Origin of the sequence: Paenibacillus polysaccharolyticus (genome assembly GCF_900102085.1) — a bacterium.
Taxonomy (GTDB): Bacteria; Bacillota; Bacilli; order Paenibacillales; family Paenibacillaceae; genus Paenibacillus; species Paenibacillus polysaccharolyticus.
This window is the reverse complement of the sequence record NZ_FMVM01000003.1, coordinates 346029-403353: the sequence shown is the minus strand read 5'-3', so window position 1 is coordinate 403353 and position 57325 is coordinate 346029. Positions and strand designations below refer to the sequence as shown.

Sequence of the window (57325 nt, the reverse complement as noted above, 5' to 3'; positions counted from 1 at the left end):
TATTAGCTGATCGTTTGCGCTGGATGGATGCTGAAACCGTTATGGCAACTCAGGAGCAGACAAACGATAATTCCATCGTGGACGGTTTCCGGACCGTAAATAAAAAAGTAAAAGACTACCCGGAGCTGGATTGGGGCCCTTCCGTCTCTAATATGTTCACCAAACGCTCTGTGAAGAAGCTTGGCGGAATGCCTGTTTCCAAAGAGCAGATCCAGGAGAAGGCCGCCAAATTCTCGAATGTGGAAAGTGGTAAGATTCAGGTTCAGGAGAACGGCAAAGGGACGGACTGGGAATCGTATACCGCCACCATCCAGCATGCCAGAAACGGGAAACTGATGATGGATTTCACACGCAACGGTGGGAAGCTTATCTCGTACAGTGACACCAGAACGGTTGGAGCTAAAAAAGTGTCCCGTCAAGAGGCAATGAAACAAGCGGATCAGTTTCTTGTCAATAAAGGATATAAGGATATGAAAGCTGTCAACTACGATGAGTTCGGTAATTTGGCGAACCTCACGTATGTGCACAAGCAAGGAGATACGTTGATTTATCCAGAAAAAATGTCTGTACGTGTAGGTCTGGATACGGGGGAAGTCACCGGTTTTCAGGCAAGCGACTATGTATATGAGCATAACGACAAACGTCAGATTCCAAAAGCAAAGCTTACGGCTGATCAGGCTCGCAAAAAACTGAATTCAGATTTCAAAGAAAATTATGTTCGCAAATCGTTGATCGAGAATGAATACAGCAAAGAAGTGCTTTGTTATGAATTCGGGGGACGAATCAACGGTTCGCGTTACCGGATTTACATTAATGCCGATACAGGAATGGAAGAAGCGGTTGAGGAGATTAAGCCAGTGAATGCAACCTCCTAGAAGCGTTTAGCAGAATGTGTATTCTCAAAATTAATCATACGAAAACAGACCATTTCAATGGTCTGTTTTTTCTTGTTCCATGTGAGAAAGGTCATGGTATAATAGTCCTTGCAGAGACAAAGATAAATACATAAGTGGCGGTGAACCGATTGTTTCCTAAAATAAATGAAGTGTTGTATATCCAGATCGCATCGACTGACGAAAAAGAGGAACATAAGGAATACAAATCGCGTATCGCAGATACCGATGATGACAGTTTTTTGATTGAAGTTCCGATGCAGCAGGGGAACAGTCGTTTGAAAAGACTCTTTTTCGGAGAAGAATTGTCCATATCGTATATGAACGAGAGTGGAGTCCGCCATTATTTTAATACTTACGTAACAGGGTTCGAGGAAGATGTCGTTCGTCTGGTCCGCATTCGAAAACCGCTTCCTGATGAGATTTCCAAAATTCAGCGCCGTAGCTTCCTTCGCGTTCACGCCAGTCTTGAATTGGCGATTCAATGTGAAGACCTTACACGTGCGGTCGTGCTGACTGAAGACATCGGAGGCGGAGGATTGTCCGTATACATTGAGCCTGATGTCAAAGTGCAGGAAGAACAAAAGTTGAAATGCTGGCTATTGGTTCCTTATCGCAATGGTTCCATTGACCATGTTCAATTCGAAGCCGAGGTAGTTCGCATTAAAAAGCTGGAATCGGGCCGTGAGTTAGGTATGCTAAAATTTTCACAGATTACGGATTCAGAACGTCAGAAGGTCATCAAATTTTGTTTTGAACGGCAACTGGATTATCGTATGAAGTAGACGTGTGCAGGCATAAAACAGTATTGTACTGGGCAACGTAAGGCAAAAACGGAGAATGTTGCTATGAAGAAACGCTCTGATGCACGGAGAATTGAACATATTTATTGTATGATGTCAAAACGGTTGGAACGAAGAGCGTTGCTATTCATTGGCTTGCTCCTGATCCTCGTTATTCTCTGTCAATTGTTACTGCTTGTCCCGGATTTGAAGAAAATAATGACAACGATTGACCGGCTAGAAGGTACCCCGGTTCATATGCAAAGTAACAGCAAAGACCGGAATGGCTGATTTGTCTGTTTTTGCATCCATGTGTAGAGTGTGGTATAATTTTCACGATGCAGGCAATGCCTGTTTTTTTATTGAGGTTTATCGTTTGAGGAGGAATGCCCCGTTGGCTAGCCAGAACACATCAGAAGACGGGAAGATGAACGTTGCAATTGACGGACCTGCTGGTGCCGGAAAAAGCACGGTGGCCCGCTTGGTTGCAGAGGAACTCGGATACATTTATGTCGATACAGGCGCAATGTACCGTGCAGTATCCTTGCATATGCTTCGGAAAGATATATCTCCGGAAGATATGACTCAGGTACTTCAGGAAGCTCAAGATTTGGTTATTGATTTACAACCGGATCGGGGTGGACAGAAAGTGTTCTGTAATGGCGAGGATGTTACCTCGGAAATCCGCTCCCGTGAAGTAACGGGAATCGTGTCTCGATATGCGCAAATCGAGGGGCTGCGTACACAATTAGTGGATACTCAGCGGCAAATGGCTTTGCGCAAGGGCGTCGTCATGGATGGGCGCGATATCGGAACGACTGTATTGCCCGATGCGGAAGTGAAAATTTTTATGACTGCCAGTGTGCAGGAGCGCGCACTTCGCCGCTTCAAAGAACTGGAACCATCCGATGGGCTGACGTTGGAGCAACTGGAGCGAGATATTGCAACCCGTGATAAACTGGATGAGAACAGGGAAGTCTCCCCGCTTCGTTGTGCAGAGGACGCGATTGTCCTGGATACAACGAAGATGAATATCCATGAAGTGGTTGACAAAATCGTATCTTATTGCACAATGGTCAGAGGAGAGAGCGGTCTATGATTTACACCTTTTGCAAGACTGTACTGCGGATCATGTATACCATTCTTTTTCGCCTGGAGGCAGTTGGACGGGAAAATATCCCGAAAGACGGCGGTGTACTTTTATGCTCCAATCATATCAGTAACTTTGATCCGCCAACCGTTGGCATCAAAATTCGCCGTCAAGTGAGATTTATGGCTAAAAGCGAACTGTTTGATGTTCCGGTATTTGGCCGAATCATTAAAGCTGTCGGTGCCTTTCCTGTAAAGCGAGGAGGAGTAAGCAAAGAATCCATCAAAACCTCACTTAACATTTTGCGTGATGGTGAAGTTCTTGGCATTTTTCCGTCGGGAAGCCGTCACAACGATGGTGGAATTGGTAAAAAAGGAGCAGCGAGTTTTGCTCTCCGCAGCGGTGCTACTGTAATCCCTACTGCTATTATCGGCAACTACAAGCTTTTTCATAAGATGAAAGTAGTATATGGCGCACCGGTCAATTTGGACGAGTTCAAGGAAGACACTTCCGGAGATGCTTTGGAAAGAGCTACCGAGAAAATCATGTCCAAAATTAACGAAATGGTGAAAACAGGCGAGCCTAGTAAGTAAGGCAGGTCTACTGTGAGTGCATGTTTCCATATTTTTGAGGAATGCTATGTGAAGTGCATTTGCATGAAAGTGTTTTGAACTCTGCCAAGGCAGGTTTGAATATAATGGGGTTTTTGAATTGAGGAGGGTATTTGACATGTCGGAAGAAATGAAAAATCAAGAAGCAACCCAAGATGAGTTGGATCAATTCGTTTCCTTGAAAAAAGGAGATACTGTAAAAGGAACCATCGTCAAATTGGAAGATAACCAAGCTTATGTAAGTATTGGATATAAATATGACGGTGTTATTCCAATTCGTGAACTGTCTTCGCTTCACGTAGACAGCGCGTCTGAAGCAGTAGAAGTTGGACAAGAAGTTGAAGCTAAAGTTCTTAGCATCGACGATGAGAAAGAAAAACTCGTTCTGTCCAAACGTGCGATCGACAGCGAGAACGCTTGGGAGCAATTGCAAAAGCATTTTGAAGACCAAGACGTGTTCGAAGTTGTTGTAGGTGATGTAGTTAAAGGCGGTTTGGTTGCAGACGTGGGCGTTCGTGGATTTATCCCGGCTTCCATGGTTGAGCGTCATTTCGTTGAAGACTTCAGCGACTACAAAGGCCGCACACTACGTGTTAAAGTGAAAGAGATCGATCGTGAGAACAACAAAGTGATCCTTTCCCAAAAAGACGTTCTGGAGCAAGAATTCGAAGCAAACAAAGTTCAAGTAATGGCTGGTTTGCAAGAAGGTCAAGTCATTGAAGGTACAGTTCAACGCTTGACTCAATTCGGTGCTTTCGTTGATGTAGGCGGAGTTGACGGTTTGGTACACGTATCCGAGCTGGCTTGGACTCACGTTGACAAACCATCCGATGTATTGTCCGAAGGCGACAAAGTAAATGTTAAAGTGCTGAAAGTTGATCCTGAAAAAGGTAAAATCAGCCTGAGCATGAAAGCTGTTCAACCAGGTCCTTGGGAAACAGCTGGTGACAAATTCAACACAAGTGATATCGTAACAGGTGTTGTAAAACGTCTGGTTGATTTCGGTGCATTTGTTGAAATCGCTCCTGGTGTTGAGGGTCTTGTGCATATCTCACAAATTTCCCACAAACACATTGGTACTCCACATGAAGTGCTGAAAGAGGGCCAAGAAGTTCAAGTGAAAATCTTGGACATGAACCCTGCTGAACAACGTGTAAGCTTGAGCATCAAAGAAACAGAAGAAGCTCCTGCTCAACCACAAAAATCAGAGCGCCCAGCAAGAAACAACGCTCCACGTGAAGAAATCAACAATCCGAACGTTTCCTTGAACAATCAAGGTATGAGCACTACGCTCGGCGAACTGTTTGGTGACAAACTCAGCAAATTCAAATAAGTTATACATGCATGGTTCTAAGTTATATACTGCATATTTTGCTGAACAATAAAAGCAAGATCGGCGAGCCCCAGCGGGTTCGCCGATTGTTGTTATTGCGAGAATATCGTTTCGGTTCGTTACGAAACGTTAGCCAAGCCATAGCTTTTTTGCTATGATGAGTAACGTAAGTATGGACAGGAGGAGTGGAATGTATGGCAAGACCAGTTGTGGCAATTGTCGGCCGACCAAACGTGGGTAAATCCACCATTTTCAATCGGATTATCGGCGACAGACTGGCCATTGTGGAAGATAAGCCGGGCATTACCCGTGACCGGATTTATGGAATCGGTGAATGGAACGGAAAAGCATTTAGTATTATTGATACGGGTGGTATCGAAATTGACGGCGAGGACGTCATTATGAAATCCATTCGCATGCAGGCGGAGCTTGCGATTGAAGAAGCAGATGTTATTGTGTTTATGTGTGATGCCAAGGCGGGTATTACGCAATCGGACGAAGAAGTTGCTGAGATGCTTTATCGCTCAGGTAAACCGATCGTGGTAGCCGTGAACAAAGTGGATAACATTGGGCGCAGTGAGCTGATTTATGAGTTTTATGGCTTCGGTTTTGGTGATCCGATCGGGGTATCTGGCAGTCACGGTACGGGAATTGGTGACTTGCTTGATGCGATTGTGGAGAAATTGCCTGAACTTGAGGAAGAGACATACGATGAGGATGTAATTCGTGTAGCTCTGATCGGCCGACCTAATGTGGGTAAATCTTCACTTGTGAACGCCATCCTGGGTGAGGAACGTGTTATTGTGAGTGATGTAGCCGGTACAACACGTGATGCAATTGACACTCCTTTTGAAAAAGACGGGCAACGTTACGTGCTGATTGATACGGCGGGTATGCGGAAGCGCGGTAAAGTATATGAAACGACGGAGAAGTACAGCGTAATGCGTGCGATGCGTGCTATTGAGCGTGCCGACGTTGTTCTGATTGTTATCAACGGTCAAGAAGGCATTATCGAACAGGACAAGCACATTGCCGGTTATGCGTATGAAGCGGGTAAAGCTTCATTGTTCGTGGTAAACAAGTGGGATGTTGTAGAGAAAACGGATAAAACGATGAAGGAATTCGAGACGAAGATTCGGGATCATTTCCTCTTTATGACCTATGCTCCGGTTGTCTTTTTGTCCGCACTGACAAAACAACGCTTACAAAAATTGTTGCCAGTGGTACAGCGTGTAGCAGAACAGCATTCTTTGCGTGTTCAGACACATCTGCTTAATGATGTGGTATCGGATGCTGTAGCCATTAATCCACCGCCAACCGATAAAGGGCGGAGAATGAGAATTAACTATGTGACTCAGGTTGCGGTCAAACCGCCGACTATGGTTATCTTTGTTAACGACCCTGAATTGATGCACTTCTCTTATGAGCGTTACCTGGAGAATAAAATCCGTGCAGCGTTTGATTTTGAAGGCACACCAATTCGCATATTTACTCGGAGGAAGTCCGACGAAGGTTAGGGGAGAAGTTTGTGATTTTATCCATCGCAGCTATTGTACTGAGCTACCTGCTTGGTTCGATCAGTTTTAGTGTTCTTCTTGCAAAAGCAATACGGGGGATTGATATACGTCAACACGGAAGTGGTAATGCCGGGGCAACGAATACGCTGCGTATTCTGGGTAAAGGGCCGGCTATCGCAGTTCTGCTACTTGATGTAATCAAAGGTATTGCTGCAGTATGGATTGGCATATGGTTAAGTAACGGGTCTCCATGGATTGCTGCATTCAGCGGTATTGCTGCCATTGCAGGTCATAACTGGCCCCTTTATTTCAATTTTCGCGGAGGCAAAGGCATTGCTACTGCGATTGGAGTACTGGTAAGCTTGGCTTTCCTGCCTGCGCTTTATGCCGGGATCATTGCCATCCTGTCCATCGTTCTGACACGTTATGTTTCGCTAGGCTCTTTAATTTTTGTAGCACTGACTCCTGTTTTCATCTTGATCCTGCCTGGGTATTCAATGAGTATCTTTTGGGGCAGTCTGATTATTTGTCTGTTTGCATTCTGGAGACATCGTACGAATATTGCGAAGCTCGCCAAAGGACAGGAAAATAAATTGGGATCAAAGAACCCTGGAGGGGGGAAACGCGTTGTCTAAAAAAGTTGCCGTACTGGTCGCAGGCAGTTGGGGAACTGCCTTGGCCAGTGTCCTCGCCGCGAACGAACTGGATGTGGTGATGTGGACACGTAGCGAAGAACAAGCAACGGAGATTAATACCCAGCACACGAATACACGTTATCTACCGGGTGCAGAGCTGTCTCCTCGCATTCGCGCAACCAGCGATATGGAAGCTGCGGTTGCAGATGCGGCGGCTGTGTTAATTGTAGCGCCTTCGTCTGCGATGCGTGCGGTTACACATCAGTTTAAACCTTTCTATACACCCGATATGCTGATTATTCATGCAACGAAGGGCTTTGAAACGGAAAGTTTGAAACGGATGTCTACCGTGATCTCTGAAGAGCTTGAATGTGAAGAAGGACAGATTGTTGTATTGTCTGGTCCAAGTCATGCTGAGGAAGTGGTGAAGCGCTGTCCAACCACCGTGGTTGTAGCTTCATTGGATAAAACATCTGCGGAGGCAGTTCAGGGATTGTTTATGAATGCCTATTTTCGTGTGTACACAAACCGGGATATGCTCGGAGTTGAGCTAGCGGGAGCTTTCAAAAATATCATCGCGCTCGGGGCAGGCATGTCGGATGGTCTGCAGTTTGGTGATAATGCCAAGGCGGCGTTGTTAACCCGCGGACTTGCCGAGATTACTCGAATCGGTGTTGAGATGGGAGCTAATCCATTAACGTTTTCTGGACTAGCGGGAATCGGTGACCTCGTTGTTACAGCTACAAGTCAGCACAGTCGGAACTGGAGAGCCGGATCTATGCTGGGGCAGGGACAGAAGCTGGATGATGTGTTGCAGTCCATGGGCATGGTGGTTGAAGGTATTCGAACGACTCAGGCCGCCTATTTTATATCCCAAAAATACGGTGTTCAGATGCCAATTGCGGATCAATTGTACCATGTGTTATTTCAGAATCGGCAGCCACGTGATGCCGTTGAAGCCTTGATGGGACGTGATCCGAAAACGGAGATGGAAGTAATGAAGCTGGAAACTTGGGAGCAATGGCATTCCTGAGTTGATGGTTTAAATATCGTTACAATGGCCTAGTTTAAAATGATGCAGCTTAATCACCTTTTCCCCTGCACACTCATATTATACACATGAGTATTGCCGGAGGAGGGGAGACGAATGGGTAACAACATTTCGAAAGAAGCGCTGAAAGCCATCAACAAAAAGACAGGCAAAACGATCACTGAAGGAGCTGTCAAAAAGCTGGCAAGCACAGTGAAACCAACAACGATGCAGAATGAGGCTCAGTTGCGCCAGTTGATTAAACAAGTATCCGCCATGGCGAAAATACCGGTATCTGAGGATACGGTTCAGGATATTGTGAGTGCAGTCAAGAAAAGTGGGCTGAATCCAAGCAATATGGAATCGTTAATGAAGATGATGATAAAAAAATAATCGTTCGTTGCCTGCTCACGCAGGAATCGGGCATTACGAAAGCAAGCCAGCAGATGCTGGCTTGCTTTTTTGTCTTTTTATAGGAAAAATACGTTCGATTTCATGTTATAATGATTGCAATTGTCACAATTTCGTGATGAATATCGGATTGAAGGGGAGACTGCTGGTTTATGAGCGCAATGGACAAGATGTGGCTGTCATTAGTTGCCATCCTCATTATGGGATTATCTGTATTTTTGATTACATTTGCTCGTGCCAAAACAAAAGGATTCGTGCGGGGGATTCTTTCGATTATTGCCTTTTTAATTATGCTCATCGGATTTTTTGGTGGAATCGCTTCTCTGACCTAAATTCCCTCATGGGAGAGAGAACATCCGCATAAGCGCATCATAAGAACGGACACAATGAAAAGACGGATGGGAGGAGTGTGTAGCTATGGTACCGCATGAAACGGAGAATTGGACTGCGCGATATCCGGAATTACACCAGGCTTTACTGGATACGGCAAAAGCATGGGATCGTCAGCCTTATACCTGGTTACTAGGTGGTAGTTGCGGTTTACTGCTTCAAGGGGTCGAGTTGCAACAAGCACCTCGAGATATAGATGTGTATGCTGATATTGCTGATGCCCAAAAGCTGCATATCTGTGCTCCCGGGAGCAAGCTTGATGAGCCTGCAATAGACAAAACGGGGCCTTATGCTTCCCTGCTGAGTCATTACCAGGTAGGTGCATGCTCACTGGAACTGGTAGGCGGTTTTGAAGTATGGGCGTGCGAAAGTTGGTATCGTATCCAGATCGAACATGTGCTAGCTCTTTATGCTTCCGAGACTCAGGTGGACGCATACCGGTTGCGACTAATGCCGCTTGCGCATGAATTGCTTTTTAATCTGCTTCGCGGACGTGAAGATCGGTATGTCCCCATCGCAGCGCGAATTCGTCTAGAGCCTGAGGTTCATCGACCTGCGATGATTGCGTTAAGTCAACATAACATATGGGGATCTCGTTTCAGATCAGAAGTGGAAGAACTGGTCGGGTTTTCTTGGTCGGATCAAGCTGGGGAGGAACGATGATGCAAGAGATGATTACATTTTTACCGATGAACAAATCCATCAAAGTTCAGCCCGGCACAACCCTTTTACAAGCTGCGCGTCGGGCTGGTGTTCGAATATCAACCCGGTGCGATGGCAAAGCGGCATGTCTGATGTGCAAAGTTAACGTGGCGCCCGAGGAGCGGCATGCACTGCTTCCACCTACGGATGCGGAGAGACGGAAGCTTGGACTAATGCTTGACGATGGAACAAGACTCTCGTGTCAGGCGAAAGTATGCGGACAACTGACCGTGCAGGTTCCGGAAGATCCACTGAAAGCCGCCATAAGGAAACAGCTTGAGCGTCAACAGCAAGATGATGATTGGTTCGCATAATACCAAGAAGAGAAATAGAGTTTAGGAGGGTGCGAATGAATAAAAAGAAGAATAAAACCGCGGATGGAAGACATCCTTCGGGTTTGTTACAGCAGATGAAGTGTCTGTCTTTGCTTCTTCTGCTCATGCTGACAATGAGTGGTTGCTTGTATCCTTCTCAGAGTAATTCTGATCCCAAAACAGCTTATCGCGAAAGTGTAAACCGTATTCAGAGTGCGATTGAAGCGTTTCAAAAGGACGAGGGCATACTGCCAATTCTGAACGCGGATGCGGATACGCCGAAGTATGAAAAGTTTAGAGTAGACCTGTCTAAATTGAAGCAGCTGGGTTATCTTGATGATATACCTGGGACGGCCTTTGAGAATGGTGGGAGCGCTTACTTTTTGATACAAAATGAGGAAGTGAAACCGACAGTGAAAGTGATGGATCTCCAGACGGTGCAGAAAGTAAATGATGTGCAACGCATGGTGGATCAGTATAAATCTGTACATAATCAACAACTGCCTGCGGGTGAAAAGTTATATCCTGGCTTCCATGCGGTGGATATGAACTTAGCGGCACAGCCGGGATCTCCTTTAATTACGCTAAAAAGTGTATATTCGGGTCAGGAACTGCCTTTTATGATGAATGAACAGGGTACAGTGTATGTGGATTATGCTTTTGATATTATGCAGGCATTGGAAAAAACAGATGGTTCATCCGATGATGAGCATGCTGTCTCTGATGACCCGGATTTACGTAATCATTTGCTTATACACTCCTATTTCGTACCTGTAAAATCTGTTCCATATACGCTGGAGAATAATACACCTGTCGCACAGATCGTTCAAAACCAAAGTAAGTAAGTGAAGAACAGACATATACTATTAAATAAAAGTACAATTTCAAGGCTCTACAGAATCCCGAAAGAGATATGCCGCGTTCCGTGGTGTGTCTCTTTTTTTTGTGAAAAGAATAGGGTTCAAGATGTGAGAGGTGTCATAAACAGAGAGGGGTTCTCATAAAGTAGATTGAAATAAAGACGCGCAGTCCGGGATCGGAGGATGCTCTTCATGTCACCATCATGAGATAAAAAAACAAAAAAACACGTCATATTGCCGCATACAGGTACATAAGATGATACTAGTCCAATTGCATGTACGAGTTAACGCCGCTCTCGCCGGTTTCATCAGAATGCAACGTTCGGCGGCGGACGACTTCCGGGCACTCACAAAGGCGGCTCTACCGTTGCAGGGATTTCAGTCTTCTGATTGAAAAAACGAAGCGGATGCTCTTTAGCATTTTTCCTTCGGAGTAATTTAAGGAGGGGATTTCATTGGAGAAAGTGGACATTTTTAAGGACATAGCTGAGCGGACCGGAGGGGATATTTATCTCGGGGTTGTCGGCGCAGTCCGGACGGGGAAATCAACATTTATTAAACGATTCATGGAAACGATCGTATTGCCTAACATCGCAAGTGAGGCTGATCGCGCCCGTGCAGTGGATGAACTTCCACAAAGTGCAGCAGGTAAAACGATCATGACAACCGAGCCCAAATTTGTACCGAATAATGCAGTTCAGATCAAAGTGGCTGAAGGACTGGATGTCAATGTACGATTGGTGGATTGTGTGGGTTACGCCGTGGAAGGCGCAAAGGGATACGAGGATGAAAATGGTCCGCGTATGATCTCCACACCTTGGTTCGAGGAGCCGATTCCATTCCAGGAAGCAGCAGAGATTGGTACCCGAAAAGTCATACAGGAGCACTCCACACTTGGTGTGGTGGTCACAACAGACGGAACCATTGCCGAAATCGCTCGCAGTTCTTACGTGGAATCAGAAGAACGAGTGATTGCAGAGTTGAAAGAAGTGGGTAAACCGTTCGTTCTGGTCATCAACTCCACCCGGCCTCGTAGTGAAGAAGCGTTGCAACTTCGGAGCGAGCTGGCTGCCAAGTACGATATTCCGGTCATGACGCTAAGTGCTGCGACGATGACGGAAGATGATGTCACTGGTGTACTCCGTGAAGTATTATATGAGTTCCCTGTGCATGAAGTGAATGTGAACCTCCCGAGCTGGGTTATGGTGCTGAATGACACACACTGGCTTCGTAACAACTATGAGAATTCGGTACGGGATACGGTAAAAGATATTCGCAGGTTGCGCGACGTGGATCGGGTCGTGTCACAATTCATGGAATATGAATTTATCGACCGTGCGGGTCTTAGTGGTATGAATATGGGGCAAGGTGTAGCAGAGATAGATCTCTACGCGCCGGATGAGTTATATGACCAGATTCTCGTGGAAGTTGTGGGGATTGAAATCAGGGGCAAGGATCATCTGTTGCAACTGATGCAGGAGTTCTCCCATGCGAAGAGAGAATATGACCGCTTCGCAGAGGCGCTCGAAATGGTCAAAACAACAGGTTATGGTATTGCTGCTCCTTCACTTGCCGAGATGGCGCTGGATGAACCGGAACTGATTCGTCAAGGCACGAAATTCGGCGTTCGCCTGAAAGCGACTGCACCGTCCATCCACATGATTCGTGTCGATGTGGAGTCGGAGTTCGCACCGATTATCGGTACGGAGAAACAGAGCGAGGAACTGGTGAGATATCTGATGCAGGATTTCGAGAATGATCCGATCAAGGTATGGGATTCAGATATGTTTGGTCGCTCTTTACACTCCATTGTGCGTGAAGGCATTCAGGGTAAAATCGCGATGATGCCGGATAATGCAAGATATAAACTGCAAGAGACACTGGGTAGAATCATTAACGAAGGATCAGGCGGATTGATCGCCATCATACTTTAATTGTTCAAAAGACCGTGAGGCTTGATCTCATGGTCTTTTTCTTTGGGTTTATTTCTTGAATATGGATGAAATGGATGTGGAAATAATTTATTTTCGAAAAATGTAGTAAGTTTCAGCTTTAAATCACTAAAACCTATTTACATACTAGGTATTAATCGTTATATTAATAAACAACTATTGTGATTGAAGTCACAGCGAGCGAAACAGGGGGAGAACGAGATGAAGAAAAGAAATTTCAAATGGGTTGGGTTAAGCGTTTTACTCGTATTGGTACTGGCGTTGTCAGCTTGCGGAATTAAAAAAGAACCAGCGGCCTCTTCTGCATCAGGATCAGCAGGTGAAACACCGAAGACGGAAGCCGTTACAGGACCTTTAAGCGGTAAACGGGTTGCGCTAATTATGGAATTTAATACAGGGACATTTTCACAGCAGTATGTACAAGGAGTGAAAGAGGAAATCGCCAAATTCGGCGGTGAACTCACCACCTTTGTTGCAGATAATGATAAAGCCAAAATGGTATCGTTGCTTGACAGTGCAATCAACCAAAAATTTGATGTCATTTTGACAGACCACGGGGACTCGCTCCTGGAACCAGGGGTGAAAAAAGCGGTTGAGCAAAAGATTCCAGTCGTTGTATTTGATGCAGCGATCAGTGTGCCGGGCGCTACGGTGTTGTCACAAGATGACCAGAAGATGGCTGAACTAACACTGGAACAGATGAAAAAGGATATTAATGGTAAAGGTAACATCGTGAAAGTCTGGGTGGCCGGTTTTGCTCCAATGGAACGTCGCCAGATTGCTTACGGAGCATTCCTGAAGGCTAATCCAGAAATCAAAGAAATTGCGACATTTGGTTCTGCACAGAACCCCGCGCTGGATACGCAAGCCAAAATGGAGGCCATCCTGAAACAATATCCAAAAGGTGAAATTACAGCGGTTTGGGCCGCGTGGGACGAGTTTGCGAAAGGTGCGGCGCGTGCGATTCAGCAAGCTGGGCGTGATGAGATTAAGGTGTATGGAATTGACATGAGTGACGAAGATCTGCAAATGATTCAGGACCCGAAAAATCCTTGGGTTGCTTCCGCTGCTGTAGATCCAACAGACATTGGACGTGTACAAGTTCGATATGCATACCAGAAGTTGCATGGGGACCAAACTGAAGATGCGGTTGTTCTTAATCCGGTGTACGTACAACGCGAGGCTTTGCCTGATAAACAAATCTCCACATCTGAGCTGTCTGAGTACGTAAAAGGCTGGGGAGGCAGTATTCAAGGGATCAAGGACTGGATGAGCGAGTACGGGATCACTGCGAAGTAAGCAGCGAGAGAAGCGCGCCGCGAGGCGCGCTTTTTTTCAGGCGATGACAGGCGATACAGCTGATTGGAGGCAACATCATGAAGGACCCGATATCACTGGATATGGAGCATATCCATAAGCATTTTTCAGGCATACCTGCGCTGAGGGACGTACATTTTTCTGTAAAAGGTGGAGAGATCCATGCCCTTCTTGGAGCGAACGGGGCGGGCAAAAGTACGTTGATGAAAATACTGTCAGGCGCGTACCAACTGGATGAGGGAACGATTCGTCTAAATGGCTATAAACTGGGCCTCCATTCTCCGAGAGAAGCCAAGGCAAGTGGAATTCACTGTGTATATCAGGAAGTGGATGCTGCACTTGTGCCGCAGCTGACGGCTTCCGAGAATATTATGCTAGATCAGTTGGCATCATCGGCTGGAGGATGGTGGAAAAGTCCAAGAACGCTGCAACAACGTGCCAAGGAAGCATTGAAACAGCTCGGGGCAGATCATATCTCGATTCACCGTAAAGTGGCCGAGCTGACCCTGGCCGAGAAACAGATGATTTTGCTTGCGCGTATCCTGATTCAGGATGCCAAGGTTATTATTTTCGACGAGCCAACTGCACCTCTGAGTCAAGAGGAGACAGATGCCTTCTTTCGCATTGTACACCTGCTGAAGGAACGCGGGGTAGCCTGCATTTTCATCACTCATCGTCTTGCCGAAGTAACGACTCACTGTGACCGGGTTACTGTGATGAGGGACGGTCGTCATGTGTTTACCGGTGAAACTAATGGACTGACGATCAACGATCTGGTTACGCAAATGTTAGGTAAACCGTTCGAAGAAGAGTTTCCCAAGACCGAAGCACCTGTGGGAGAGCTGCTGCTGCAAGCCCGAGGTCTTCGGCGGGGGTTGAAGGTGAAAGGGGTTGACCTTGAGGTTCGCCGCGGAGAAGTGCTGGCTGTGGTTGGGCTCGTGGGTGCTGGGAAAACGGAATGCTCTCGTCTGCTGATTGGTGCTGATCGATTGCAGGCAGGTGAGATAAGATTACTCGGACGGAATATCCGTCTGTCTCAACCCGCGGATGCAGCGGCTCTAGGCATTGTATCTGTTCCGGAGGAACGACGTAAACAAGGCATTCTTATTCAGGAGAATGTGGAACGTAATCTGAGCCTGCCCTTGCTTTCCAAGCTTAGTCGACTGGGCTTTGTTAACCGGAAACGTGAGCGTCATCATGCAGATTCACTAGTGGAACAACTCGGCATCAAGACTTCTTCCGTGAAACAAGAAGTGAAGTATTTAAGTGGCGGTAATCAGCAAAAGGTAGCCATAGGAAAATGGTTGCGTACGGATGCAGATGTATTTATTTTTGACGAACCAACAAAAGGTGTGGATATCGGGGCGAAAAGTGACATTTTCCGCATTATCAATGAATTGGCGTTGGCTGGTAAAGCGGTGATCTATTTCACTTGTGAATTGGATGAAGGAATGGGGATCGGAGACCGGATAGCGGTCATGTGTGAAGGGGTTATCGTAAAAGAGTTCCAGCGTGGCGAGACGAACCAAGAACAGCTGCTTTACTATGCAAGCGGTGGACAAGAGGTGGAAGCATGAAGGATAAATCACTCGATTTTGCGTTCCGTTATGGGGCGATTATAGTCATTATAGGCGTTATTGCTTTTTTCGGCATAAAACTGCCCTATTTCTTCACGTATAGCAATTTGACGGATATTTTGGGTTCGATCTCGATCGTAACCTTTGTGGCGATTGGTGTAACATTATCTCTCATTGTAGATGGATTTGATCTCTCTGTGGGAGCGACCGTCTCGCTGACAACCGTTGTTACTGCGTCATTAATGATCTGGTATCAACAGCCTCTTGCTGTCGTTATTATCGTACCTCTCGTTATCGGGGCTATCATTGGTCTGCTGAACGCGCTGTTGATTGTAAAACTGCGTATTCCGGATCTGCTTGCAACGCTTGCGACAATGTACATCATCGGAGGTATCCACAAAACCTATGCGCAGGGATATACAATATACAACCATATGCAGTTCCCGGATGGAAGTAAGGCTGCTGGAGAGATGGACCCGACGTTTCTGTTGATTGGGCAAGGGAAATGGCTGGGGATGCCGATTTCTGTTATCCTGCTGCTTATTGCTGTAATCGGTGTTCATATCTTTTTGACATACACCAAATATGGTAGGCAAATGTATATCACAGGCGGAAATGAGGAGGCGGCAAGGCTCTCTGGGATCAAGGTGAAAAAGGTTCGAACACTTGCTTATGTGGCAGCTGGAATCTTCGCGGCTATTGGAGGAATCATCTATGCGTCCAAAGTGGGATCGGGACAGATTGATGCCGGATCTCCATTGTTAATGGAATCCGTAGCTGCTGTATTTGTTGGTTTTTCTGTTTTTGGCGCCGGGAAGCCGAATGTAATCGGAACCTTTATCGGTTCCGTTCTGATTGGTGTCCTGGTCAATGGATTGACGATGATGAATGTCCAGTATTTTACACATGATATTGTCAAAGGCGGAGTGCTTGTGCTGGCTCTGGCAGTTACATTTTACGTTTTAAACCGTAGCCGCACTTGAAATTGTGTGCTGTCTGTATTAGTATAAAATTTGTTCGGCGTCAGAAACACGCGAGGTTTCAGGCGGCTTTTACCAGAAATGACTGTGGGCCGCAGGCGGAGATGAATGTTCATCGCTCAAAATGGTCAACGTTTTTTTGTGAATGAACGTATATTTCCTTATAAAACGGAAACACAGTATAACATTCAGGACATTGATTCAGGAGGTGAAAAACAAATGAACAAATCAGACTTGATTACACACGTATCCGAGGCTACTGAATTGTCCAAAAAGGATGTAACGAAAGCGGTTGATGCCGTATTCGAAGCGATCTCTGAGGCTCTTCAAAACGGAGACAAAGTACAATTGGTTGGTTTTGGGAACTTCGAAGTTCGCGAGCGCTCTGCACGTAAAGGACGCAACCCGCAAACAGGTGAAGAAATCGAAATTCCTGCGAGCAAAATTCCTGCGTTCAAACCAGGTAAAGCGCTCAAAGACGGAATTAAATAAGATTTCTACATATTCCATATGTCAACGAAAAAAGACCGTGACTTGTTCACGGCCTTTTCTTTTGCCTGTAAACAGGAAATTTTCGTAATCTGTTACTCAACCTCTTTACTTTTTTCCGAAAGTTCCGGTTGCTCACTGTAAGCGATTAGAATCAGATCTTTGCCCGTAACGGCAGATAGATGATGCTCAATCTCCTGTAACTGGTGTACATGCTCATCCTTGAGCACAGCGGGGGTGTACTTCATGCAAACTCTCCTTTCCTGGCTGATCGTTATAGTATGACCCGGGAATTATGGTTTCTTGCGGTATATTCCCTCCAGGACTTGTTGACAAATGAAACAATCTTGATCATCATTAACGCTATGAAATCAGAAAAGGGGACGTGCGGGATGGATCACTCTACGGGCAATGACTTTATCGTAATTAAAGCAGAAGAAAACGGTGTACAGGTGATTGGCTTGACCCGGGGGCAGGACACACGATTTCACCACACGGAGAAGCTGGACAAAGGCGAAGTGATGATTGCCCAATTTACAACACATACTTCAGCCATTAAAATCCGGGGAAAAGCTACGCTGATTACGAAGCATGGAGAGATTGAATCGGAATAGTGATGAAAGAGTTTGACTAGGTACATTAAAAGGTTGAATGGGTTAGATGAAAATTGCAGGCATAGCCTGCTTTTTTTGATTGTACAATGAGGTATGAGCCTTTACCGGACAGACTACACTAACAGGTAAAGGCAGGGAGGCGCTTATGAAACCGGGAATGATTGTGACTGCGTCCATGCTGTCAACGATTGCGGCAGTCATCGTGCTCGTGGTTTTTCAAAGCTTACATACACGTACATGGGGCGGGGACCGGTCAGAGCCTGTAACCGCTTCTCATCAAACGATCCAGTTGACCAATGATAATCTGGTTGATGTACTGAGTTCACTTCATATGTCTACGCCGATTGCTAGAGTGGAGTGGAAACAGTCTATTTTGACACTCGACCTCAAAGTAAAAGGAACGGATACGAGTTATACTGAAATTTATGAAAATATGGCGGCAGTCGTGGATCTGAGTTTTCGCAGTGTAGACAACGTGGAGCAGGTGCTCCTTCGCGTCATGGCCGAGGATGAATGGGTGCATAGACGTCATCTGCTACTTGCGGCAGATATCAGGCGAGGAGAATGGCCTATGTATGCCATTGACATGCTTCGCACGTGGAAAAGCGCGGCATTTTCGGAGGATTTAAAAGACTGGTTCAATCTGATGCAGACGGAACTGTGGAAGAAGCAGTTCGAAATGACCAGTTAGGGGTAATCAAATAGCAGGATTCAGTGCGTGCCGAATAAACATATGCTATAATATATAAGATTGTAGTGCAGAAATGGTTTGACAAAGCAAAGCCTCGGAGGATGAGAATGATTTCATATCGTGTACCCCAACTTGCAAAGAAATATACGGATTACGACATGATTCGACAATATACGGAAATCCCGTCATTTCCGGATAGCCGGGCGCGTCTGTTACAGGTATTTGTGGGCCGAACAGACGAAAAGGGTCATCAGGAACTTTACGCTCTTGCGACCTCGCTCGTTCAGTTGGCTATGGATACGCATGATCGAATCGATACGATTTCCGGTGATCGGGGAGAACAGGAGATGCGTTCACGCCAATTAAATGTTCTCGCTGGAGATTATCTGAGTAGCCGTTTCTATCAGTTGCTTGCTCATGCAGGCAAAATAGAAATGATCGGTAAGCTTAGCGGTGCTGTTTCCGAAGTAAACGCACGTAAGATGACGCTGTATGAACGGATGAAAAAACTTCTCGTTTCGGCTGATGAATATTTGCGTGAAACGGTACAGCTGAGAATGCAGCTGTTTCTTTCATTTACAGACATGATGCCTGTTGAGGATAAGCCGTTATGGAACAGCTTGCTGATGGAGTTCAGCACTTGCGAAACCATCATAGAAGAGATGGATCGGATGCGTGACGAGAAGCGTATGCTTCATAGCTATGCGTTCTGGTATGTGTACGAGAACGGGAATGACGAGGAACGCGGTCATTTGACTCAAATGGAGCTCGAACCACGTATGTGGAGCTCTATGGTGCTGAAACACAGCATAAGCGAGGTGTTGCTGGACAAGCTTCGCGAGTGCACACACCGCATTCAGCTTTTGCTGCAAGATGAGGAAGGTCTTCAAGATATGCATGAGTTCGAGGCAATTCTTGAGCCTTACCTGTCCTATGTGCAGCCTTCACATGCGGCAGTAAGGGAAGATTGAGGGGGAGACAGACGAATGGGTAGCGGAGAGACCAAACCGAAAGAAGAATTTGTCCATTCGGTTTTTCAGAGTATAGCCGGCAAGTATGACGTCATGAATGATATTCTGAGTTTCCGCAGGCATAAAGCTTGGCGTAAATTCACGATGAAGAAGATGAATATGTCCAAGGGAGATACGGGACTGGATTTGTGTTGCGGCACATGCGACTGGACGCTCGCTATGGCACAGGCAAGTGAAACGGGGCACATGCACGGGCTGGATTTCAGTAGCAACATGCTGGAAGTGGGCCAGACGAAAATTGATGCGGTGAACCGTTCAAAACAGATTACGCTCGTTCAAGGGAACGCCATGTCTTTGCCCTTTGAAGACAATACGTTCGATTATGTTACGATTGGATTCGGTTTACGTAACGTGCCTGATCTAAGACAGGTTTTGTCTGAAATGAAACGTGTTGTAAAACCCGGCGGTATGGTGGTTTGTCTGGAATTGTCCAAACCGACGTGGCAGCCGTTTAAAGGCATTTATTATTTTTATTTTGAGCATATGCTGCCAAATATGGCGAAACTGTTTGCCAAACGTTATGAGCAGTATAAATGGCTGCCGGACTCTCTGGCGCTTTTCCCGGGTAGAAAGGAACTGGCAGACATTTTTGTTGAAACTGGATTGCAACAGGTGCAGGCCTACCCTCTAACCGGAGGCATCGCGGCACTGCATATTGGAACCAAGGAGAATCAGAATGTTTAGGAAAATTCGCATCTTTTTAGAAATGATCAAGATTGAACATACGCTTTTTGCTTTACCTTTTGCTTTTATGGGCGCTATTTTGGGATCGATGGTTGTTAACAACACGTTCCCGAGCTGGATGCAGATTATGTGGGTATTACTTGCCATGGTTGGTGCAAGGAGTGCCGCATTTGGTTTGAACCGGATTATTGACCAGGCGATTGACGCAAAAAATCCACGTACGGCGATGAGAGCTATTCCAGCAGGCTTGCTGAAGAATGGCGAGGTTATTATTTTTATCATCATCTCGTTTATTTTATTATTCTGGGCATCATCCAATCTTAATGTGTTATCCATGCAGTTGTTGCCGATTGCAGTCTTCATGTTAGTGCTATATTCGTACACCAAACGGTTCACATGGCTTTGTCACGTCGTACTGGGGATGACCATTGGCCTTGCTCCTTTGGGAGGATGGGTGGCTGTGACAGGTACTATGGATTGGACAGCGATTGTTCTGTACGTTACGATTGTATTCTGGACTGCCGGTTTTGACATTATTTATGCATGTCAGGATCTGGAGTTTGATCAGGGAGAAGGTCTGCATTCCATTCCGTCCCGCTTCGGACTTGTGAAATCATTGCAGATTGCCAAGTTCTTTCATGTCATTACGGCGATTGGTTTTCTTGCCCTGTTACTAATGACCGATCTGAGCTGGTGGTATGGCGCAGGTATGCTGATTACTTATGGTATCCTGCTTTATGAGCACTATATTGTGTCACCTAATGATATGAGCCGTGTACAAACGGCATTCTTTACGATGAATAGTGTACTGAGCCTAGTCGTATTTACGTTTACATTCATTGATCTGGCGGTGAAATAATGATGCAGCAACCGGAGAATAAACGACTTGTTGTCGGAATCACCGGAGCGAGTGGCAGCATATATGGTATCCGATTGATTGAAACGTTGCTTGACCTTGGATATGCCGTTCATTTGGTTGTTTCCAATGCTGGCTGGCGTGTACTAAAGGAAGAAATGGACTGGGATGTGACGAACCGGGAGAGCCTGCTCCAAGAAAAATTCGGTCATCGCGGTGGATCGTTAATCTATCATCCCGTTAGTGATATTGGGGCTTCGATTGCCAGCGGTTCTTATCTGGCGGAAGGCATGATTATCATGCCTTGCTCTATGGGCACTCTTTCATCGATTGCAAACGGATCTTCAGACAATCTGATGTCACGCGCTGCAGATGTTATGATGAAAGAAGGCAGGACGTTAATTCTTGTGCCTCGTGAGACGCCTTTGCATGCTATTCACCTGGAAAACATGCTGAAGCTTTCACGTCTTGGTGTGCGAATGATCCCGGCGATGCCTGCCTTTTATTACAAACCTCAGAGCATGGAGGATTTAATTTTATTTTTAGTAGGTAAAGTGCTGGATAGCTTGCGCATCCCGCATCAACTGTTTACTAGATGGGGAGAACCGGATGAACGGGGATAATGTAGCCGGGTCGCGCTTTTCTGAATAGCCGGATCAGAAAAGTGCGACACATGGACATGATCCCCTGACTCCCGGGGTATCGGTGAGTGCTGATGGCCAGATAAATGTGTCCACAGTCTTGACCCATGCTCCGGCAACTTCTGTACTTTTGGTTGATTCAGATTTGGTCGCAGCGTTTAAATCCCGAATGTCGGTGCTGGCATTCGAATAGGCATCATGATGGACGCTGTAGAAGAACACAAGCAGGAACGGCGAGCCTGGGGCGACGTTTTTGCCTGTAGGCTCGGGCTTGCTGGGAGGGAAGGTAAGCATGGATTTTTGGATTGACAATACGCTGACACGGGTGAACGAATGAAACTATTGGACATTTTCGGATTGTTAAAAAAGGACATGGATTACGTTGAAAAAGAGTTGTATCGTAGCGTAAAAGGCGAACAAAAGTTACTGAGTGAAACTTCGCTTCATCTGCTTAAGGCAGGTGGAAAACGACTGCGGCCTGTTTTTGTGCTTTTAGGTGGCAAATTTGGTACATACGATATCGAGCGTTTGAAGCTCGTAGCTGTTCCACTGGAACTTATTCATTCTGCTTCCCTCGTTCATGATGATGTCATCGATAATGCGGAGACTCGCCGGGGCAAACCCACCGTCAAGTCTAAATGGGACAATCGGATTGCGATGTATACAGGAGACTATATCTATGGCAAAGCGCTAGAGATGACGGCAGGACTTTCTGATCCTGCTATTCACCGCATCCTTGCCAAAGCTATGGTACAGATGTCCATTGGTGAGATGGAACAGATTCGGGACTTTTTTAATACAGGTCAGAGTGTGCGTAACTATCTGTTACGTATTCGTCGCAAAACTGCACTTCTGATTGCAGTGAGCTGCCAGCTTGGAGCACTCGCTACTCGTGCACCTGAGCACATTTCATCTTTGTTGTATACCTATGGATATAATGTGGGTATGGCTTTTCAGATTCAGGATGATGTTCTGGACTTGGTGGGTACAGAGAAACAACTTGGCAAGCCTCCAGGAAGTGATATGAAACAAGGTAACATCACGTTACCTGTGCTGTATGCTTTGGAAGAAGAACAGTTACGTGAGCCGTTGCTCAAGGAAATTTCGCGTGTTCATCATGAAGAAGGACGTGCAAGTGCATCGGATGCAATTGGAATGATTCGCCAAAGTCAAGGAATTGCTAAAGCAGAAGCCCTTGCTGACCGATATATGAAGAAAGCGCTCGATGCTCTCGATCAGCTGCCTAATATCAAGACCACTAAAAATCTGCGAGACATTGCTCACTTTGTCGTTAAACGTACACATTAAGCTTGCTTGTGTTGTTTAATGCTCTACACGGTGTGAAAATCCTCATTGGGAGGATTTGGACTTGTATGTTACAATCAAAGGGATTGCGTTTACATAGTGATTAACTTTGAACCGTGAGTGAGGAGTGAACTGGTAATGGATCGTACATTTTTGATGGTGAAACCGGATGGTGTGCAGCGTGGTTTGATCGGCCGTATTATCAGCCGTCTGGAAGACAAGGGGTTTAAACTGGTGGCAGGGAAGTTGGTTCAGATGTCGGAAGAACAGGCTAAGCGCCATTATGCAGAACATGAAGGCAAGCCGTTCTTTGATGATCTGGTTCGTTTTATCACATCTGGCCCGGTATTTGCCATGGTGTGGGAAGGCGACGATATTGTGACACTTGCACGTATTGTCATTGGTAAAACGAATGTGAAGGAAGCAGCTCCAGGGACAATCCGTGGAGATTTCGCTAGCCATACACCACATAATCTCATTCACGGGGCAGATTCGTCGGAAAGTGCTACTCGTGAAGCTGCCAATTTCTTTAGTCCTGACGAGCTGGTAACCTATGAGAAGAGCATCGCAGCCTGGTTGTAATTATTAGCCAAAGGGTGATGTACGATGCTGGAGCAAGAACAACTAGACCCGGATTATGCCGGATTCATTCGTAAAATTAAAGAGAGCACAGGCATTGATCTTGCTCAGTACAAGGAAGGCCAGATGAAAAGAAGGCTGACCACACTACGTAACAAAAACGGGTTCAATACATTTTCTATCTTTTTTGATGCGATGCAGAAGGAAAAGTCTTTATTTTACGAGTTTCTGGATCGCATGACCATTAACGTATCGGAGTTTTGGCGCAACCCCAATCGCTGGGAAGTGTTGCGTGATGAGATTCTGCCTGAGCTCGTGGGTTCCAAACGCAAGGTCAAGGTATGGAGCGCTGCTTGTTCGACTGGTGAGGAGCCATACACGATTGCCATGATTTTGGATACGCTAGGCATCTTGAAAGAAAGTTCCATTACGGCAAGTGACCTGGATGAAGGTGCACTCGCTAAGGCTAAGGAAGGCCGTTATATGGAACGTTCGCTGAAGGACGTGCCTCCAGAAACGGCGAGTCGATATTTCAAGCAAGACGGTATGATGTATCGTATTGATGAGAAATTAAAAAGCTCGATCAACTTCAAGAAGCAGAATTTGCTGGTTGACCGTTTTGATGATGGATACGATCTGATCGTATGCCGGAATGTCATGATTTATTTTACAGAGGAAGCGAAAAACCTGCTGTATCACAAATTCGCAGCCAGTCTGCGTCCAGGTGGGATGTTGTTCGTAGGCAGCACAGAGCAGATTTTCTCCCCAGGACAATACGGGCTGGAGACGGCAGAGACGTTTTTCTATCGGAAAAAATAAATCAGTGTATAGATCAACCGCCTGAGGTGCATGAAGATGTGCTCAGGCGGTTGTTTGCATAAGAAAAAGAGGCTTTCTTGTCAAAGCTGGTCAGCTATACTATAATAAGCAAAGAAATTATGGGATTTTAGCAATGTGAAGTTTAACAGTTTAAAGGGGGAACGTATTATGAGTTTACGTTATTTAACCGCAGGGGAAACGCACGGACCCCAATTGACCGCAATTATTGAAGGACTGCCAAGTAATTTGAATATTGATTTTGAAGAATTGAACTTCCAGCTTCATCGCCGTCAGAAAGGGTATGGCCGCGGACGCCGGATGCAGATTGAGAAAGACCAAGCTAATTTTGTTGGCGGAATTCGTCATGGATATACGACAGGTGCTCCAGTAGCGCTCGTTGTTCAGAATAATGACTGGAAGCATTGGCAGAATATTATGAACATTGAGCCGATTGAAGGTACTGATGAGGAAAAACGCCGTGTTCATCGCCCACGCCCTGGGCATGCCGACCTTAACGGTGGGTTGAAGTACAATCTCAAAGACTTGCGTAACGTTCTGGAACGCTCCAGTGCGCGTGAGACAACTGTACGTGTAGCATGTGGTGCGATTGCACGACAGTTTCTGGCTGAATTCGGTATTAAAGTGGCTGGAAGGGTTATTCGTATCGGGGAGATTGAAGCACCATACCAGGAGCTTCCGATTGATGAACTGATCGCCGTGACAGAAGCATCTTCAGTTCGTGTGACAGATGCGGAGACTGAGAAGAAAATGGAAGCCTATATCGATCAGATCAAGCAAGAAGGAGATTCCATCGGTGGAATCGTGGAATGTATCGTTGAAGGTGTTCCTGTCGGTCTGGGAAGCTATGTACAATATGATCGCAAGTTGGATGCTCGTATCGCTCAAGGTGTAATGTCGATCAATGCGTTCAAAGGTGTGGAGATCGGTATCGGCTTCGAAGCGGGTACGATTCGCGGTTCACAGGTACATGATGAGATTCTGTATACGGAGGATCGTGGTTACCACCGTGCAACGAATCGTCTGGGCGGGTTTGAAGGCGGTATGACCAACGGTATGCCGGTTGTGGTACGTGGAGTAATGAAACCTATCCCAACGTTGTACAAGCCGTTGCAAAGTGTAGATATCGATACGAAAGAAGCTTTTTCGGCTCAGGTTGAACGTTCCGATGCTTGTGCGGTTCCGGCAGCTAGCGTTGTTATGGAACATGTCGTTGCTTGGGAAATTGCCAAGGCATTCCTGGAGAAGTTCGGCGGGGATTCCATGGAGGAGATTCGGGCAAACGTTGCCAGCTACCAATCACAATTGGAGAATTACTAATATGCGTCAGTTGACAGTACAGCTTGAAGAGCGCTCATATCCTATATTGATTGGCAGCGGCCTGCTGGCTCAAGCTCCGCAATATTTTGAACAATATGGATTGACTAAAAAAAGTCCACTTCTGATCATTACAGATGATCATGTAGCCCCGATATACTTGCATGGAATAGAGCAAACGTTGCGTGCGGCGGGATATTCCGTCGTATCCGCAGTCGTGCCGTCTGGTGAGACTTCGAAATCACTTGCGGTATATCAGGATATGATGACGGTAGCGATTGAAGGCAAACTGGACCGCAGTTCGGCGATTCTTGCTCTAGGGGGAGGCGTTGTGGGCGATCTGGCTGGTTTTGTCGCAGCTACATATATGCGCGGGGTTAAGTTTGTGCAGATCCCAACAACCATTCTTGCTCATGACAGTAGCGTTGGCGGTAAGGTGGCGGTCAATCATCCTCTTGCGAAAAATATGATTGGTGCTTTCCATCAACCGGAGCTTGTACTGTATGATGTTGACACACTTCAATCGTTGCCGCCAAGAGATGTATCGGCCGGTTTATCCGAGATGCTGAAGCACGGACTGATCCGTGATGAAGCTTTTGCCCATTGGTGCGAAGAAAACGCCGAAGCGCTGCTTACGCTTGACCCGGATACACTCGGATATGGTCTGGAACGTGGATGCAGCATCAAAGCCGAGATTGTTTCCAATGATGAACGTGAGAATGGAGAACGTGCACTCCTGAATCTAGGTCATACGATTGGACATGCGATTGAAGCGATTGCTGGATACGGTGAATTTCTGCACGGAGAAGCCATTTCTATCGGTATGGCTGGATCGGCACTACTGGGTGAGAAACTCGGAGCGCCAGCAGGGCTGTATGAGGATACTGTTCGTATGTTGCGTTCTCTTCGTCTTCCCGTGACACTAGCTGCACATCTAAGTACGGATGCTTTGATGGAAGCGATGATGCATGATAAGAAATTCCGCGAGGGCCATATGGTCTTTATCGTTCCTGATCGGATTGGATCTGCCAGAATCGTGAAGGATGTACCGGTTACGGTTGTTCGTGAAGTCATTGAACTGCTTAGGAAGGGAGAATAACAGCATGATTACACGGGGAATTCGCGGGGCGACTACGGTCACCCAGAACAGTGAAGAAGAGATTTTGAAAGAAACAGCAGTGTTGCTTCAGGAAATTGTTGACCGAAACAAGATTGTACCGGAAGATATTTGTAGCGTATGGATTACGATGACCGGAGATCTGGATGCGGCTTTTCCAGCAAAAGTGATTCGTCAGTTAGATGGATGGGAGCTTGTGCCTTTGATGTGTGCGCTAGAGGTGCCTGTAAAAGGCGCTTTGGCGAAGTGTATTCGTTTTATGGTACATGTGAACACAACCAAAGCACAAAATGAAATTCATCACGTGTACTTGAACGGTGCACAAGCGTTACGTCCCGATCTGGCAGGTCGTTAAGTTTCTTGAATGACCATGGTTGTCAAACCGGTGAATATGATGTATAGTGAGAAACAGTTGAGTAGAGTTTAGATTGAGCTGAGAGCAGCTGAGTTGAGCCTAGTATATAGCAGAGTCCAGTGTTTGGTAGCCGATGCAATCGAAATCGGTCAACGCATACACGGTACGTCTTGCTAAGGGAGAAGTACAGGAAGAGAGTAGGCGTGTCAGAGGACATCGTTTATTCCCATATATCTAACGAACATTTTACATTATCTATCATCGAGGAATTGAATTGATTTCTCAAGAGATGAAGATGATGCAAACGAAATGTTACGAAGTATATGTTATCTTATAATATCTGAAACATGGATGAACATGGATCAGTTGCCTGTCACTCGCCCTTCGCAAAAGTATAGGGACTTGTTATTTATGGAGCAACATGCTTGAATACAGCTTATAACCAAACCTCTACCTGATGGTAGAGGTTTTTTGTCGTCATAACTTTCTTCTACCTAAATCTGAAAGGACGTGATCTGATGATAACGCCAAACGTTAATCAAGTATTGAAAATGTCAAATGAATATAATCTGATTCCGGTTGTTAAACGAATTTTGGCTGATATGGAGACGCCGATTCGTATCTTCCGCCGTTATGCGGACAATGACCGTGCGTTTTTGCTTGAAAGTGTAGAGGGTGGCATTCAATGGGCTAGATATTCCTTCATCGGTACGGATCCGTTTTTGATGATTTCAGGGAAGAAAGGCCGAATTGTGGTCGAAGAGGCAGGAAAGACTCGTGAACTGCCGGGCAAACCGATCGAAGAACTGAAAGCTTTGCTACGCAAATATCGGAGTCCGAAGATGGATGATCTTCCTCCTTTTACTGGTGGAGCCATTGGATTTTTTGGATATGACCTGTTGCAATATTATGAGAAGCTTCCAGCTCATGCGCTGGATGATCTGAATATGGATGACATACGCTTTATGTTTTGTGATCAAATTGTTGTGTTTGACCATGTGAAGCAGCACATGTTGCTCGTTGGCAATGTACATGTCAAAGATGGGGCAACGGATGAAGAGATTCGTCAGGCGTATGCAGCCACTTCCGAGAAGCTTGAACAAGCGGCAGAGCGTTTGCAGCAGCAAGGACCAGGTGAAAACCTGAACCCGCGTTCGATTCCGGGAGATGTGGAGCTTGGGGACATTCGTTCCAATCTGACAAAAGAACAATTTATCGGCAATGTGGAGCAAGCCAAAGAGTATATCCGTGCAGGAGACATTTTCCAGGTGGTGCTGTCTCAACGTTTTCACATTGATACGGAAATTTCCCCGTTACATGTATATCGCGTACTGCGGACGCTGAACCCATCACCTTATATGTATTATTTGAAAATGGACGATGAGATTATCGTAGGTACCTCACCTGAGGCGCTGGTCAAGGTTGACGGCAATCGCGTAGAAACACGTCCTATCGCAGGCACACGTCCACGAGGAGCGACAGAGGCAGAAGATCGCGCACTTGCGGCAGATTTGCTACAAGATGAGAAGGAGCGCGCAGAGCATCTGATGCTGGTGGATCTGGGAAGAAATGATCTGGGGCGTGTATCCACTTTTGGCAGTGTGAAGTGTGACATGTTCATGGAGATCGAGCGTTACTCTCACGTTATGCATATGGTATCGAACGTTACAGGTGAGTTAAGAGAAGACAAGGATTTCTTCGATGCTTTCCTCTCCTGTCTGCCAGCCGGGACCGTATCTGGTGCGCCGAAGCTGCGTGCGATGGAGATTATTGCGGAGCTGGAAAAGGAGGCACGGGGTGCCTACGCAGGAGCGATTGGTTACCTTGGATTCTCCGGAAATATGGATGCATGTATTACCATTCGTACGATTATTTTCAAAAAAGGAAAAGCATATGTACAGGCCGGAGCCGGAATTGTATGGGACTCTGTGCCTGAGAAGGAATATGAAGAGACTGTAAACAAAGCCAAAGCATTGTTAAAGGCCATTCGTACGGCTGAAGCGATGTTTCCGGCAAAAGCTGCAGATCCCAAATTAAGTCTGGCTAACGCTGATTATTTTGTTACACCAACTTCGGCAACAAACTGAGAGAGGAGAGACTGGAAATGAACTTGAATCCAATCATGAATGACAGTCAGGTGCTACCTGAAGCAGTGATTTCGCGGGAAGAAGGAATGAAACAAGGACTCGCTAAAATTCTCGAAGGCCGTCACCTGGAGCAGGACGAGGCACGTGAACTGATGTATTCGATCATGCGAGGTGAAGCTACTCCGGCTCAAATCGGAGGGTTGCTGATGGCTCTTCGTATGAAGGGGGAAACGGTGGATGAAATCACTGGTTTTGCTCAGGCGATGCGTGGACAAGGTGGACGTATACTGACTGATGGTAGAGGGCTGCTGGATACATGCGGTACAGGCGGATCGGGTATTCATAAATTCAATATCTCTACAGCATCGGCCATTATTGCTTCGGCAGTTTCAGTTCGAGTAGCCAAACACGGCAATCGTTCAGCTTCTGGCAAAGCAGGCAGTGCGGATGTGTTGGAAGTGCTCGGCGTTAATATTCATCTGAATGGAGAGCAGGCCAGACAATGTCTAGATGAGATCGGAATCTGTTTCTGTTTTGCTCAGGTATACCATCCATCCATGCGTCATGCGGCGGCTCCGAGAAAAGAGCTGGGTGTGCGCACGATTTTCAATATGCTTGGACCATTAACCAATCCAGCCGGTGCAGACCGCCAATTGCTCGGATTGTATGATCGCTCCCGGACGCCGATGATTGCAGAAGTGCTTAACCGCCTCGGTTTGAAAAGAGCGCTAGTTGTTGCCAGCCATGATGGTCTGGACGAAATCAGTATCTCTGCACCTACACAGGTATCGGAGTTGCGGAACGGGGTAGTGCACACGTATGACATTGACCCACGCGATATGGGGCTGTCTTTGCATCCGCTCGAAGCAGTGCTTGGAGGAGATGCGGCGCAGAATGCCGAAATTATACATCGGATCTTCCAGGGTGAACGCAGTGCTTACCGGGATGTTGTGTTGCTGAATGCAGGGGCATGTATTTATGTATCCGGCCTTGCGGACAGCATTGCAGATGGCGTTAAAATCGCTGCAGAGGCAGTGGACTCGGGTAAAGCGGCCAGTAAGCTTGGACAGTTAATTCATACAACGGAGGCGTACAATCATGTATCTTGATCGAATCGTTGCGACAAAACATAAAGAAGTGCAGGCTCTTGCACAGACGTTTAACATGGATGAAGCTATGAAAAAGATTGAACAATTACCGGCTGCACGCGGGTTTGAACAGGCACTGTCAAGTAGACGCAGTCGTAAGCTGGGGCTTATTGCCGAAGTGAAGAAGGCCTCGCCATCCAAAGGGTTAATTCGCCCGGATTTTCATCCGGTAGAGATTGCTTCTGCCTATGAACGTGCGGGTGCTGATTGTATCTCTGTGCTAACGGATGTTTCCTATTTTCAGGGTAGTAACGAGTATTTGCAGGCTATTCATCAGGCTGTGAATATTCCGCTCTTGCGCAAGGACTTTATGATCGATGAGTCACAGATTGCAGAAGCTAGACTTTTGGGAGCAGACGCGATCTTGCTGATTGCCAGCATTCTCACGCCGGGGCAGATTCGTCAATTTCTAACGTTTGCGAAAAGTCTTGGACTGGATGCTTTAATTGAAGTTCATGATCGGGCAGAACTGGAAACGGTATTAGAGATTCCTGAAGCGACACTTGTTGGTATCAATAACCGAAATTTGAAAACGTTCGAAACCAGTCTGAATACCACGCTCGATCTGATGGAACTGATTCCACTAGGTGTGACGCTCATTAGCGAAAGCGGGATCGACGGTGCGGAATCGACGAAACCCCTGATTGAAGCTGGCGTGCACGGTATTCTCGTTGGAGAGCATCTTATGCGTAAAGACGATGTGGAAGCTGCTGTTTACGATCTGATGGGACCGAAATAATGAATAACCCGATATATGACGATACAGGTGCAGGTTCCCGTAAAGAAGAGAACTTGATGCCAGCGGCCGTAAAAATATGTGGACTTCAGGACGTTGAAGTGCTAAAATCGATGATAAACTTGCCTGTGGACTATATTGGTGTCGTATTTGCCAAGTCCCGACGACAAATTACTCCTGAGAAGGCAGCGGAGTTGAGATCGGTATTGTTTGAATGGTCTCTACATGAACGGCCGAAACTTGCTGGTGTTTTTGTGAATCCAACGATGCAAGAACTGAAACATGTGATGGAAACAGTGTCTTTGGATGTGATCCAGTTGCATGGCCAGGAAAGTGCGGAATTCTGTCAACAAGTGAAAGAGCTCTGGGATGCAGAGGTGTTCAAGGTCGTTTCTTTTCCAAAAGACGAAACAGAACAGGATGCGGATTATGCTGCTGTGCAACGGTTAAATGATTACGTGGGTTTTGTTGATGCGATCTTGCTGGATACTTTTGATCCATTGTATGGTGGCGGTTCTGGCAAAACATTTGCTTGGGAACGTATACCTGTATATGCAGAATGGGCTGCTGAACGCCGTATTGCCATGTTTGTTGCAGGCGGACTTCAGACGGACAATGTACAACATTTAATTCAAACGTACAGACCTTATGGCGTAGACGTATCAAGTGGCGTGGAGACGGAAGGTCTGAAAGATATATCCAAAATTACAGCATTTGTAGAAAGGGTGAAGCAGGCATGACACACCAATTGCCGGATGAACATGGGCGTTTCGGTCTTTTCGGAGGCCGTTTTGTACCCGAGACACTAATGAACGCTTTAATTGAACTAGAAGAAGCATACAGCCGCTTCTCTGAGGATGAAGAGTTTAACAAGGAATTGAATTATCTGCTCAGTGAATATTCCGGACGAGAAACACCTTTGTATCACGCGGAGCAATTATCACGTCATCTGGGTGGTCCCAAAATTTATTTGAAACGTGAAGATCTGAATCACACAGGTGCACATAAAATTAACAATGCGATTGGACAAGGACTTCTTGCTAAACGGATGGGAAAAAAGAAAGTCATTGCTGAGACCGGCGCAGGCCAGCACGGGGTTGCGACGGCAACCGTGGCGGCATTGCTTGGACTGGAGTGCAAAGTATTCATGGGTGAAGAAGATACCCAGCGCCAGCAACTAAACGTATTCCGCATGAAATTGCTCGGAGCAGAAGTCATTCCGGTAACGTCCGGCACACGTACATTGAAAGATGCTGGTAACGAAGCGCTTCGTTACTGGGTCAGTAATGTAGAAGATACTTTCTACGTGCTGGGATCTGTTGTCGGACCTCACCCGTATCCAATGATGGTGCGTAACTTCCAGCGCGTGATCGGAGACGAGACACGTCGTCAGATTCAGGAGATTGAAGGACGCCTTCCGGATGTTATTGTAGCGGCTGTTGGCGGCGGAAGTAACGCCATCGGTATGTTCTACCCTTTCATCGGAGATCAGGATGTAAAATTGATCGGTGTTGAGGCAGCAGGAAAAGGTGTGGATACCGAGTATCATGCGGCAACGATGAGCAAAGGTACACATGGTGTATTCCAGGGCTCGATGAGTTATCTGTTACAAGATGAATATGGACAGGTGCAACCTGCACACTCCATCTCAGCAGGTCTGGATTATCCAGGGGTTGGACCAGAACACTCCTATCTTAAAGATATTGAACGGGCTAAATATGTTCCGATTACGGATCAGGAAGCCTTGGATGCTTTGCAATTGTTAAGTCGTACGGAAGGTATTATTCCTGCGCTGGAGTCGGCCCATGCGGTTGCTCAGGTCGTGAAGCTGGCACCAGAACTGACAGCGGATGATATCATTGTAATCTGTCTGTCTGGACGCGGGGATAAAGACGTAGAATCCATTATGAAGTATACGGGAGGTAACTTGTAATGAACCTGATGGACCAAACCTTCCAGCAATTAAAAGAACAAAATCGCACAGCACTTATTCCGTTTCTTACCGTTGGTGATCCAGATGTGAACACTACCATTGATATTATCAAGGAACTTGAACAAGCAGGAGCAGACATCTTGGAGCTGGGTGTACCTTATTCTGATCCACTCGCCGACGGACCAGTCATTCAACGCGCTTCCGAGCGTGCCTTGAAAAGCCAAATTACGATTCGTACGGTGATGGAGACAGCGGCCAAAGCTCGTGAAGCAGGTGTGAAATTACCCTTTGTTCTGTTTACGTATTACAACCCTGTGCTGCAAACGGGTCTGGATATTTTCTTTGACGAGTTGGTCAAACATGATATCAGCGGCATGATTATTCCGGATTTACCGATCGAAGAGGCTGAGGATATGCGTCGCCGTGCTGATCAGGCCGGTGTTCATCTAGTCCCGCTTGTAGCCCCTACGTCCAATGCTCGTATTGAGCGGATTGTCACTGGCGCGCGCGGATTTATCTATTGTGTCTCATCTCTTGGTGTAACTGGAGAGCGTGCATCCTTTTTTAACGGTGTAGAAAGTTTTATTGAAACGGTAAAAGGTCTGACAGACCTTCCTGTTGCCGTAGGCTTCGGTATCTCGAGTCATGAGCAAGTAGCCCATTTCTCCCGCATCTGTGATGGTGTCGTTGTAGGGAGTGCTATTGTGCGTCAAGTGGAAGAGGCAATCCCGCTACTTGAAAATCCGGATACTCGTGAGGCAGGACTGTTGCAAATTCGCAACTTTGTGGCACAATTAAAAGGATAATCACATAAGTTGAACTTTTTATTTTGCACTTTATTCTAAGTTTGAACAACAGGAGGCGGTCGAGTTGAAACCGAAATCCCAGATTGTCAATCTGCCTGTGTATAAACCGGGCAAACCGATTGAAGAAGTAAAACGTGAACTGGGGCTGGAGCACGTCATCAAGCTGGCCTCCAACGAGAACCCCTATGGCAGTTCTCCCGCTGTACTTGAGGCAATGACGAGAGAATTGGCTAATGTAAGTATTTATCCCGACGGAAGTGCTGCAGAACTGACAGCGGTGCTTGCCAAGCATTTGGAAGTAGAGCGAGACAATTTGATTTTTGGCTGTGGATCAGATGAGATTATTGCGCTGATCACGCGGGCGTTCTTTCTTCCCGGAGATGAGACCATTATGGCGGACCAGACCTTCTCCGTGTATAAAAGCAATGCGGACATCGAAGGTGCAGTAACGATAGAGGTCCCTTTAAAAAATGGAACTCACGACTTGCCAGCAATGCTGGCGCAAATCAACGATAAGACCAAAGCTGTCTGGGTGTGCAATCCGAATAACCCTACAGGTACGATCATTTCCGAGCAAGAGCTGATTAGCTTTATGGACCGGGTACCGTCGAATGTAATGGTTGTGCTGGACGAGGCTTATTATGAATTTGTAACGGATGAAGCTTATCCGCAAAGCATTTCATTGATCGATCGTTACCCCAACCTGGTTGTTCTGCGGACCTTCTCCAAAATTTATGGCTTGGCATCACTCCGCATAGGCTACGGAATTGCACGTCCAGAGATTATTGACCTGATTAACCGTGTCCGGGAACCGTTTAACACCTCTCGTTTTGGGCAGGTTGCTGCAATGGCTGGACTTCAGGATCAGGCTTTTGTTCAGGAGTGTTCCAAACGGAATGCTGAAGATCGGGAATGGCTGCAAAATGAATTTTCACGACTGGGTTTGCCTTATTTCCCAAGTCAAGGTAATTTTATTTTGGTTGACGTCAACATGCCATCCGTCGAAGCATTTCAGTCTTTGTTGAAACAAGGTATTATCGTTCGCTCGGGCTTTCACGTCTATCCAACTTACATTCGTGTGTCTGTGGGAACAGCGGAGCAAAATCGTGCTTTTATAGCGGCGCTGGAGAACACACTGGCGGAGTATGTGGCAGCACGCCCTTAATACTGGCGATGAAAGAGTGAGGACCCATGACCATAAAAATTGCAATGATTGGTGTCGGACTCATCGGCGGTTCACTTTCGCTTTGCTTTAAAGGCAAGCCGGGGGTTACCGTCATGGGTTACGCACATTTGGAAGAGTTAAAAGACAAGTACATAGCGAGCGGAGTAGTGGATGCTGCGACGCTCTCTCTGGAAGAAGCGGTGCAGGATGCCGACTTCATTTTTTTGTGTGTGCCTGTTGGTTTGCTTGAATCGTATTTTGAACAACTGTCCAGACTGCCGCTGAAAAAAGGTTGCATCATTACCGATGTTGGGAGTACGAAAGCTTCCATTGCAGCTTGTGCGGAACAGATTCGGTTAAAAGAGGCTTACTTTATAGGAGGGCACCCGATGGCAGGATCGGAACGGGCGGGTGTAGACGCAGCGTCAGCTGTATTATTTGAGAACGCCTATTATGTTCTGACCCCGTCCGTTCACGTGCCTGAGGAGGCGTATGGCCGCTTATCCGAGCTTTTAGCGTATACTCGTGCTCAGATTGTTCGGGTAGAGCCCCTGTTGCATGATGATATTGTAGGTGCGATCAGTCACCTGCCCCATGTTATTGCTGTTGCTTTGGTGAATCAGGTACGTGAATATAACGAATCTAATCCGCTGTATAAAATGCTGGCAGCAGGTGGTTTTCGGGATATTACGAGGATTGCGTCCAGTGATGCGATTGTCTGGAGGGATATTCTGCTGAGTAACCGTGACGTGCTGCTGGAGTTGCTTAAGGACTGGAATAGTCAAATGTCGTCTTTTACAACGATGTTAGAGCAAAAGAACGGGGAAGGCATTGAGGATGCATTTCGTCAGGCGCGGGAATTCCGCAGTGTATTGCCTGAGCGACGCAAGGGCATGATCTCGCCTTTATTCGATCTGTATACAGATGTGCAGGATGCCCCGGGTATGATCGGTAAAATAGCAACAGAGCTCGGGACAAATGATATCAACTTGAGTAACCTTGAGATTATTGAAAACCGGGTGGACGTGCCGGGGATTATGCGTTTGTCATTCCGTCAGGAAGAAGATATGGAACGAGCGAAGACTCTGCTGGCATCACTAGGTTATCAGGTGTGGATTTAGGTTGACAAAAGAGGGCGAGAGCTCTCTTTTTTTTGTAACCAGTGGGAGAATTATGTTTTTAGACAAAAAAAAGACCGCTTACATAAGCGGCCATTGCTCACGTGGAGCAATACAGTTATTGGATAGGAGTGGAGAGAAACCATACTGTACTTTTATTATATGTATACGTTTTCATTTTGTCAACACTTTGGACAAATTTATTTGTATAAACTTAGATTTCAAGGAAAAACACTACAATCAAGGCTTTTAATCTTAGCAAAATCATTCGTGAGGTACGAAAAAGAATATTGATAGAATGCGCCAAAAAAAATTCCGAAAAAAATATCTCATTTTTGTAACCTTTTTAGAAATGGTCACGTCTATATATGCAAGGCTTTCCAAAATGCTGTATTAGGAAGTCATGACAACGAAATGAATGGCATATAAATGTTAAGTCGGACAAAAGTGGATAGCAATGGATTTGCCAGGATGATGCAGACCGTTGTACAATGTTACTGTTATGTAGAAACGTTGGGGAAATTGCCATTACATAGGGGAATTTGGCGGAAGGGCCGAAAACGGTGCTGGACGCTTTTTTTATGCGGTTGAACCGCAACTTTTTTACGCCTGTTCGGTAATACATGGATAGAGTCGAACGGGGAGAAGCACATGGATGGGCGAGGAGGGGTCGCACTCAAATGACGGATTCCCAGTTGATTCGAGAGATCAAGGAAGGTAACGTTGAGTTATATTCCGAGCTGATGAGTCGTTATCAGCGTAAAATACTGGCTTTCGTATATCATATGTTGAAAAGTTCCAATATGGAGCTACTTGCGGAAGATCTCTGTTCTGAGACATTCTACAAGGCGTTCCGCAGTTTACACTCTTTCCGTGAGGTGGATGCTTCATTCTCCACTTGGCTGTATACCATTGCTAGAAATACGGTATTGAGTGAGCTTCGCAAACAGCGTAGTGGGAATGTTCCGCTTGAAGAGAGCGGCGTAGTTCCTGTTGCTCCTATGGAGAATGCTCCTGAGCATGCTGTTCTGCGTAGCGAGCGGGTGATGCTGGTTAGAGATGCGATTAACAATTTACCAGAGAAGCAACGTTCTGCGATTATACTCCGTGAGTATGATCAGCTCGACTATCAGGAAATTGCAGGTATTTTGGGGCAGAGCGTTAGTTCTGTTAAATCGCTGTTATTCAGGGCAAGATCAAGCGTAAAAACACAGTTGGAGCCTTATTTCTTCGAGCCGATGTACGAGCCATATGAAGGGATGAAGAACCGATGAATTGCAATGAAGCCCAGGAACTGTTTGCATTGGTCTGGGACTTACCGGAATCTCATCCTCAGCGAATTGCTTTTCAAGCACATCTCGCTGGTTGTGAAGATTGTTCGGAGCAGTTTGAAGTCTGGGAGGAAGCCCAGATGTTGCTGCACAGCATCCCGGTTCCAGTGACAGAGCAACAGGCAGAGAGGGTCAACCGAAACGTAATGGACCGGATTTACGCGGAGTCTCCATGGCTATTACCAGAAGAGGCAAAGGTTAATCGATTCTCTGCGGCAATCCGTAAACATATGTCTTTGTGGATTGCGGCGTTCCTGGCTATTTTTTTATGCAGCTTTCTGTACATGGCGATGTTCAAGCCAGAGGTTTCAGAAGCTGAGAAGTCCAATGTAATTACAACAGGCATCCTTGAGACTGGGGTTGCTGGAAGTACATCTTCATCTTCGGGATTATATAAGTATGACATCCCTGGAGCGAATAAAGGGAGTATCATTGAACCTTTTGTTGTAAGTATGGGGCCTGCGTATCCTCAATACTGGATGGCATTGTCTCTGCTTGCCATAGGAATGGCTTTGTTTTCACTTGGACGTATGCATCGATCAACAACTAAACGTAAACAAGGTGTGGGTGCGTAGGTTTCTAACCTGGCGTTCGCTGTGTGGAGAAATGAGGGATGAATGTGCGGATCGGACTTGTTCGTCATGGTCTGACAGATTGGAATGCGGCTGGCCGCATACAGGGGCAGACGGATATTCCTTTGAATGAGGAAGGACGTAAGCAGGCAGAATGCCTTGGTAGACGTCTGCAGTCTGAGGACTACCAGTGGGATTTTATTGTGACGAGTGGTTTATCAAGGGCACAGGAAACGGGAAAGATTCTTTCACGGATGCTGGATGTACCTATGCTTGAACCGGACGCACGATTGAAAGAACGAGCATTTGGTCAGGTTGAGGGCCTTACTTCGGATGAACGGGTTGCGCGTTGGGGGAAATCCTGGGATACACTTGATCTGGGACAAGAGCACATCGAGGATATTCAAGTACGTGCGCTGGCTTTTTTGGACGATTTATGGTCTGCTCACTCGAAAGAAAATGTACTGATTGTAACCCATGGTGCTTTTCTTGCTAACCTGTTAACGGCGTTATATCAGGATAAATACACCGAACGCATTGGCAATCTGTCGCTGACCATTCTGGAGAAAGAACATGAAGATGACTGGACTCCACTCTTATATAATTGCACACAACATCTGTCTATGGATACCGCCAAACAATCTGAGTGATAAGCTCAGGTTGTTTTTTTATACCATCTACATTTAAGAGATTAAACAGGACTGCGGATAAACTCTACTGTTTCTCTTCTGATTGATTGTTTTGAGGCATAAGATGAGATAAAACAAAAAAAATGGCAAGAAGAGGTTTAGATTGTGGAGAATCCGTCAACCATGTTTACAAAACCACACTGTTGAAGGCCAGATCAGCAACCTAAAGCAGTGAACGGGTGAGGCGATGGATCCATGAATCTAGCAGATATGCTGACTTTTGCTGATATTGGCCAGCTTAATCGAATAGCAGACTACTATCAATGTGAATGCAAGCCTAATTCCAAACATGAACTCATCCAGAGCATCCTCACAACATTGGGTAGTAAACCTTTCTTTGAGCAACAGATACGTCAATTGAACCAGGCAGATCAACGGTTTTTGAACAACCTGTTATTTGACCCCCGCCAATTTTATGGTATGGAGGAGCTCATCGCCATAGCCCGTCAATCGATGGACAAAAAGGAGAGTGAGGCAGGCTCGAGTCCGCGTGATCTCATTATTCGCTTTACCAAAAGCGGCTGGCTGTTCAATGGGACTACACAACAGACCAGATATCTCTATCAAGTGCCTAAAGACTTGAAACTGAGGTTCAGAGATGTATTATCTACCCATTTACGAGCAGGTATTGTTAAAACGACAGAGCCCTCCATGTATCGTGAGGAATATCATCTGATGGCGGAAGATCTGAAGTTGTTCCTGAAATTTGTGCAACAACATGAGATCGCTGTGAATGCCGAGGGCATGATGTACCGACGCTCACAGCAGCAACTTATGGAGCATCTGCATATCTCTGAGGAACTGGTAGGCAAAGCCGGGTGGCGCTTCGGATATGGTCGTTCGTTCAAGGATTATCCGGATCGATTCGCACTGCTGTATGATTATGCGTTTCATCACCGATTGATTCGAGAAGAACAGGGGTGTCTCAGGCTGACAGGGGCTGGTGAAGAGAAACTGGGGGCCGAGAAAACAGCCGAAATGATACAGCTGTTTCGGTTTTGGTTAAGACTTTATAAAGGTGCTGTTCCAAATCTGTCCTCGATTGTGTACTGGACAGGCGAATGTGCCGAGAATTGGTCTACAAGGGAATCTCTTTTTCAGCAAATTGGCCCGTTTATCCAGCCGTTTTACTATGACACCGCTGAAGATATCTATGATAAGCGGATCATTAAAATGATGATGCATCTAGGCTTGATTCGTGCAGGTGAGCATGAACAAGGAAGAGTTGTGCAGATGACGGCTTGGGGATTAAAGCTCGCATCATCTTGCCGCTCCATCTCTGCTGATGTTGCACCTATTGTGTTTGACAAGTGAAGGACAAGTTGCTACAATCACTCCCAAATTAAGGAGTGATACGAATGATAATTCCATACAAAGGTATAAAGCCAGTGCTACACCCTTCCATATATATGGCGGAGGGTTCAAAATTGATAGGTGATCTGCAAATGGACGAAGATTCTACCGTTTGGTTCAATGCAGTTCTGCGGGCCGATTTGGCACCTATTATTATTGGAAAGCGATGCAATATTCAAGATAATGCTGTAGGACATGTAAACACCGACCAACCTCTTATTCTGGGAGATGATGTCTCCGTAGGACATGCTGCAATCATTCATGGTTGTACCATCGGAACAGGGGCATTGATCGGTATGGGAGCCATTGTACTCAATGGTGGCGAAATCGGTGAGTACTCACTGATTGGAGCCGGTTCTGTAGTAACTGAAAATAGTAAAATTCCGCCCTATACTCTCGCTTTGGGGACACCTGCCAAAGTGATTCGTGAATTGACTGAAGCTGATCTGCAGCGGATGTCGAGAACTTCACTGGGTTATGTAATCAAAGGAAGAGAATATAGGAGCTCTTAAATCCGTTTTGGAGGTGCATCCTATTGGATAAAATGAAAGTTACGTATGAAGTCATGTTGGGGCTGGCGGCTGAGATGGTTTGGGACGAGGCGCTTCGCAAACAGAAGAGTGAAAAGCTTTATTTGGAAATCGACAAAGCGTTAGCTACCGGAGACGAAGTAGCTTTCCGGAGTCTGACGGATGAACTGAGGACGATCAATTAACGGATCAATATAGAACCATTCAAATGAATAGTGGATAAAAAGGAATGCGCAACCGCGCATTCCTTTTTTTAATATTTTTTTATATAAACCTAAAAATTGAATGAATATCTGGCTTTATAACATATGCTCATATATAATATGGGAATAAAATGGATAGGAAGGGGATATAGGGAATTGAAATTCAGTGAGATGAATCAAGACAGCTGGGCTGAACTGCAACTCTATCTGGATACCTGCCTTGTTCCGTTCACGGCTATGAGCGGCAAACAGTCACCGGTTGAAGCGACTGAAGCGCTGGAACGGCTGAGAGATTTTCTGGATACGGTGGAGATTCCTTTTAAAGGAAGAATTATGACGTACCCAGCCTATCATTACGCAAGTTCGCAAATGTCAATGACATTAAATACTTTGTCGACTGAACTCAAAGCTTCTGGATTTAAGTATGTGGTAATTATGTCAGCAGATGGATCATTTGTGGAGATGGACATTCCAGCCGCGGATTTACTTTTGAGTCAAAAGGATCTAGCAGGGCAACTCGAAGAAGGGACAATTGCCCGACATGTCGGGCAATGCATTCGAGACCTATGGAAAAGGTGACATCTTGATGACAAATGTGACAAATTTCCAACAGTTTTTTAACAACGCTTACAATTGAACCTTAAAAATGTGTGACAAATTCTTGACGGTGTTCTAGGGCTACTATATGATTATGTATGTTCTAGTAAGTCGTGGAATTTATGATAATGAAAACGATTGAGAGAGTTGGCTGAAAAAGGGGGTTGGAGACAGTATGAGCAGTGAGCATGACCAGCACGAAGCCTCGATGAAACCGCCAAGCAAATTGGAAATGTCGCGCAGGCAGTTTTTGACGTATACGCTTGGTGGAGCTACAGCCTACATGGCCGCCGGTGCAATTCTTCCTATGGTCCGTTTTGCGGTGGACCCGATTTTGCAACACAAGGGAGAAGGAACCTCTGTCAAAGTGGCTGAGATCAGCAAAATTACAAATGAACCTCAAGAATTTACGTTCGAACTGAAACAACAGGATGGCTGGTATTTGAGTAATGCTTCGTTGGTGGCCTGGATTCGCAAGGACGAACAAGGGAAAATTTATGCGCTTTCACCTATCTGTAAGCATTTGGGATGTACAGTGGGATGGAACAGTGACAAAAACTACCCGAATGAGTACCATTGCCCATGTCACGGCGCGCACTATGACAAGGAAGGGAAGAATCTTGCCGTAGCCCCGAAACCATTGGATGAATATGTGGTTAAGGAGGAACAAGGCTGGGTTTATCTGGGCGAGATTGTTCCGAACACCCGAGTGAAATAGGAGGCGTGAACGCAGATGTTTAAAAATGTCTATGACTGGATTGACGAGCGTCTTGACATCACGCCAATATGGCGGGACGTTGCGGATCATGAAGTGCCAGAGCATGTAAACCCGGCGCATCACTTTTCCGCATTCGTATACTGTTTTGGCGGATTAACGTTCTTTATTACAGTTATTCAGATTCTGTCAGGTATGTTCCTGACGATGTACTACGTTCCAGATATTATTAACGCGTATGCAAGTGTTGAGTATTTGCAGACGAAAGTAGCTTTTGGTCAGATTGTACGCGGTATGCACCATTGGGGGGCCAGTTTGGTTATCGTCATGATGTTCCTACATACGATGCGTGTATTCTTTACAGGCTCATACAAGGCTCCGCGTGAAATGAACTGGGTTGTCGGCATGTTGATTTTCTTCGTCATGCTCGGTCTCGGTCTGACAGGATATTTGTTGCCTTGGGATAACAAAGCGTATTTTGCAACAAAAGTAACGCTGGAGATTGCCAACACCGTACCTTGGCTTGGACCAATTATCAAAGAATTCCTGCAAGGAGGAACCATCGTTGGTGCACAGACGCTGACACGATTCTTCGCATTGCACGTCTTCTTCCTCCCTGCGGTGCTTCTGGTGCTTCTGGTCGGACACTTTATCATGATCCGCAGACAGGGCATTTCGGGACCACTATAAACCAAAGAAGGGAGGAAACGTAATGGCTCACGGGCACAAGGGCAATGATGAGGAAAAAGTTATCTTTGTCGGTGATTCACGCGTCCGCAAAGGGTCGGGGTTCATTACTCCACCTGATTACACGGCATATCCCGGCAAATCGGAAGCATTTATTCCTAACTTCTTGCTCAAAGAGTGGATGGTCGGGGTTGTTGTTCTGGTCGGCATTCTCGTGTTGACCATCTCGGAACCTGCACCTCTCGGTTATCCGGCTAATCCAAGTGCATCGGTTATCCCGATGCCAGACTGGTACTTTCTTTTCCTGTATCAGTATTTGAAATATCCTTATGCATCTGGAGATTATGTCCTGCTGGGTGTACTGGGTGTCAGCGGTGTCGCATTCGGAGCTCTGCTGCTGGCTCCTTTCCTGGATACGGGGAAAGAGCGTCGTTTCTACAAACGTCCAATTGCCTCAGCTTTAATGTTACTGTCCGTTATCTCGGTATTCTATCTGACAAATGTAGCGTGGACACACTACAAGCACGAGCTTGAAGCGTCAGGACAGAAGCCGGAGCATATTCAGCGGGAGGAAGAGGCTCTGGAGAAACATGAACAGGGCTTGCCTACTTCTAATGCACCGGGACAGCAGCAGGAGGAAGTCGCGATTGTTGACAAGGACGATTCTGCGATGGAAACGTACAAAAAGGCTGGATGTATTGGCTGTCACGCAACCGATATGAAAGGCCAAGGCAACGCACCTTCTCTTCGTGGCGTCGGTGACAAGCACAGTCAAGAAGAGATTGTGACGATTATTAAAGAGGGCTACAATGGAATGCCTGCAATGTATGACCAAGCTATAGCCCAAGGTGTTACCGATGACGAAATCACTCATCTAGCCGAATGGCTTGCGAAACAGAAGGCAGAACAGTAAAATCGAATTAATGAAAAAACCTGATCGTTATGCGGTCAGGTTTTTTTGAAGTCTATTTTGATAATATCTGAAATTCGGTAATCGAGATGAAGTGTCAAGAATGAGTGAAGGAAGAAGGTGCAGTGGTCGTGGCTTTATCGTTTTTTTGGAGCAGGGAGTTTTTAACCAATCGGTATTTTCTGTGGCTTTTGTTCTGGTGTAATGCGCTTGGTACGGTTTACGGGTATATCTGGTATGGTGAACAAATGAAATGGACTCTTGCCCACCAGCCAGTATGGCAGATCGTATTTGTGCCAGATAGCCCAACAGCAAGCTTGTTTTTTACATTAGCGCTGTTGTGGGTACTGTATCCTGTAAAGTCGGCAGTCCTGCAACGAATTGGACATATTATCCAGGCACTCGCTGTAGTTACCTCTGTTAAATATGGCGTATGGGCTGTATCTATCATTTTTGCTGGCTGGTCTCAAGGAGGAGCACAGCACTGGCAGGACTGGATGCTGATCGCTTCCCATAGTGCCATGGCAATTGAAGCACTGATATATGTACGCTTCTTCGGCTTCCGATGGTTGTCATTGATTGTGGCAGGTCTCTGGACATTGTTGAATGATACGATGGATTATACATACGATATTTACCCGTGGTTGCCTGCAACGCTGTACCAACATGTACAGGCTGTTCGTAATTTTACAGTCACGTTGACCATCGCGAGCATTGTTGCGGCTTGGCTTGCGTTAAAGCAGGCTAAAAGAGCCTGAGTATACCAGCTTAGCTTGTTCTAACCAGCCATCCCTCGCCATACATTGATGATGGGAGGGATGTCCATGAAGAGAACATTCAGGAGTCTAGCGGGATGGTTGACGATATCACTCATGGCTCTGCTGCTTTGGACCAATGCTTCGTACAGGGTATCCGCGCAAAGTGGTGAATTCAAACCAAATGTGAATCAGGAAGTTTCCTCAACTTATACCATTGCACAAATGAATGAAGAGGCTACTGTGCTATATCGCAGGGTGCTTGAAAATAACATGGAGGAAGTACGTGCCAGCGTTACGCGTATCGGGAATAGTCTGGCGCATGTCTCGTTTGAGGGTCAAACCTCTGTTGAGGGAATTCATGCGTTGTCCGAAACGGTGGTAGAAGTCAAGGAGGCTACAGCTAAATTCAAAGGGGATAGACATCTGCTTCAGCAAGCTTCAGCCAAACTCAGACTTGCTACGGACAGTCTGGCCAATCCGGCTAAACCGCTCTGGCTCCAATATTATAAAATTGTGAAGAACGATCTGGATGCGTTATCACTGGCAGTTAATCAGAACAACAGTGCAGCGATTCTGACTAATCGCTTTAGTGTTCTTGAAGAGCACTATGAAACGATCCGTCCAGCGGCGATCATTCGGCTTGAGCCGTATCAGATCGCTCAAATGGATGCTTGGTTATCCCATCTCAAAGGACTGACACATGCAAAGCAGTCTGATCGATCACAGCTCCGTAGCATGACCGAACATGGAGAGGAGTTAGTCAATCAACTGTTTGGACGTGAAAAGGATGAGAGTGCCTTTGTGCCCTATGTACAGGGGCCAGACCGCCGGGCAGCAGGGCTAATAATTAGTTCTGTCATTGTTGCTACGCTGAGTTATGCGGGGTACCGTAAGTATCGTGCCGAGCAACAGGATATTTTTACATATCGCCGCTAGTCATTTTCCCTATTTATCATGATAGATATATCATAAACTGAACAACGAAAACCTCTTACCACAAAGACAGCCGTTAGACTGACGTCTTGCTGTGGGAAGAGGTTTCTTTTTTTGCATATTTACTATCGTAAAAATAAAGTCTCAGCTTTCTTTAAAACCTTCCCCATGCACATCGTGTACATCACTGATAATGACAAATGCCCTGGGATCAATGGAACGTACAATCGTTTGTAACCTGCGAAATTCTTGCCTGGAAATAACACAGTAGGCCATATGCTTTGCTTGTTTCGAGTAAGCGCCGATGGCTGGAATGAGCGTAACGCCGCGATCCATATCTTTGGTGATTTGATCGGCAATCTCGGGAGCATGATCGCTGATGATCATAAATGCACGGGCTGAATAGGCACCTTCCTGAATGAAATCGATAACCTTCGATGCAATAAACACAGCTACGAGTGTATACAGAATTTTTTCCTTGGGAATGTAAATGAGGGAAAGGCCAATGATCACAAAGTCGATACCTAACAGCACTCGTCCCATACTCCACCCATATTTTCGATTCAGGATACGCGCGATAATGTCGGAACCACCTGTCGTACCGCCCCAGCGGAACACGATGCCAAGCCCGGCTCCCAAGGTAACCCCTGCATATAATGCGGCCAAGAGAAGATCATTCTCGGTATGTAATGGTTCAATCCAGCCTTGATGAATCATTTTCTCAAACAGCCACAGAAATAAGGTCAACGCCCCAATCCCGACTCCGGTATAAATCATCTGTCTGCTACCGAGCACTTTAAGCCCAATCAGAAATAACGGAACATTTAAAATAAGAGTGGTGAGGGACGGGGAAACCCCGAAGGCATAGTTAATGAGCACGGTAACCCCGGTAAGTCCGCCCTCCATCAACTGATTGGGGATAATAAAATAAAGAAGCCCAAAGGCGTATAAAGCTGTACCCAACAGTATTGGGAGTACAAGTTTTAGTTGAATCCACGTTTTGGTAGTGCTCATAAGATCCCTCTCTGTACTTGAATTAGAATGAGGAAGTCATCATTCCCATCTTAGTATACCTGTTTCTATAGTCTTTAAAAATGATTATGCCGGACATTAATCATGATTTGTACCGTAGGATGGTGGAAGTAAACATCAATAACTGATATTATTAGGAACAAACACGACATCAGAATAGAAGGAGAACCTGCTCTCATGGAGAAAAGTATGGCGGAAATGCAGCGTGAGGTTGACCTCTATATTTCTCAATTTAAAGAGGGATATTTCAGTCCTCTGGCCATGCTGGCCCGGATGTCTGAAGAGGTTGGAGAGCTTGCCCGTGAAGTGAATCACGAGTTCGGAGAGAAACCGAAGAAAGCTTCCGAAGCTGCCAATTCAATTGAACTTGAACTTGGTGATATTTTATTTATCACTATCTGCTTTGCAAACTCGCTCGGTATTGATCTGGCTGAAGCGCATGACAAAGTTATGCATAAATTTAATACCCGCGACGCAAATCGGTGGACTCCAAAAAACACCGATTAGGCGTAGATTACATATGCTGTACCATCACCCGCACGGGGAGGGTCAGCTTGATGATGAAACCGGAAGATTATATGCAGCAGGCTTACCGCTGTATATTGCAAAATGATTTTGAGCAAGCCATTCGCTGGTTCGAAGCGGCTATTCATGCTCACCCGGAGCATGCCGAGTTATATTATCGCTGTTCCATAACGCACGCCCGAAGCAAACATTTGCTTCCTGCACTCGAATATGCCCGCAAGGCGGTGGAACTATCCGAAGGTGCCGAAGAATATGTGCTTCATCTGCAGACACTTGAAGCGAAGCAACTTACAGTTAGAGCCAAATTACTGCTTGAGCAGGCTGGAACAGAATCAAGCAAGCCATATGTCGAGGCTTCCCAACTTCTTAAAGAAGCCATTAGGCTGGATCCACTGTCTGTGGAGGCACATGTGATGCTGGCTCTTGCTCACAGCGATCTGAACGAATACGAAAGTGCCCTTCAGGTGTTACAGGATGCAATTGTGCTTGATCCGCAGAACAGGCAGTTGTATCAGATGTTACAACAAACGAAGCAACGGTTGAAATCGATGCAGTAATTGATATTCACAGTCGAGTGTTATAATAAATACAGACTGGATGAGATGCATGGGTTAACACGACTAGATGAACTAACATAGTGAAGGAGATGCAGCCAAGATGAGTGAAGTGATAAGAGTTGCCGTGATCGGAGCGGCTGGACGAATGGGCCGTGAAGTTGTGAAACTGGTACTGCAAGACCCGGATTTGGAACTTGCAGCCGCTGTCAACCGCTCCGGAGCAGGCACGGATGCAGGAACGCTGGTAGGACTGCCAGAGTGTGGCGTATTGGTAACCGATGATATCGAGATGGCTTTTGCTGAAACCAAACCACAGGTCATGGTTGACTTTACAGTGCCTCAATTTGCTTTTGCTCATACAGAGATTGCTATCCGCCATGGCGTAAGACCCGTCATGGGTGTTACCGGCTTTACGCCGGAGCAGATTGAACAGTTGGACAAGCAATGCCAGGAGAAAGGTATTGGCGGACTGATCGCGCCTAACTTCTCGATTGGAGCCATCCTTATGATGCGTTTTGCAGCACAGGCAGCCAAACATATGCCTAACGTAGAGATCATTGAATACCATGGCGATCAGAAGCTGGATGCACCTTCAGGAACAGCGATCAAAACAGCTGAATTGATTGCAGCCAATCGTGAAGAAATTCGTCAAGGCAATCCGAACGAAGAAGAAACGATTGAGGGTGCACGTGGTGGATATTATAACGGATTCCGCATTCACAGCGTGCGTTTGCCAGGTGTATTCGCACAGCAGGAAGTTGTATTTGGCGATTACGGACAGTCGCTGAAAATTCGTCATGATTCATATGAGCGTGCTGGTTATATGCCAGGAGTCAAGATCGGTGTACAAAAGGTGATGGAATATACAGGACTCGTTTACGGCTTTGACCACTTTATCGACTAAAGGAGATTGAAGATTGTCATGTTGAAAATCGCATTTATTGCCCACGATCGTAAAAAAGAAGAAATGGTAAACTTCGTTACGGCCTATGAGCCTGTGTTTACAGACCATCAATTATATTCAACAGGTACGACAGGTCTTCGTATTATGGAAGGTACATCCCTGCAGATTCATCGTTTTGAATCAGGGCCACTTGGGGGAGACCAACAGATTGGAGCGTTGGTTGCACAAAACGAGATGGATCTGATCATTTTCCTTCGTGATCCGTTAATGGCACAACCCCATGAGCCGGACATTAATGCACTGCTTCGCCTGTGCGATGTTCAGGGCATTCCACTGGCTACCAATATTGCAACAGCCGAGATCCTTGTTAAAGCTCTTGACCGCGGCGATTTTGCCTGGAGGGAACTCGTACATAAGTATAAGCCGGACGCTGGATTGAATACAGGTGACTCTCAATGAGTCTAGATATTCTTATCTTCGGTGCACATGCGGACGATGCCGAGATTGGCATGGCTGGAACGATTGCGAAACATACGGCTGCCGGGTTAAAGGTAGGCGTATGTGACCTGACTCGTGCCGAGATGTCCTCCAATGGCACCGTGGAGCGTAGAACCGAGGAAGCGGAGCAAGCCTCACGCGTCCTCGGTCTTTCGTGTCGAACAAATCTCGAATTACCTGACCGGGGGCTGTATGTTACACCAGAACATGTAGAAGCGGTTACCGCTGAGATTCGCAGACATGCACCTCGAATTGTTTTTGCACCTTACTGGGAGGATCGGCATCCCGATCATATTATGTGTAGCAAACTCGTGCAAGAAGCGGTATTTAACGCGAAGCTTCGAAATTATATGCCGGACATGCCAGCTGTACAAGTGAAGGAAACTTATTTTTACTTTATCAACGATATCGGTCCTACGGATTTGATTGTGGATATTACGGAACACTATGAACAAAAGGAAGCCTCGCTTCGCTGTTATCGATCTCAGTTCGAGCAGGGTGCAGGCATCGTATCTACACCGCTGAATCAAGGTTATATCGAACGAGTGAGGGCACGTGATTCCTTACTTGGACAACGTAGCTTAATCCCGTTTGCAGAAGGATTTGCAACGATAACGCCTTATGTAGTGAAACAGTTTGGCGTCTAAACGGCGCTACCTCTGTATATAGATAGAACCATATATTCACACTTGAACGGAGAGGACAGAAAATACCTGAAAAAGCGAAGCGCTCGCCTAAAAGCTTCCTGAAAGAAAGCTACTTTGTAAGCATAGGCTCATCACCGGATTTTCCCCTTTAGCAAAAGGGAATCCAAAAAATCTGGGGATAACAGCGATTAGCAGGTAATTCTTTCATCGGAGTGGACGTGTGAATTATAATAGGTCTAGTTATATAAACAGACCATAAACAAATCATGACATCAATCAATTTCCGTTGCATGATATCAACCTGCAATATGCGGGAGATCAAAGGAGCGTCCAACCCGATGGATCAAAAGCTAAAAATCGGAATCACCTGTTATCCGTCCCTCGGAGGATCCGGGGTTGTCGCAACGGAACTCGGCAAATTGCTGGCCGAACAGGGACATCAGGTTCATTTTATTGCGAACAGCATTCCGTTCAGATTAGGAAAGTTTCAGAAGAATATCTTTTATCATGAAGTAGAGGTTAACGATTATTACGTGTTTCGGTATCCTCCGTATGACCTGTCTTTAGCAACCAAGATGGCTCAGGTGGCAAAGGCTCAACAGCTAGACTTGCTACATGTGCATTATGCTGTACCGCATGCGGTATGTGCATTTCTAGCCAAACAGATGGTCGGAGACAATCTGAAAGTGGTTACAACCCTGCATGGGACGGATATTACGGTACTTGCTCAGGATGAATCGTTGAAAGATCTGATCCGTCTTGCGATCAATGAAAGTGATGCGGTAACAGCTGTTTCTCAGGATTTGATTCGGGAGACGGTTGAACTACTGGATATTCAGCGTCCGATTGACCTGACCTATAATTTTATTGATAAACGTGTTTATTATCCAAGAGATGCAGCGAGTCTGCGACGTGATTATGCTGCCCCTCATGAAAAAATACTGATGCACATCTCGAACTTTCGTCCAGTCAAGCGAACACAAGACGTAGTGGAAGTATTCCGTCAAGTTCAGGAGCAGGTTCCCGCGAAGTTGTTGTTTGTGGGTGAAGGCCCAGACTTGCCCAAAATTCAGTGTAAAATTAAAGAACTGGGCTTGAGTGAAAAGGTTCATTTCCTGGGCAGACAGGATGATGTGGCTCAGGTGATATCAATGGCCGACATTTTAATGCTTCCATCCGAGAAAGAGAGCTTTGGTCTGGTAGCACTTGAAGCGATGGCATGTGGTGTGCCTACGATTGGTTCGCAGGCTGGCGGTATTCCGGAACTAGTATTGCATGGGAAAACAGGATTCCTCTCTCCGATCGGGGATACCCAATCTATGGCTGAGAATGCGATTCGTCTTCTGACGAATGAGCGTTTGGCTGCCGATATCCGGGAGGCTTGCCTTCATCGTGCACATCATGATTTCTGCAATGACTCCATTCGGCAGGAATATGAAAAGATATATTATCGTGTGCTTGGAAGAGAAATCCCCAGTCTCAATCCCGTTTGCGGTTAAGTGTGGGGAACCACAACTGGCAAGAGAAGAGGTGATATGTGGTGGTTCAATGGACACAAGCAGATGATGAAATGGCAAAACAAAGTGAGAATGTCCTTACTCGATTAAATGAACATAGCTTCGAGGCTTATTGGGTTGGCGGCTGTGTTCGGGATGAAATATTGGGGCGTGCCGTGGACGACATGGACATTACGACCTCTGCTTCTCCCGAGCAAGTTATGGCTCTCTTTGATGATTGTATTCCTACGGGATTACAGCATGGGACTGTGACGGTCCGCTCTGGCGGCTATTACTTTGAAGTGACGACCTTTCGGACAGAGTCGGAATATAAGGATAATCGCAGGCCTGCAGCAGTGCAGTTTGTTCAAGACATCAAGGAAGATTTAGAGCGGCGTGATTTCACCATGAATGCTCTTGCAATGGACGTGAAGGGAGCTATAGTTGATCCTTTTGGCGGACAAGTTGATATTAAACAAGAGCTTGTGCGTTGTGTAGGCCTGGCGGTTGAGCGTTTTGGTGAGGATGCTCTGCGTATGTTGCGCTGCGTTCGGTTCGCTTCCGTCTTTAATTTCAGGATTGCGTACAATACATGGAAGGGACTCGTTGATCAACGCGAACTGCTCCGGCATATTGCGATGGAACGTGTTCGTACCGAGATGGTAAAAATGATGGCAGGTCCTCATCCGCTCAAAGGATTGGAATTGTTATTTCGCAGCAGAGCGCTAGAATATGTCAAAGCACCAGTGGATTCTTCCAGGTTTAATAAAGATTTGTTAACTGGCTTGCAACATTTGGCAGGAGAACATGTGTTGCTTCGATGGTCGTGTGTGTTGCTGGCTGGTGGATACAACCGGGAAGAAGCAGACAAGTTATTGCGGCTGTGGACATTTTCCAACGAACAACGTGTTCGAATTACGGGTGTGCTTCAGATGGAGCAACTGGTGACTGATTTTGTGGAGCAGTGCGAAGATGATCAAGGGCTGCGGGAAAACTGGATTGTGTCCGTACTCCATTGTGGTGCTCAGGCGGCTAACGACTGGCTGCTCTTGCAAGAGCAATTGCCGAAACAGTGGCGTGAAGGTTCTGAACAGACACATGATCGACTCGTTAAAGTTCAAACTCTCGCGGCAGACTGGAGCCGATCCATGCCAGTCCACGCAATAAAAGAACTCGAAATCACTGGTGAACAGGTGTTGCAATTAGTGGAGCGCAAAGGTGGACCTTGGCTCGGACAACTCATGAAACATCTGCTCAGGGAAACGGCGATTGGAAATATAAAGAATCAGTATGAAACACTAAGTGCTGAAGTGAAACGGGTGGCTGCGAATGACCAAGCATGAGGACTTATTACATATGTTACTTCATGCTGACGGACAGTTTGTGTCGGGCGAGGAGATTAGCCGGCATCTGTCCATCAGCCGAACCGCCGTATGGAAACATGTCAATAAATTACGGGAGATGGGTTATGAGTTTGAAGCCGTTTCCCGTAAAGGGTACCGTCTGATCACGAGACCTGAAAGCATTGATGAGACAGCTCTCCAACTTGCTCTGAAGACGACGACATTTGGCCGTAAAGCGATCATGCTGTCCTCAACGTCATCTACACAGGCTGATGTTCTTAAGCTGGCAGAAGAGGGCGAGAGTGAGGGCGCGGTGGTTTTTGCTGAAGAACAGACTGGCGGCAGGGGGCGTTTCGGCCGCAAGTGGTTCTCCCCTCCTGGAAAAGGGATCTGGATGAGCGTGCTGCTACGCCCCGAATTACCGTTGCAACATACGCCCCAGCTTACCCTTATGACTGGTGTAGCTGTATGTCGAGCGATTCGAGCTTATACTGGTGCAGAGGCTGGCATCAAATGGCCGAATGACTTGTTGATTAATGACCGTAAGATATGTGGCATTTTACTTGAATCTGCGGTGGAAGATCATCAGGTTCGATATTGCATTGCGGGCATTGGCGTAGATGTAAATTTCGATTCTCAGGATTATCCGGAAGACTTGCAACAGATTGCCACCTCGATTCAGATTGAAACAGGGCAAGCTATTGATCGGACGGGGCTGGCAGCCGCTATTTTAACGGAAATGGAACATCTTTATTTTTTATATCAAAAAGAGGGATTTGGAGTTATATCTTCAATATGGGAAGCGTTGTCCGTTTCGTTAAATCGGAAGGTGACTGTAACCAATCCTCACGGTGTGATTGAGGGAACAGCTGTAGGGCTGGACTCTTCGGGAGCACTGGTAGTTGAGAAGCAGGATGGGGTACGCGAACTGATCATATCTGGCGAAGTGACTTGGAAAAGCTGATATTTTGTCGAAAACTCTTGAATGATCTCGAACATAAGACGTGAACTTTGAGCAGAACTTTGGTATACTGTTTTCGTGAGGCGGTATCGGGCTGTAAAGACCGAGCTGCACTCCGATGAGCAGTAACCTTAGTTCTGCTTGATGCGTTTTACGTAGACAAGTAGGACAGCAATAGCAAGGAAAAAATGGAATAAGAACAAATGTGTTGTTGGATTCTGCTCTGAGCCGAAGAGGACCGAGACAGAAGGGACGATCGCAAGTGACTCTTTTTTGACTTTTCGGGACTTTTTAGTGGAAAACTAAAAGGTTTTTTTGTTGCGTTTAATTGAAAAGGTGAGAGGGGCACAAGACAAATGGCAAACAAACAAGCATTAAACATTGTGAAGATGAAAAAATACAAGCAAGATGGCATCCCGCTTAGCATGATTACAGCTTATGACTATCCAACTGCTCTGCTCGCCGAAGAAGCCGGCATTGACATGATTTTGGTGGGCGACTCTTTAGGTAATGTTGTCCTTGGTTATAACTCAACTTTGCCAGTCACGATTGATGATATGGTCTACCACACTCGGTCGGTTGTGCGTGGAGCGGAACACACGTTTATCGTTGCAGATATGCCTTTTATGACGTATCACGGTAGCGTTGATGAAACATTGAAAGGTGTTCGTCGCTTGATGCAGGAAGGTCATGCCCATGCGGTCAAAATGGAAGGCGGCGTTGAGATTGCAGAGACAGTCAAGGCTGTTGTGCAAGCGGGTGTGCCTGTGCTCGGACATATTGGATTAACACCACAATCGGTGAATCAGATCGGTGGTTACCGGATTCAGGGCAAGGATGCAGCAGATGCCAAACGTCTGATGGATGAAGCCAAAGCGCTTGAAGCCGCAGGGGCTTTCGGCATCGTGCTCGAGCTCGTGACGGAAGAAGTGGCCGAGGCAATCTCGAAGGAATTGTCGATTCCGACCATTGGCATTGGTGCAGGGCGGGGATGTGACGGTCAAGTGCTCGTTTTTCATGATGTGGTTCAATATGCTTCACCATACACGCCTAAACGATTTGTCAAAACCTATGGTGATGTAGGAAGTGTGATTCGCAGCAGTATTGAAACGTATGTAAAAGAAGTGAAGGATCGTTCCTTCCCGGCCGAAGAGCATGTTTTCAGTGCAGCGGATGGCGTGCTGGATGGATTGTATGGACAACGTAAAGAAAAGGTGGAAATTCGCTGATGAAAGTCATACGCACGATCACAGAGTTAAGACGGGAACTAAGCTTGATGCGAAAAAAGCAAGCGATCCATTCCGAAGAAACGATCGTTGGACTGGTGCCCACCATGGGATACCTTCATCAAGGCCATGCCAGTCTGATGAAAGCAGCGAGAGAACAGAGCCACATCGTTGTTCTAAGCATCTTCGTTAATCCGATACAGTTTGGCCCGAATGAAGACTTTGAAAGTTATCCGCGGGATGAACAGCGCGATCTTGAAACGGCTCGTGCTGAAGGGGTAGATATCGTATTTATTCCCTCGGTGGAAGAGATGTATCCCCAGCCGACGCAAACGACGATTGCAGTATCCGGGATTACAGAGCGCTTATGTGGCGCATCCCGGCCAGGACATTTTAACGGGGTGACTACCGTAGTATCGAAACTGTTTAACATCGTGCAACCGCAGAAAGCCTTTTTTGGGATGAAGGATGCACAGCAGGTGGCCGTTATTGAGCAAATGGTACATGATCTGAATATGCCAGTGGACATTATCCCTTGTCCTATCGTTCGTGAGCAGGACGGTTTGGCGCTCAGCTCCCGTAATGTCTATTTGAGCGCAGAGCTACGTCAGGAAGCTTTGGTCTTGTCTCAGGCACTGCGCGCCGCACAGGAGTCGGTGGAGATTGGAACAGCCGTTACAGCGAAAGACATTCGTCGTCTGCTTCATGAACATATTGGCAAATCTGCGCATGCTGTCATTGATTATGCCGAGATTCAGGCTTTTCCAAGTCTGGAGCCTCTTGCAGACCAAGAGGAATTGAATGCATATGATGATCTGCTAATTGCACTAGCCGTGAAATTTGGGAAAACAAGATTGATTGACAATATACGTATTCAAAAAATGGAGGTGTTGTCCCATGTTTAGAACTCTAATGAAATCCAAGATTCACCGTGCTACGGTAACGGAAGCCAACTTGAACTATGTGGGTAGCATTACCATTGATGAAGACCTTATGGAAACTTCGGATTTAATGGAAAATGAAAAAGTGCAAATTGTGAACAATAACAACGGAGCAAGGCTGGAGACTTATGTAATTCCAGGACCTCGCGGCAGTGGCGTCATCTGTCTGAACGGTGCTGCCGCTCGTCTTGTACAGCCTGGAGATACAGTCATTATCATTTCTTATGCCATGATGTCACAGGAAGAAGCGAATACGCATAAACCTACCGTGGTGTTTGTGGACAGTCAGAACAAACCGGTTCAGACGATGAAGAAAGAAGTTCACGCCACGATCTTGTAATCGACTGGGAAGGGGAATGAAATCGGCCCATCCAGCAAAAAATGAGTACAGGTCACTGCACTAATTCATTTTCCAAGGGTGGGGATGCATCGATGTTCCAGCATGTTTTCGCCGAAATGAACGACATGTTAGATGAAATTATCAAGAGCTATCCTTCCGCTGAAGGTCTGAACAAACAGGAGCTGCAACAAAAATGGAATTTGCTCAAACGAATGAGTGACGGGATGCTGGATGAATGGCTGATGTTTGAAGAAAAGATGAGTCAGATTCGGGAAAGGGAGCTGGACAAACCGGCTTCACTTGAGCCGGAGCAGGAAGCAGTGACAGCTTTGCCTGAACTTCATCTTGAATGCTTCAGCCGCGGCCAAGGATATTTTAAGCTACAAATGTATCCGCAGGCTATTGATCAATTCTTACGGGTTGTGAACGATTACCCGGATAGTGCCTTAGCCCGTTTTTATCTGGCACTCGCACACTTAAGTCTGGAGCAGATTTATGAGTCTGAAACCCATTTACAGCAGATTATGCTACTTAAGGGATCAGCAAGACTCAAAGGCCTTGTATGTAATGCTCTGGGCTGTATCCAAGCGAAGCTCTCCAATCCAGAAGCAGCATGCTCCCTGTTCGCACAGGCCCTTCAGTATGACCCGACGTTGACCGAACCTCTGTACAACATGGAAGTTTGCAGGCTGAACAGAGGTAAACTGCAATACGCAAACCAGCTAGGGTGTGTCTGAAAATCTGCACTTGCACTTCAGTCTGTTTCAAGACATGCCCAAATTGCCCTGAATTGAAAAAGACATGTGGCAACAAAAGAACGGTGTTTCCTCCTATGGCATAGCGGCGGAAACACCGCTTTTTTGTCAGTTAATTTTCAAATGTCCTTTTTTTTGCTATGCTGTAACATAGACTGGAATGGAAGGGATCGTATATTGCAATGAAATTTGCCGTTTTGGATTTCGAAACAACCGGCACGCAGTCCGACGGTGAGATCATACAGGCCGGACTTGCCATCATAGACCATGACTTCAGCATAACTCAAATATATAGTTCTTATGTAAATCCGGGTGTTCCAATTCCGCCATTTATTACAGGGTTGACCGGAATTACAGAGGAAAATGTCGCGGATGCTCCGTCTCTTGAAGAGATGATGATGGAGATGGTACCGCTTCTTGACGATGTGGTGTTAGTGGGCCATAACGTTGCATTTGATTTTCATTTTTTACAGAATGCGCTTGATCGATGTGGTTATTTGCCTTTTACAGGCCGTATTCTGGATACGATTGATTTCTTAAAAATTACATTTCCATCGCTGGGTTCATATCAGCTCGGTTATGTATCAGCCGAATTCGGGTTTGAACATGACCGCCCCCATCAGGCAGACAGTGATGCACTGGCAACAGCCCATGTTTTGCTTAAATGTCTTGATGAGCTTAAAGAGCTGCCGTTAATTACAATCCAGCGGCTTAGCGATCTGTTTGCACCAGAGGACAGTGATCTGGGCTGGTTTTTCGACGGACTACGTGCAGAGAAGGAAGCAGAACCGATTCAGGACCTGGATGGTCATACGTATTACCGTCAGCTGGCGCTTAACGTCAGTGACTGGACGGAAATTGGTGCACCTCGGGATGAAAGAGAAGCGAACCCGCTGGAAGGTGTGACCTTTGATCAGTT

The 57325-nt window shown here is 46.3% G+C and carries 66 protein-coding genes (2 of these 66 only partly in view); 64 read left to right on the top strand and 2 right to left on the bottom strand.

Annotated elements, in window-relative coordinates; genetic code table 11:
- The 19 genes from ypeB to BLQ13_RS06440 form a co-directional block, all read left to right on the top strand.
- Positions 1–875: the 3' portion of a germination protein YpeB gene (gene ypeB, locus BLQ13_RS06530; RefSeq protein WP_090917268.1), read on the top strand. Its footprint begins 472 nt before the window's first position; only the last 875 of its 1347 coding nucleotides appear in the window; the start codon falls outside the window, past its left edge; it ends in the stop codon at positions 873–875.
- Between the two features lie 149 nt (positions 876–1024).
- A complete protein-coding gene (locus BLQ13_RS06525) occupies positions 1025–1678 on the top strand; it encodes a flagellar brake protein (RefSeq protein ID WP_090917266.1) in 654 nt (217 codons plus the stop codon).
- Between the two features lie 63 nt (positions 1679–1741).
- Positions 1742–1966 (top strand): hypothetical protein, encoded by a 225-nt coding sequence (locus BLQ13_RS06520; protein ID WP_090917264.1) that lies wholly within the window; start codon positions 1742–1744, stop codon positions 1964–1966.
- Between the two features lie 103 nt (positions 1967–2069).
- Positions 2070–2774 (top strand): (d)CMP kinase, encoded by a 705-nt coding sequence (gene cmk, locus BLQ13_RS06515; protein ID WP_090917262.1) that lies wholly within the window; start codon positions 2070–2072, stop codon positions 2772–2774.
- A complete protein-coding gene (locus BLQ13_RS06510; protein ID WP_090917260.1) occupies positions 2771–3358 on the top strand; it encodes a lysophospholipid acyltransferase family protein in 588 nt (195 codons plus the stop codon). The genes cmk and BLQ13_RS06510 overlap by 4 nt, the downstream gene beginning before the upstream one ends.
- A 136-nt stretch (positions 3359–3494) precedes the next feature.
- The gene (gene rpsA, locus BLQ13_RS06505; protein WP_090917258.1) at positions 3495–4709 is read left to right on the top strand and encodes a 30S ribosomal protein S1; all 1215 of its coding nucleotides are present in this window, start codon (positions 3495–3497) and stop codon (positions 4707–4709) included.
- Positions 4710–4903: 194 nt separating this feature from the next.
- Positions 4904–6226 (top strand): ribosome biogenesis GTPase Der, encoded by a 1323-nt coding sequence (gene der, locus BLQ13_RS06500; RefSeq protein ID WP_090917256.1) that lies wholly within the window; start codon positions 4904–4906, stop codon positions 6224–6226.
- A gap of 11 nt (positions 6227–6237) precedes the next feature.
- A complete protein-coding gene (plsY, locus tag BLQ13_RS06495; RefSeq protein ID WP_090917254.1) occupies positions 6238–6861 on the top strand; it encodes a glycerol-3-phosphate 1-O-acyltransferase PlsY in 624 nt (207 codons plus the stop codon).
- A complete protein-coding gene (locus tag BLQ13_RS06490; protein ID WP_090917252.1) occupies positions 6854–7894 on the top strand; it encodes an NAD(P)H-dependent glycerol-3-phosphate dehydrogenase in 1041 nt (346 codons plus the stop codon). The genes plsY and BLQ13_RS06490 overlap by 8 nt, the downstream gene beginning before the upstream one ends.
- Positions 7895–8008: 114 nt before the next feature.
- Positions 8009–8284: a stage VI sporulation protein F gene (locus tag BLQ13_RS06485; RefSeq protein WP_090917250.1), complete on the top strand. Its 276-nt coding sequence runs from the start codon at positions 8009–8011 to the stop codon at positions 8282–8284.
- 170 nt (positions 8285–8454) lie between these two features.
- A complete protein-coding gene (locus BLQ13_RS06480; protein WP_090917248.1) occupies positions 8455–8634 on the top strand; it encodes a DUF2768 family protein in 180 nt (59 codons plus the stop codon).
- 85 nt (positions 8635–8719) lie between these two features.
- Positions 8720–9355, top strand: a complete 636-nt coding sequence (locus tag BLQ13_RS06475) for a hypothetical protein (protein ID WP_090917246.1) — start codon at positions 8720–8722, stop codon at positions 9353–9355.
- A complete protein-coding gene (locus BLQ13_RS06470) occupies positions 9355–9708 on the top strand; it encodes a 2Fe-2S iron-sulfur cluster-binding protein (RefSeq protein WP_090917244.1) in 354 nt (117 codons plus the stop codon). The genes BLQ13_RS06475 and BLQ13_RS06470 overlap by 1 nt, the downstream gene beginning before the upstream one ends.
- A 35-nt stretch (positions 9709–9743) precedes the next feature.
- Positions 9744–10553, top strand: coding sequence for a hypothetical protein (locus BLQ13_RS06465; RefSeq protein ID WP_244159233.1), 810 nt, complete (start codon positions 9744–9746; stop codon positions 10551–10553).
- A 470-nt stretch (positions 10554–11023) separates the two neighbouring features.
- The gene (gene spoIVA / locus BLQ13_RS06460) at positions 11024–12502 is read left to right on the top strand and encodes a stage IV sporulation protein A (protein WP_090917242.1); all 1479 of its coding nucleotides are present in this window, start codon (positions 11024–11026) and stop codon (positions 12500–12502) included.
- A 219-nt stretch (positions 12503–12721) separates the two neighbouring features.
- Positions 12722–13819 carry a sugar ABC transporter substrate-binding protein gene (locus BLQ13_RS06455; protein ID WP_090917240.1) on the top strand — a complete coding sequence of 366 codons (1098 nt, stop codon included), beginning with the start codon at positions 12722–12724 and terminating at the stop codon, positions 13817–13819.
- A 77-nt stretch (positions 13820–13896) separates the two neighbouring features.
- Positions 13897–15414: a sugar ABC transporter ATP-binding protein gene (locus BLQ13_RS06450; RefSeq protein WP_090917238.1), complete on the top strand. Its 1518-nt coding sequence runs from the start codon at positions 13897–13899 to the stop codon at positions 15412–15414.
- Positions 15411–16397, top strand: coding sequence for an ABC transporter permease (locus BLQ13_RS06445; RefSeq protein WP_090917234.1), 987 nt, complete (start codon positions 15411–15413; stop codon positions 16395–16397). Before BLQ13_RS06450 ends, BLQ13_RS06445 begins: the two co-directional genes overlap by 4 nt.
- 216 nt (positions 16398–16613) lie before the next feature.
- The gene (locus BLQ13_RS06440; protein WP_090917341.1) at positions 16614–16886 is read left to right on the top strand and encodes an HU family DNA-binding protein; all 273 of its coding nucleotides are present in this window, start codon (positions 16614–16616) and stop codon (positions 16884–16886) included.
- Between the two features lie 92 nt (positions 16887–16978).
- Here BLQ13_RS06440 and BLQ13_RS28430 read toward each other — a convergent pair whose 3' ends face one another.
- Positions 16979–17131: a hypothetical protein gene (locus BLQ13_RS28430; RefSeq protein ID WP_167375654.1), complete on the bottom strand. Its 153-nt coding sequence runs from the start codon at positions 17129–17131 to the stop codon at positions 16979–16981.
- A gap of 144 nt (positions 17132–17275) precedes the next feature.
- On the opposite strand from BLQ13_RS28430, the gene mtrB reads away from it, so the two are divergent.
- From mtrB to BLQ13_RS06275, 32 genes are all read left to right on the top strand, one after another.
- Positions 17276–17497 (top strand): trp RNA-binding attenuation protein MtrB, encoded by a 222-nt coding sequence (gene mtrB / locus BLQ13_RS06435; protein ID WP_090917232.1) that lies wholly within the window; start codon positions 17276–17278, stop codon positions 17495–17497.
- Positions 17498–17642: 145 nt separating this feature from the next.
- Positions 17643–18188 carry a hypothetical protein gene (locus BLQ13_RS06430; RefSeq protein WP_090917230.1) on the top strand — a complete coding sequence of 182 codons (546 nt, stop codon included), beginning with the start codon at positions 17643–17645 and terminating at the stop codon, positions 18186–18188.
- A 107-nt stretch (positions 18189–18295) separates the two neighbouring features.
- Positions 18296–19159: a heptaprenyl diphosphate synthase component 1 gene (locus tag BLQ13_RS06425; RefSeq protein ID WP_090917228.1), complete on the top strand. Its 864-nt coding sequence runs from the start codon at positions 18296–18298 to the stop codon at positions 19157–19159.
- Positions 19160–19174: 15 nt separating this feature from the next.
- Positions 19175–19903, top strand: a complete 729-nt coding sequence (locus BLQ13_RS06420; RefSeq protein ID WP_090917226.1) for a demethylmenaquinone methyltransferase — start codon at positions 19175–19177, stop codon at positions 19901–19903.
- Positions 19896–20762 carry a UbiA-like polyprenyltransferase gene (locus BLQ13_RS06415; protein ID WP_090917224.1) on the top strand — a complete coding sequence of 289 codons (867 nt, stop codon included), beginning with the start codon at positions 19896–19898 and terminating at the stop codon, positions 20760–20762. The genes BLQ13_RS06420 and BLQ13_RS06415 overlap by 8 nt, the downstream gene beginning before the upstream one ends.
- Positions 20762–21382 (top strand): UbiX family flavin prenyltransferase, encoded by a 621-nt coding sequence (locus BLQ13_RS06410; RefSeq protein ID WP_090917221.1) that lies wholly within the window; start codon positions 20762–20764, stop codon positions 21380–21382. The genes BLQ13_RS06415 and BLQ13_RS06410 overlap by 1 nt, the downstream gene beginning before the upstream one ends.
- Positions 21383–21733: 351 nt before the next feature.
- Positions 21734–22708, top strand: a complete 975-nt coding sequence (locus BLQ13_RS06405; protein WP_090917219.1) for a polyprenyl synthetase family protein — start codon at positions 21734–21736, stop codon at positions 22706–22708.
- 135 nt (positions 22709–22843) lie between these two features.
- Positions 22844–23287 carry a nucleoside-diphosphate kinase gene (gene ndk, locus BLQ13_RS06400; protein ID WP_090917217.1) on the top strand — a complete coding sequence of 148 codons (444 nt, stop codon included), beginning with the start codon at positions 22844–22846 and terminating at the stop codon, positions 23285–23287.
- A 24-nt stretch (positions 23288–23311) separates the two neighbouring features.
- The gene (locus tag BLQ13_RS06395) at positions 23312–24103 is read left to right on the top strand and encodes a CheR family methyltransferase (protein ID WP_090917215.1); all 792 of its coding nucleotides are present in this window, start codon (positions 23312–23314) and stop codon (positions 24101–24103) included.
- 168 nt (positions 24104–24271) lie between these two features.
- Positions 24272–25441, top strand: a complete 1170-nt coding sequence (aroC, locus tag BLQ13_RS06390; RefSeq protein WP_090917213.1) for a chorismate synthase — start codon at positions 24272–24274, stop codon at positions 25439–25441.
- 1 nt (position 25442) lies between these two features.
- On the top strand, positions 25443–26537 hold the full coding sequence (gene aroB, locus BLQ13_RS06385; protein WP_090917211.1) for a 3-dehydroquinate synthase: 1095 nt from the start codon (positions 25443–25445) through the stop codon (positions 26535–26537).
- Between the two features lie 4 nt (positions 26538–26541).
- Positions 26542–26910, top strand: a complete 369-nt coding sequence (aroH, locus tag BLQ13_RS06380; protein WP_090917210.1) for a chorismate mutase — start codon at positions 26542–26544, stop codon at positions 26908–26910.
- Positions 26911–27428: 518 nt separating this feature from the next.
- Positions 27429–28997 (top strand): anthranilate synthase component I, encoded by a 1569-nt coding sequence (gene trpE / locus BLQ13_RS06375; protein ID WP_090917209.1) that lies wholly within the window; start codon positions 27429–27431, stop codon positions 28995–28997.
- A 68-nt stretch (positions 28998–29065) separates the two neighbouring features.
- Entirely contained in the window at positions 29066–30106 is a 1041-nt protein-coding gene (trpD, locus tag BLQ13_RS06370) for an anthranilate phosphoribosyltransferase (RefSeq protein ID WP_090917339.1), read from the top strand.
- A complete protein-coding gene (gene trpC / locus BLQ13_RS06365) occupies positions 30096–30884 on the top strand; it encodes an indole-3-glycerol phosphate synthase TrpC (protein ID WP_090917207.1) in 789 nt (262 codons plus the stop codon). The genes trpD and trpC overlap by 11 nt, the downstream gene beginning before the upstream one ends.
- 53 nt (positions 30885–30937) lie before the next feature.
- Positions 30938–31621 carry a phosphoribosylanthranilate isomerase gene (locus BLQ13_RS06360; RefSeq protein ID WP_090917337.1) on the top strand — a complete coding sequence of 228 codons (684 nt, stop codon included), beginning with the start codon at positions 30938–30940 and terminating at the stop codon, positions 31619–31621.
- On the top strand, positions 31618–32814 hold the full coding sequence (gene trpB / locus BLQ13_RS06355) for a tryptophan synthase subunit beta (protein ID WP_090917205.1): 1197 nt from the start codon (positions 31618–31620) through the stop codon (positions 32812–32814). Before BLQ13_RS06360 ends, trpB begins: the two co-directional genes overlap by 4 nt.
- Positions 32814–33620: a tryptophan synthase subunit alpha gene (gene trpA / locus BLQ13_RS06350; protein ID WP_090917203.1), complete on the top strand. Its 807-nt coding sequence runs from the start codon at positions 32814–32816 to the stop codon at positions 33618–33620. The genes trpB and trpA overlap by 1 nt, the downstream gene beginning before the upstream one ends.
- A gap of 64 nt (positions 33621–33684) precedes the next feature.
- The gene (hisC, locus tag BLQ13_RS06345) at positions 33685–34785 is read left to right on the top strand and encodes a histidinol-phosphate transaminase (protein WP_090917200.1); all 1101 of its coding nucleotides are present in this window, start codon (positions 33685–33687) and stop codon (positions 34783–34785) included.
- 26 nt (positions 34786–34811) lie between these two features.
- Positions 34812–35906, top strand: coding sequence for a prephenate dehydrogenase (locus BLQ13_RS06340; RefSeq protein WP_090917198.1), 1095 nt, complete (start codon positions 34812–34814; stop codon positions 35904–35906).
- 677 nt (positions 35907–36583) lie between these two features.
- Positions 36584–37177, top strand: coding sequence for an RNA polymerase sigma factor (locus BLQ13_RS06330; RefSeq protein ID WP_090917194.1), 594 nt, complete (start codon positions 36584–36586; stop codon positions 37175–37177).
- Positions 37174–37809 (top strand): anti-sigma factor family protein, encoded by a 636-nt coding sequence (locus BLQ13_RS06325; RefSeq protein WP_090917192.1) that lies wholly within the window; start codon positions 37174–37176, stop codon positions 37807–37809. The genes BLQ13_RS06330 and BLQ13_RS06325 overlap by 4 nt, the downstream gene beginning before the upstream one ends.
- A 44-nt stretch (positions 37810–37853) precedes the next feature.
- On the top strand, positions 37854–38456 hold the full coding sequence (locus tag BLQ13_RS06320; protein ID WP_090917335.1) for a histidine phosphatase family protein: 603 nt from the start codon (positions 37854–37856) through the stop codon (positions 38454–38456).
- Between the two features lie 234 nt (positions 38457–38690).
- Positions 38691–39809 (top strand): hypothetical protein, encoded by a 1119-nt coding sequence (locus BLQ13_RS06315; RefSeq protein WP_090917190.1) that lies wholly within the window; start codon positions 38691–38693, stop codon positions 39807–39809.
- Positions 39810–39853: 44 nt separating this feature from the next.
- Positions 39854–40360, top strand: a complete 507-nt coding sequence (locus BLQ13_RS06310) for a gamma carbonic anhydrase family protein (protein ID WP_090917188.1) — start codon at positions 39854–39856, stop codon at positions 40358–40360.
- A gap of 23 nt (positions 40361–40383) precedes the next feature.
- Entirely contained in the window at positions 40384–40563 is a 180-nt protein-coding gene (locus tag BLQ13_RS06305; protein ID WP_090917186.1) for an IDEAL domain-containing protein, read from the top strand.
- Between the two features lie 174 nt (positions 40564–40737).
- Positions 40738–41160, top strand: a complete 423-nt coding sequence (locus BLQ13_RS06300) for a DUF2487 family protein (protein ID WP_090917184.1) — start codon at positions 40738–40740, stop codon at positions 41158–41160.
- Positions 41161–41353: 193 nt separating this feature from the next.
- Positions 41354–41896: a QcrA and Rieske domain-containing protein gene (locus tag BLQ13_RS06295; RefSeq protein WP_090917182.1), complete on the top strand. Its 543-nt coding sequence runs from the start codon at positions 41354–41356 to the stop codon at positions 41894–41896.
- Between the two features lie 15 nt (positions 41897–41911).
- Positions 41912–42583, top strand: a complete 672-nt coding sequence (gene qcrB / locus BLQ13_RS06290) for a menaquinol-cytochrome c reductase cytochrome b subunit (protein WP_017687726.1) — start codon at positions 41912–41914, stop codon at positions 42581–42583.
- A gap of 22 nt (positions 42584–42605) precedes the next feature.
- Complete coding sequence (locus BLQ13_RS06285) at positions 42606–43493, top strand: menaquinol-cytochrome c reductase cytochrome b/c subunit (protein ID WP_090917180.1); 888 nt, start codon at positions 42606–42608, stop codon at positions 43491–43493.
- 128 nt (positions 43494–43621) lie between these two features.
- Positions 43622–44248 carry a DUF1405 domain-containing protein gene (locus BLQ13_RS06280; protein ID WP_090917333.1) on the top strand — a complete coding sequence of 209 codons (627 nt, stop codon included), beginning with the start codon at positions 43622–43624 and terminating at the stop codon, positions 44246–44248.
- A 66-nt stretch (positions 44249–44314) separates the two neighbouring features.
- Positions 44315–45184: a sporulation protein YpjB gene (locus BLQ13_RS06275; protein ID WP_167375653.1), complete on the top strand. Its 870-nt coding sequence runs from the start codon at positions 44315–44317 to the stop codon at positions 45182–45184.
- Positions 45185–45325: 141 nt separating this feature from the next.
- Here BLQ13_RS06275 and BLQ13_RS06270 read toward each other — a convergent pair whose 3' ends face one another.
- Positions 45326–46195, bottom strand: a complete 870-nt coding sequence (locus BLQ13_RS06270; protein WP_090917176.1) for a YitT family protein — start codon at positions 46193–46195, stop codon at positions 45326–45328.
- Between the two features lie 195 nt (positions 46196–46390).
- Here BLQ13_RS06270 and BLQ13_RS06265 point away from each other — a divergent pair, with 195 nt between their 5' ends.
- The 13 genes from BLQ13_RS06265 to dinG all read left to right on the top strand — a co-directional run.
- A complete protein-coding gene (locus BLQ13_RS06265; protein WP_090917174.1) occupies positions 46391–46720 on the top strand; it encodes a nucleotide pyrophosphohydrolase in 330 nt (109 codons plus the stop codon).
- Between the two features lie 50 nt (positions 46721–46770).
- Complete coding sequence (locus tag BLQ13_RS06260; protein ID WP_090917172.1) at positions 46771–47295, top strand: tetratricopeptide repeat protein; 525 nt, start codon at positions 46771–46773, stop codon at positions 47293–47295.
- A 100-nt stretch (positions 47296–47395) separates the two neighbouring features.
- On the top strand, positions 47396–48199 hold the full coding sequence (gene dapB / locus BLQ13_RS06255; protein WP_090917170.1) for a 4-hydroxy-tetrahydrodipicolinate reductase: 804 nt from the start codon (positions 47396–47398) through the stop codon (positions 48197–48199).
- Between the two features lie 18 nt (positions 48200–48217).
- Positions 48218–48658: a methylglyoxal synthase gene (gene mgsA, locus BLQ13_RS06250; RefSeq protein WP_090917168.1), complete on the top strand. Its 441-nt coding sequence runs from the start codon at positions 48218–48220 to the stop codon at positions 48656–48658.
- A complete protein-coding gene (gene bshB1, locus BLQ13_RS06245) occupies positions 48655–49344 on the top strand; it encodes a bacillithiol biosynthesis deacetylase BshB1 (RefSeq protein WP_090917166.1) in 690 nt (229 codons plus the stop codon). Before mgsA ends, bshB1 begins: the two co-directional genes overlap by 4 nt.
- Before the next feature lie 338 nt (positions 49345–49682).
- On the top strand, positions 49683–50843 hold the full coding sequence (bshA, locus tag BLQ13_RS06240; RefSeq protein WP_090917164.1) for an N-acetyl-alpha-D-glucosaminyl L-malate synthase BshA: 1161 nt from the start codon (positions 49683–49685) through the stop codon (positions 50841–50843).
- A 41-nt stretch (positions 50844–50884) separates the two neighbouring features.
- On the top strand, positions 50885–52183 hold the full coding sequence (locus BLQ13_RS06235; RefSeq protein WP_090917162.1) for a CCA tRNA nucleotidyltransferase: 1299 nt from the start codon (positions 50885–50887) through the stop codon (positions 52181–52183).
- Complete coding sequence (locus tag BLQ13_RS06230; RefSeq protein ID WP_090917160.1) at positions 52170–53147, top strand: biotin--[acetyl-CoA-carboxylase] ligase; 978 nt, start codon at positions 52170–52172, stop codon at positions 53145–53147. The genes BLQ13_RS06235 and BLQ13_RS06230 overlap by 14 nt, the downstream gene beginning before the upstream one ends.
- 353 nt (positions 53148–53500) lie before the next feature.
- Positions 53501–54373: a 3-methyl-2-oxobutanoate hydroxymethyltransferase gene (gene panB, locus BLQ13_RS06225; RefSeq protein WP_090917158.1), complete on the top strand. Its 873-nt coding sequence runs from the start codon at positions 53501–53503 to the stop codon at positions 54371–54373.
- Positions 54373–55275 carry a pantoate--beta-alanine ligase gene (gene panC, locus BLQ13_RS06220; protein WP_090917156.1) on the top strand — a complete coding sequence of 301 codons (903 nt, stop codon included), beginning with the start codon at positions 54373–54375 and terminating at the stop codon, positions 55273–55275. Before panB ends, panC begins: the two co-directional genes overlap by 1 nt.
- Positions 55268–55651 (top strand): aspartate 1-decarboxylase, encoded by a 384-nt coding sequence (gene panD / locus BLQ13_RS06215; RefSeq protein ID WP_090917154.1) that lies wholly within the window; start codon positions 55268–55270, stop codon positions 55649–55651. Before panC ends, panD begins: the two co-directional genes overlap by 8 nt.
- Positions 55652–55743: 92 nt before the next feature.
- The gene (locus tag BLQ13_RS06210; RefSeq protein WP_090917152.1) at positions 55744–56388 is read left to right on the top strand and encodes a tetratricopeptide repeat protein; all 645 of its coding nucleotides are present in this window, start codon (positions 55744–55746) and stop codon (positions 56386–56388) included.
- Between the two features lie 200 nt (positions 56389–56588).
- Positions 56589–57325, top strand: the beginning of a protein-coding gene (gene dinG / locus BLQ13_RS06205) for an ATP-dependent DNA helicase DinG (protein ID WP_090917151.1). It continues 2125 nt past the right edge of the window; the window shows 737 of its 2862 coding nt (coding positions 1–737); it begins with the start codon at positions 56589–56591; its stop codon lies off the right edge, out of view.

Excerpts from the sequence above, each read along its gene's own strand:
- BLQ13_RS06285 (WP_090917180.1), top strand. The coding sequence starts at position 42,606 with ATGGCTCACGGGCACAAGGGCAATGATGAGGAAAAAGTTATCTTTGTC.
- der (WP_090917256.1), top strand. The coding sequence starts at position 4,904 with ATGGCAAGACCAGTTGTGGCAATTGTCGGCCGACCAAACGTGGGTAAA.
- BLQ13_RS06475 (WP_090917246.1), top strand. The coding sequence starts at position 8,720 with ATGGTACCGCATGAAACGGAGAATTGGACTGCGCGATATCCGGAATTA.
- BLQ13_RS06310 (WP_090917188.1), top strand. The coding sequence starts at position 39,854 with ATGATAATTCCATACAAAGGTATAAAGCCAGTGCTACACCCTTCCATA.
- BLQ13_RS06440 (WP_090917341.1), top strand. The coding sequence starts at position 16,614 with ATGAACAAATCAGACTTGATTACACACGTATCCGAGGCTACTGAATTG.
- BLQ13_RS06445 (WP_090917234.1), top strand. The coding sequence starts at position 15,411 with ATGAAGGATAAATCACTCGATTTTGCGTTCCGTTATGGGGCGATTATA.
- bshB1 (WP_090917166.1), top strand. The coding sequence starts at position 48,655 with ATGAGTCTAGATATTCTTATCTTCGGTGCACATGCGGACGATGCCGAG.
- BLQ13_RS06210 (WP_090917152.1), top strand. The coding sequence starts at position 55,744 with ATGTTCCAGCATGTTTTCGCCGAAATGAACGACATGTTAGATGAAATT.
- trpC (WP_090917207.1), top strand. The coding sequence starts at position 30,096 with ATGTATCTTGATCGAATCGTTGCGACAAAACATAAAGAAGTGCAGGCT.
- BLQ13_RS06425 (WP_090917228.1), top strand. The coding sequence starts at position 18,296 with ATGATTTCATATCGTGTACCCCAACTTGCAAAGAAATATACGGATTAC.
- panB (WP_090917158.1), top strand. The coding sequence starts at position 53,501 with ATGGCAAACAAACAAGCATTAAACATTGTGAAGATGAAAAAATACAAG.
- BLQ13_RS06420 (WP_090917226.1), top strand. The coding sequence starts at position 19,175 with ATGGGTAGCGGAGAGACCAAACCGAAAGAAGAATTTGTCCATTCGGTT.
- BLQ13_RS06395 (WP_090917215.1), top strand. The coding sequence starts at position 23,312 with ATGCTGGAGCAAGAACAACTAGACCCGGATTATGCCGGATTCATTCGT.
- BLQ13_RS06230 (WP_090917160.1), top strand. The coding sequence starts at position 52,170 with ATGACCAAGCATGAGGACTTATTACATATGTTACTTCATGCTGACGGA.
- BLQ13_RS06410 (WP_090917221.1), top strand. The coding sequence starts at position 20,762 with ATGATGCAGCAACCGGAGAATAAACGACTTGTTGTCGGAATCACCGGA.
- qcrB (WP_017687726.1), top strand. The coding sequence starts at position 41,912 with ATGTTTAAAAATGTCTATGACTGGATTGACGAGCGTCTTGACATCACG.
- BLQ13_RS06270 (WP_090917176.1), bottom strand. The coding sequence starts at position 46,195 with ATGAGCACTACCAAAACGTGGATTCAACTAAAACTTGTACTCCCAATA.
- BLQ13_RS06260 (WP_090917172.1), top strand. The coding sequence starts at position 46,771 with ATGATGAAACCGGAAGATTATATGCAGCAGGCTTACCGCTGTATATTG.
- ndk (WP_090917217.1), top strand. The coding sequence starts at position 22,844 with ATGGATCGTACATTTTTGATGGTGAAACCGGATGGTGTGCAGCGTGGT.
- BLQ13_RS06470 (WP_090917244.1), top strand. The coding sequence starts at position 9,355 with ATGCAAGAGATGATTACATTTTTACCGATGAACAAATCCATCAAAGTT.
- BLQ13_RS06480 (WP_090917248.1), top strand. The coding sequence starts at position 8,455 with ATGAGCGCAATGGACAAGATGTGGCTGTCATTAGTTGCCATCCTCATT.
- BLQ13_RS06315 (WP_090917190.1), top strand. The coding sequence starts at position 38,691 with ATGAATCTAGCAGATATGCTGACTTTTGCTGATATTGGCCAGCTTAAT.
- BLQ13_RS06275 (WP_167375653.1), top strand. The coding sequence starts at position 44,315 with ATGAAGAGAACATTCAGGAGTCTAGCGGGATGGTTGACGATATCACTC.
- trpB (WP_090917205.1), top strand. The coding sequence starts at position 31,618 with ATGACACACCAATTGCCGGATGAACATGGGCGTTTCGGTCTTTTCGGA.
- BLQ13_RS06455 (WP_090917240.1), top strand. The coding sequence starts at position 12,722 with ATGAAGAAAAGAAATTTCAAATGGGTTGGGTTAAGCGTTTTACTCGTA.
- BLQ13_RS06465 (WP_244159233.1), top strand. The coding sequence starts at position 9,744 with ATGAATAAAAAGAAGAATAAAACCGCGGATGGAAGACATCCTTCGGGT.
- trpA (WP_090917203.1), top strand. The coding sequence starts at position 32,814 with ATGAACCTGATGGACCAAACCTTCCAGCAATTAAAAGAACAAAATCGC.
- trpE (WP_090917209.1), top strand. The coding sequence starts at position 27,429 with ATGATAACGCCAAACGTTAATCAAGTATTGAAAATGTCAAATGAATAT.
- BLQ13_RS06415 (WP_090917224.1), top strand. The coding sequence starts at position 19,896 with ATGTTTAGGAAAATTCGCATCTTTTTAGAAATGATCAAGATTGAACAT.
- BLQ13_RS06325 (WP_090917192.1), top strand. The coding sequence starts at position 37,174 with ATGAATTGCAATGAAGCCCAGGAACTGTTTGCATTGGTCTGGGACTTA.
- BLQ13_RS06430 (WP_090917230.1), top strand. The coding sequence starts at position 17,643 with ATGAAACCGGGAATGATTGTGACTGCGTCCATGCTGTCAACGATTGCG.
- BLQ13_RS06510 (WP_090917260.1), top strand. The coding sequence starts at position 2,771 with ATGATTTACACCTTTTGCAAGACTGTACTGCGGATCATGTATACCATT.
- mgsA (WP_090917168.1), top strand. The coding sequence starts at position 48,218 with ATGTTGAAAATCGCATTTATTGCCCACGATCGTAAAAAAGAAGAAATG.
- BLQ13_RS06330 (WP_090917194.1), top strand. The coding sequence starts at position 36,584 with ATGACGGATTCCCAGTTGATTCGAGAGATCAAGGAAGGTAACGTTGAG.
- rpsA (WP_090917258.1), top strand. The coding sequence starts at position 3,495 with ATGTCGGAAGAAATGAAAAATCAAGAAGCAACCCAAGATGAGTTGGAT.
- aroH (WP_090917210.1), top strand. The coding sequence starts at position 26,542 with ATGATTACACGGGGAATTCGCGGGGCGACTACGGTCACCCAGAACAGT.
- BLQ13_RS06450 (WP_090917238.1), top strand. The coding sequence starts at position 13,897 with ATGAAGGACCCGATATCACTGGATATGGAGCATATCCATAAGCATTTT.
- BLQ13_RS06265 (WP_090917174.1), top strand. The coding sequence starts at position 46,391 with ATGGAGAAAAGTATGGCGGAAATGCAGCGTGAGGTTGACCTCTATATT.
- panD (WP_090917154.1), top strand. The coding sequence starts at position 55,268 with ATGTTTAGAACTCTAATGAAATCCAAGATTCACCGTGCTACGGTAACG.
- mtrB (WP_090917232.1), top strand. The coding sequence starts at position 17,276 with ATGGATCACTCTACGGGCAATGACTTTATCGTAATTAAAGCAGAAGAA.
- aroC (WP_090917213.1), top strand. The coding sequence starts at position 24,272 with ATGAGTTTACGTTATTTAACCGCAGGGGAAACGCACGGACCCCAATTG.
- dapB (WP_090917170.1), top strand. The coding sequence starts at position 47,396 with ATGAGTGAAGTGATAAGAGTTGCCGTGATCGGAGCGGCTGGACGAATG.
- bshA (WP_090917164.1), top strand. The coding sequence starts at position 49,683 with ATGGATCAAAAGCTAAAAATCGGAATCACCTGTTATCCGTCCCTCGGA.
- BLQ13_RS06340 (WP_090917198.1), top strand. The coding sequence starts at position 34,812 with ATGACCATAAAAATTGCAATGATTGGTGTCGGACTCATCGGCGGTTCA.
- BLQ13_RS06520 (WP_090917264.1), top strand. The coding sequence starts at position 1,742 with ATGAAGAAACGCTCTGATGCACGGAGAATTGAACATATTTATTGTATG.
- BLQ13_RS06295 (WP_090917182.1), top strand. The coding sequence starts at position 41,354 with ATGAGCAGTGAGCATGACCAGCACGAAGCCTCGATGAAACCGCCAAGC.
- panC (WP_090917156.1), top strand. The coding sequence starts at position 54,373 with ATGAAAGTCATACGCACGATCACAGAGTTAAGACGGGAACTAAGCTTG.
- BLQ13_RS06485 (WP_090917250.1), top strand. The coding sequence starts at position 8,009 with ATGGGTAACAACATTTCGAAAGAAGCGCTGAAAGCCATCAACAAAAAG.
- aroB (WP_090917211.1), top strand. The coding sequence starts at position 25,443 with ATGCGTCAGTTGACAGTACAGCTTGAAGAGCGCTCATATCCTATATTG.
- BLQ13_RS06405 (WP_090917219.1), top strand. The coding sequence starts at position 21,734 with ATGAAACTATTGGACATTTTCGGATTGTTAAAAAAGGACATGGATTAC.
- BLQ13_RS28430 (WP_167375654.1), bottom strand. The coding sequence starts at position 17,131 with ATGAAGTACACCCCCGCTGTGCTCAAGGATGAGCATGTACACCAGTTA.